Origin of the sequence: Prescottella equi, assembly GCF_002094305.1 — a bacterium.
Lineage (GTDB): Bacteria > Actinomycetota > Actinomycetes > Mycobacteriales > Mycobacteriaceae > Prescottella > Prescottella equi.
In genome coordinates this window covers 1-57,671 of the sequence record NZ_LWTX01000014.1, presented here as the reverse complement: position 1 = coordinate 57,671, position 57,671 = coordinate 1, and the positions used below count along the sequence as shown (strand labels likewise).

At 68.3% G+C, this 57,671-nt stretch carries 48 protein-coding genes, 1 tRNA gene and 3 pseudogenes (1 of these 52 running past the window's edge); 18 read left to right on the top strand and 34 right to left on the bottom strand.

What is annotated here, in order from left to right; all coding sequences use genetic code 11:
• From A6I89_RS23185 to infC, 17 genes are all read right to left on the bottom strand, one after another.
• On the bottom strand, positions 1 to 829 hold the beginning of the coding sequence (locus tag A6I89_RS23185) for an acyl-CoA synthetase (protein ID WP_022596145.1). 2,156 nt of this gene lie to the left of the window's left edge; 829 of the gene's 2,985 nt are visible here — the first part of the coding sequence; its start codon is at positions 827 to 829; the stop codon falls past the left edge of the window.
• Between the two features lie 111 nt (positions 830 to 940).
• Complete coding sequence (gene argH, locus A6I89_RS23180; RefSeq protein WP_005512951.1) at positions 941 to 2,365, bottom strand: argininosuccinate lyase; 1,425 nt, start codon at positions 2,363 to 2,365, stop codon at positions 941 to 943.
• Positions 2,366 to 2,368: 3 nt separating this feature from the next.
• The gene (locus tag A6I89_RS23175; protein ID WP_013416141.1) at positions 2,369 to 3,568 is read right to left on the bottom strand and encodes an argininosuccinate synthase; all 1,200 of its coding nucleotides are present in this window, start codon (positions 3,566 to 3,568) and stop codon (positions 2,369 to 2,371) included.
• A gap of 49 nt (positions 3,569 to 3,617) precedes the next feature.
• Positions 3,618 to 4,136, bottom strand: coding sequence for an arginine repressor (locus A6I89_RS23170; protein WP_013416142.1), 519 nt, complete (start codon positions 4,134 to 4,136; stop codon positions 3,618 to 3,620).
• Positions 4,133 to 5,071, bottom strand: a complete 939-nt coding sequence (gene argF, locus A6I89_RS23165) for an ornithine carbamoyltransferase (protein WP_022596148.1) — start codon at positions 5,069 to 5,071, stop codon at positions 4,133 to 4,135. Before argF ends, A6I89_RS23170 begins: the two co-directional genes overlap by 4 nt.
• Positions 5,072 to 5,074: 3 nt before the next feature.
• Entirely contained in the window at positions 5,075 to 6,295 is a 1,221-nt protein-coding gene (locus A6I89_RS23160; protein WP_044991060.1) for an acetylornithine transaminase, read from the bottom strand.
• The gene (gene argB / locus A6I89_RS23155) at positions 6,292 to 7,215 is read right to left on the bottom strand and encodes an acetylglutamate kinase (RefSeq protein WP_005512944.1); all 924 of its coding nucleotides are present in this window, start codon (positions 7,213 to 7,215) and stop codon (positions 6,292 to 6,294) included. Before argB ends, A6I89_RS23160 begins: the two co-directional genes overlap by 4 nt.
• Positions 7,212 to 8,450, bottom strand: a complete 1,239-nt coding sequence (gene argJ / locus A6I89_RS23150) for a bifunctional glutamate N-acetyltransferase/amino-acid acetyltransferase ArgJ (RefSeq protein ID WP_005512943.1) — start codon at positions 8,448 to 8,450, stop codon at positions 7,212 to 7,214. Before argJ ends, argB begins: the two co-directional genes overlap by 4 nt.
• Positions 8,447 to 9,529 carry an N-acetyl-gamma-glutamyl-phosphate reductase gene (argC, locus tag A6I89_RS23145; RefSeq protein ID WP_044991062.1) on the bottom strand — a complete coding sequence of 361 codons (1,083 nt, stop codon included), beginning with the start codon at positions 9,527 to 9,529 and terminating at the stop codon, positions 8,447 to 8,449. Before argC ends, argJ begins: the two co-directional genes overlap by 4 nt.
• Positions 9,530 to 9,653: 124 nt before the next feature.
• Positions 9,654 to 10,418, bottom strand: a complete 765-nt coding sequence (locus A6I89_RS23140; RefSeq protein WP_022596155.1) for an SGNH/GDSL hydrolase family protein — start codon at positions 10,416 to 10,418, stop codon at positions 9,654 to 9,656.
• A gap of 71 nt (positions 10,419 to 10,489) precedes the next feature.
• On the bottom strand, positions 10,490 to 10,927 hold the full coding sequence (locus tag A6I89_RS23135; RefSeq protein WP_013416146.1) for a PspA/IM30 family protein: 438 nt from the start codon (positions 10,925 to 10,927) through the stop codon (positions 10,490 to 10,492).
• A 67-nt stretch (positions 10,928 to 10,994) separates the two neighbouring features.
• Complete coding sequence (gene pheT, locus A6I89_RS23130; protein WP_022596157.1) at positions 10,995 to 13,484, bottom strand: phenylalanine--tRNA ligase subunit beta; 2,490 nt, start codon at positions 13,482 to 13,484, stop codon at positions 10,995 to 10,997.
• A gap of 30 nt (positions 13,485 to 13,514) precedes the next feature.
• Positions 13,515 to 14,585, bottom strand: a complete 1,071-nt coding sequence (gene pheS, locus A6I89_RS23125; protein ID WP_022596159.1) for a phenylalanine--tRNA ligase subunit alpha — start codon at positions 14,583 to 14,585, stop codon at positions 13,515 to 13,517.
• A gap of 105 nt (positions 14,586 to 14,690) precedes the next feature.
• On the bottom strand, positions 14,691 to 15,491 hold the full coding sequence (locus A6I89_RS23120) for a TrmH family RNA methyltransferase (RefSeq protein ID WP_013416149.1): 801 nt from the start codon (positions 15,489 to 15,491) through the stop codon (positions 14,691 to 14,693).
• 23 nt (positions 15,492 to 15,514) lie between these two features.
• Entirely contained in the window at positions 15,515 to 15,904 is a 390-nt protein-coding gene (rplT, locus tag A6I89_RS23115; RefSeq protein ID WP_005512933.1) for a 50S ribosomal protein L20, read from the bottom strand.
• A gap of 63 nt (positions 15,905 to 15,967) precedes the next feature.
• Positions 15,968 to 16,162 carry a 50S ribosomal protein L35 gene (gene rpmI / locus A6I89_RS23110; RefSeq protein WP_005512932.1) on the bottom strand — a complete coding sequence of 65 codons (195 nt, stop codon included), beginning with the start codon at positions 16,160 to 16,162 and terminating at the stop codon, positions 15,968 to 15,970.
• Positions 16,163 to 16,221: 59 nt separating this feature from the next.
• Complete coding sequence (gene infC / locus A6I89_RS23105) at positions 16,222 to 16,872, bottom strand: translation initiation factor IF-3 (protein WP_080668409.1); 651 nt, start codon at positions 16,870 to 16,872, stop codon at positions 16,222 to 16,224.
• Between the two features lie 344 nt (positions 16,873 to 17,216).
• Between infC and A6I89_RS23100 the strand changes: the two genes are divergently transcribed.
• The 3 genes from A6I89_RS23100 (at position 17,217) to A6I89_RS25000 (ending at position 18,336) form a co-directional block, all read left to right on the top strand.
• Complete coding sequence (locus tag A6I89_RS23100; RefSeq protein WP_005512927.1) at positions 17,217 to 17,594, top strand: DUF1844 domain-containing protein; 378 nt, start codon at positions 17,217 to 17,219, stop codon at positions 17,592 to 17,594.
• A gap of 140 nt (positions 17,595 to 17,734) precedes the next feature.
• Positions 17,735 to 17,866 carry a hypothetical protein gene (locus A6I89_RS25005; RefSeq protein ID WP_005512926.1) on the top strand — a complete coding sequence of 44 codons (132 nt, stop codon included), beginning with the start codon at positions 17,735 to 17,737 and terminating at the stop codon, positions 17,864 to 17,866.
• A 347-nt stretch (positions 17,867 to 18,213) separates the two neighbouring features.
• The gene (locus tag A6I89_RS25000) at positions 18,214 to 18,336 is read left to right on the top strand and encodes a hypothetical protein (protein ID WP_005512924.1); all 123 of its coding nucleotides are present in this window, start codon (positions 18,214 to 18,216) and stop codon (positions 18,334 to 18,336) included.
• An 82-nt stretch (positions 18,337 to 18,418) separates the two neighbouring features.
• Here A6I89_RS25000 and uvrA read toward each other — a convergent pair whose 3' ends face one another.
• Positions 18,419 to 21,391: an excinuclease ABC subunit UvrA gene (uvrA, locus tag A6I89_RS23095; protein WP_022596165.1), complete on the bottom strand. Its 2,973-nt coding sequence runs from the start codon at positions 21,389 to 21,391 to the stop codon at positions 18,419 to 18,421.
• Between the two features lie 153 nt (positions 21,392 to 21,544).
• On the opposite strand from uvrA, the gene A6I89_RS23090 reads away from it, so the two are divergent.
• From A6I89_RS23090 to A6I89_RS23080, 3 genes are all read left to right on the top strand, one after another.
• Positions 21,545 to 22,237 (top strand): MBL fold metallo-hydrolase, encoded by a 693-nt coding sequence (locus tag A6I89_RS23090; protein WP_044991074.1) that lies wholly within the window; start codon positions 21,545 to 21,547, stop codon positions 22,235 to 22,237.
• Positions 22,238 to 22,405: 168 nt separating this feature from the next.
• Positions 22,406 to 26,317, top strand: a complete 3,912-nt coding sequence (gene otsB, locus A6I89_RS23085) for a trehalose-phosphatase (protein WP_022596169.1) — start codon at positions 22,406 to 22,408, stop codon at positions 26,315 to 26,317.
• A 76-nt stretch (positions 26,318 to 26,393) separates the two neighbouring features.
• Entirely contained in the window at positions 26,394 to 27,308 is a 915-nt protein-coding gene (locus A6I89_RS23080) for a DoxX family protein (protein WP_022596171.1), read from the top strand.
• 93 nt (positions 27,309 to 27,401) lie between these two features.
• On the opposite strand, the pseudogene A6I89_RS23075 reads toward A6I89_RS23080, so the two are convergent.
• A pseudogene (locus A6I89_RS23075) lies at positions 27,402 to 28,062 on the bottom strand (endonuclease).
• A gap of 14 nt (positions 28,063 to 28,076) precedes the next feature.
• Entirely contained in the window at positions 28,077 to 29,540 is a 1,464-nt protein-coding gene (locus A6I89_RS23070; RefSeq protein WP_022596174.1) for an NAD-dependent succinate-semialdehyde dehydrogenase, read from the bottom strand.
• Positions 29,541 to 29,777: 237 nt separating this feature from the next.
• Here A6I89_RS23070 and A6I89_RS23065 point away from each other — a divergent pair, with 237 nt between their 5' ends.
• On the top strand, positions 29,778 to 32,000 hold the full coding sequence (locus tag A6I89_RS23065; RefSeq protein ID WP_087576499.1) for a HelD family protein: 2,223 nt from the start codon (positions 29,778 to 29,780) through the stop codon (positions 31,998 to 32,000).
• 81 nt (positions 32,001 to 32,081) lie between these two features.
• Positions 32,082 to 32,498, top strand: coding sequence for a hypothetical protein (locus A6I89_RS23060; protein ID WP_022596177.1), 417 nt, complete (start codon positions 32,082 to 32,084; stop codon positions 32,496 to 32,498).
• 4 nt (positions 32,499 to 32,502) lie between these two features.
• Here A6I89_RS23060 and A6I89_RS23055 read toward each other — a convergent pair whose 3' ends face one another.
• The 3 genes from A6I89_RS23055 to uvrB all read right to left on the bottom strand — a co-directional run bounded on the left by A6I89_RS23055 (position 32,503) and on the right by uvrB (position 36,205).
• Entirely contained in the window at positions 32,503 to 32,955 is a 453-nt protein-coding gene (locus A6I89_RS23055; RefSeq protein WP_022596179.1) for a universal stress protein, read from the bottom strand.
• Positions 32,956 to 33,154: 199 nt separating this feature from the next.
• Positions 33,155 to 34,027: an SCO6745 family protein gene (locus A6I89_RS23050; RefSeq protein WP_022596181.1), complete on the bottom strand. Its 873-nt coding sequence runs from the start codon at positions 34,025 to 34,027 to the stop codon at positions 33,155 to 33,157.
• A 21-nt stretch (positions 34,028 to 34,048) separates the two neighbouring features.
• Positions 34,049 to 36,205, bottom strand: coding sequence for an excinuclease ABC subunit UvrB (uvrB, locus tag A6I89_RS23045; protein ID WP_005512908.1), 2,157 nt, complete (start codon positions 36,203 to 36,205; stop codon positions 34,049 to 34,051).
• A 103-nt stretch (positions 36,206 to 36,308) separates the two neighbouring features.
• Between uvrB and A6I89_RS23040 the strand changes: the two genes are divergently transcribed.
• A complete protein-coding gene (locus A6I89_RS23040; protein ID WP_005512905.1) occupies positions 36,309 to 36,893 on the top strand; it encodes a ribonuclease FAU-1 family protein in 585 nt (194 codons plus the stop codon).
• A gap of 6 nt (positions 36,894 to 36,899) precedes the next feature.
• Here the strand turns inward: A6I89_RS23040 and coaE are convergent, their stop codons facing one another.
• Positions 36,900 to 38,123 carry a dephospho-CoA kinase gene (gene coaE, locus A6I89_RS23035; protein WP_197939399.1) on the bottom strand — a complete coding sequence of 408 codons (1,224 nt, stop codon included), beginning with the start codon at positions 38,121 to 38,123 and terminating at the stop codon, positions 36,900 to 36,902.
• A 126-nt stretch (positions 38,124 to 38,249) separates the two neighbouring features.
• Between coaE and A6I89_RS23030 the strand changes: the two genes are divergently transcribed.
• Positions 38,250 to 38,462: a hypothetical protein gene (locus tag A6I89_RS23030; protein WP_022596185.1), complete on the top strand. Its 213-nt coding sequence runs from the start codon at positions 38,250 to 38,252 to the stop codon at positions 38,460 to 38,462.
• 277 nt (positions 38,463 to 38,739) lie between these two features.
• Here the strand turns inward: A6I89_RS23030 and rpsA are convergent, their stop codons facing one another.
• A complete protein-coding gene (gene rpsA / locus A6I89_RS23025; protein ID WP_013416161.1) occupies positions 38,740 to 40,212 on the bottom strand; it encodes a 30S ribosomal protein S1 in 1,473 nt (490 codons plus the stop codon).
• Positions 40,213 to 40,512: 300 nt separating this feature from the next.
• Between rpsA and A6I89_RS23020 the strand changes: the two genes are divergently transcribed.
• Positions 40,513 to 41,361, top strand: coding sequence for a class I SAM-dependent methyltransferase (locus A6I89_RS23020; RefSeq protein ID WP_022596189.1), 849 nt, complete (start codon positions 40,513 to 40,515; stop codon positions 41,359 to 41,361).
• A gap of 3 nt (positions 41,362 to 41,364) precedes the next feature.
• Here the strand turns inward: A6I89_RS23020 and A6I89_RS23015 are convergent, their stop codons facing one another.
• From A6I89_RS23015 to A6I89_RS23000, 4 genes and pseudogenes are all read right to left on the bottom strand, one after another.
• A complete protein-coding gene (locus tag A6I89_RS23015) occupies positions 41,365 to 42,117 on the bottom strand; it encodes an amino acid ABC transporter ATP-binding protein (RefSeq protein ID WP_022596191.1) in 753 nt (250 codons plus the stop codon).
• 8 nt (positions 42,118 to 42,125) lie between these two features.
• Positions 42,126 to 43,069 (bottom strand): annotated as a pseudogene (locus A6I89_RS23010) (amino acid ABC transporter permease).
• Between the two features lie 20 nt (positions 43,070 to 43,089).
• Positions 43,090 to 43,962, bottom strand: a complete 873-nt coding sequence (locus tag A6I89_RS23005) for an ABC transporter substrate-binding protein (RefSeq protein ID WP_022596194.1) — start codon at positions 43,960 to 43,962, stop codon at positions 43,090 to 43,092.
• A 109-nt stretch (positions 43,963 to 44,071) separates the two neighbouring features.
• Positions 44,072 to 45,145: an isocitrate/isopropylmalate dehydrogenase family protein gene (locus tag A6I89_RS23000; protein WP_022596196.1), complete on the bottom strand. Its 1,074-nt coding sequence runs from the start codon at positions 45,143 to 45,145 to the stop codon at positions 44,072 to 44,074.
• Positions 45,146 to 45,188: 43 nt separating this feature from the next.
• Between A6I89_RS23000 and A6I89_RS22995 the strand changes: the two are divergent.
• A pseudogene (locus A6I89_RS22995) lies at positions 45,189 to 45,718 on the top strand (2'-5' RNA ligase family protein).
• Between the two features lie 137 nt (positions 45,719 to 45,855).
• A complete protein-coding gene (trxA, locus tag A6I89_RS22990; protein ID WP_013416164.1) occupies positions 45,856 to 46,221 on the top strand; it encodes a thioredoxin in 366 nt (121 codons plus the stop codon).
• 70 nt (positions 46,222 to 46,291) lie between these two features.
• On the opposite strand, the gene polA is transcribed toward trxA, so the two are convergent.
• The gene (gene polA, locus A6I89_RS22985; protein WP_044991068.1) at positions 46,292 to 49,030 is read right to left on the bottom strand and encodes a DNA polymerase I; all 2,739 of its coding nucleotides are present in this window, start codon (positions 49,028 to 49,030) and stop codon (positions 46,292 to 46,294) included.
• Positions 49,031 to 49,111: 81 nt separating this feature from the next.
• Entirely contained in the window at positions 49,112 to 49,732 is a 621-nt protein-coding gene (locus A6I89_RS22980) for an ANTAR domain-containing response regulator (RefSeq protein ID WP_022596204.1), read from the bottom strand.
• Positions 49,733 to 49,844: 112 nt separating this feature from the next.
• On the opposite strand from A6I89_RS22980, the gene A6I89_RS22975 reads away from it, so the two are divergent.
• Positions 49,845 to 49,921 (top strand) — tRNA-Leu (locus A6I89_RS22975).
• A 363-nt stretch (positions 49,922 to 50,284) separates the two neighbouring features.
• Here the strand turns inward: A6I89_RS22975 and A6I89_RS22970 are convergent.
• The gene (locus A6I89_RS22970; RefSeq protein ID WP_106852014.1) at positions 50,285 to 51,184 is read right to left on the bottom strand and encodes an alpha/beta fold hydrolase; all 900 of its coding nucleotides are present in this window, start codon (positions 51,182 to 51,184) and stop codon (positions 50,285 to 50,287) included.
• A gap of 348 nt (positions 51,185 to 51,532) precedes the next feature.
• On the opposite strand from A6I89_RS22970, the gene A6I89_RS22965 reads away from it, so the two are divergent.
• The 4 genes from A6I89_RS22965 to A6I89_RS22950 all read left to right on the top strand — a co-directional run bounded on the left by A6I89_RS22965 (position 51,533) and on the right by A6I89_RS22950 (position 54,690).
• The gene (locus A6I89_RS22965) at positions 51,533 to 51,985 is read left to right on the top strand and encodes a Zn-ribbon domain-containing OB-fold protein (RefSeq protein WP_005512885.1); all 453 of its coding nucleotides are present in this window, start codon (positions 51,533 to 51,535) and stop codon (positions 51,983 to 51,985) included.
• A complete protein-coding gene (locus A6I89_RS22960) occupies positions 51,982 to 53,175 on the top strand; it encodes a lipid-transfer protein (protein WP_013416167.1) in 1,194 nt (397 codons plus the stop codon). Before A6I89_RS22965 ends, A6I89_RS22960 begins: the two co-directional genes overlap by 4 nt.
• A gap of 93 nt (positions 53,176 to 53,268) precedes the next feature.
• Positions 53,269 to 53,928 carry a cysteine hydrolase family protein gene (locus A6I89_RS22955; RefSeq protein WP_005512881.1) on the top strand — a complete coding sequence of 220 codons (660 nt, stop codon included), beginning with the start codon at positions 53,269 to 53,271 and terminating at the stop codon, positions 53,926 to 53,928.
• Positions 53,929 to 54,363: 435 nt separating this feature from the next.
• Entirely contained in the window at positions 54,364 to 54,690 is a 327-nt protein-coding gene (locus A6I89_RS22950; RefSeq protein WP_022596206.1) for a transglycosylase family protein, read from the top strand.
• 69 nt (positions 54,691 to 54,759) lie between these two features.
• On the opposite strand, the gene A6I89_RS22945 is transcribed toward A6I89_RS22950, so the two are convergent.
• Positions 54,760 to 56,613 (bottom strand): ABC transporter ATP-binding protein/permease, encoded by a 1,854-nt coding sequence (locus A6I89_RS22945; protein ID WP_022596208.1) that lies wholly within the window; start codon positions 56,611 to 56,613, stop codon positions 54,760 to 54,762.
• Positions 56,614 to 56,705: 92 nt separating this feature from the next.
• Positions 56,706 to 57,602 carry an acyl-CoA thioesterase gene (locus A6I89_RS22940; protein ID WP_044991070.1) on the bottom strand — a complete coding sequence of 299 codons (897 nt, stop codon included), beginning with the start codon at positions 57,600 to 57,602 and terminating at the stop codon, positions 56,706 to 56,708.
• Positions 57,603 to 57,671: the final 69 nt, after the last annotated feature.

Below are 57,671 nucleotides of genomic sequence, written 5' to 3'. Positions count from 1 at the left end.
TCATCCGGTTGTGGACGATGAACTGTTTGAGCAACTCCGCGACGGCCGGCCCGGACCACGCGACCCAGCCGTCCTGCGCCAGGAACCGGCGCTGCTGCTCGCGCGGTAGCAGCGCGTCCCGGTCGTGCAACTGGCGGAGGAAATCGAACCGGGACTTGGCGGTCTTCACCGGATCCAGCAACTGGAACCCGGTGCGCGCCATCCACCCGGCGATCGAGAGCCGGTTGAAGACGTGGTCGGCCAGCAGGTCCGCGCCCTTCGTCGCGAGCCCTGCAGGAATGTTGAACGGCAGCGCCGCCAGGGTGTCCACGGGGGCGCCGAACGTGATGAGGCTGGCGATGTTCCGGCAGCGGCGGTACGCCGCCGCCTGGTAGCAGAACATGCCGCCCTGCGAGTACCCGGACAGGTGGACGTCGCGCCCGGTGTGCTCGTGCACCCGCTCGACGATCTCGCTGATCGCGACGATGTGGTCGGCGAGCGTGCGGTTCCAGCCGCCCTCCTCGGCATCGGGCGAACCGAAGTCGACCACCCAAGGGTCGAGGCCCATCTCGTGGAGAATGCCGACCGCGCCCTGGTCCCGCGTGACGTCGTAGACATCCGCGGACATCATCATCGGCGGAACGAGGACGATCGGCGGACCGGCCTCCGCGGGCTCGGTGTCCGCGAAGTAGCGACGGAGCCGGTACATCGGCGCACGCTCGACGATCTGGAACGGGGACGGGGTCGCCCCCGTTTCCAGACCGCCGAGTCGAACAACTTCGAGGCCGTTCTGTGCCGTGGCCACGGCCCGCCGAAGCGAACCCACCACGTACTCGGAACCGAGACTCACCAGCGCACTCCCCCAGCAACTCACCGTGACTTACATCACATCATGTTCGATGAGCCTTCCACATTACTGCGTTCGTGGAAGCCGGGTCACACCGACTCGTCGTCGATTTCCTTATGCGCGTGCCCATGCGCGAAGCGCGTTCGCCGACTCTCGCACCCCGCCCAGCTGCTCGGCGACGCGGACGCCGGCCGTGCCGCCACGCGCACTGCGCGATGCGATCGATCCGTGCACCGTGAGCACCTCACGCACCGCGGGCGTCAGCGCCGGATCGACCCCGGCCAGTTCCTCGTCGGTCAGCTCGTCGAGACCCACGCCGCGAGCCTCGGCGACACGCACGCACGCACCCGCCGCCTCGTGCGCCACCCGGAACGGGACACCCTGGCGCACCATCCATTCCGCGATGTCGGTGGCGAGCGTGAACCCGGCCGGGGCCAGCTCCGCCATCCGGTCGGTGTGGAACTCCAGAGTGGAGACCAGGCCGGTGATCGCCGGCAGCAACAGCTCGAGCTGTGCGACCGAATCGAAGACCGGCTCCTTGTCCTCCTGCAGATCGCGGTTGTACGCGAGGGGCTGCGCCTTGAGCGTCGCGAGCAGACCGGTCACGTTGCCGATGAGGCGTCCGGCCTTGCCGCGAGTGAGCTCGGAGACGTCCGGATTCTTCTTCTGCGGCATGATCGACGAACCCGTCGACCACGCGTCCGCGAGCGTGATGTAGCCGAATTCCGGTGTGCTCCAAATGATGACCTCTTCGGCCATCCGGGACAGGTCAACCGCGATCATCGCGAGGACGAACGCCGCCTCGGCCGCGAAGTCCCGCGACGACGTCGCGTCGATCGAGTTCTCGGCAGCCGAGTCGAAGTTCAGCTCGGCAGCGATGGCGTCGGGATCCAGGCCCAGCGACGAACCCGCGAGAGCACCGGAACCGTACGGCGACACCGCGGCCCGCTTGTCGAAGTCCCGCAGCCGCTGCACGTCGCGCAACAGCGGATGCGTGTGTGCGAGCAGATGATGCGCCAGCAACACGGGCTGCGCCGCCTGCAGGTGTGTCTTGCCCGGCATCACGGCGTCCGGGTGCGCAGCGGCCTGCGTCGCGAGCGCGTCGACCACGTCGAGAACGCCGTCGGCGATGCGGCGGACCGCGTCACGCAGCCACATGCGGAACAGTGTGGCCACCTGATCGTTGCGGGAACGCCCCGCGCGCAGCCGGCCACCGACCTCGGGTCCGACGCGCTCGATCAGTCCCCGCTCGAGGGCGCCGTGGACGTCCTCGTCAGAGTCCGCCGGCCCGAACGCACCGGAGGCGACGTCGTCACCGAGCCTGGTGAGGCCGTCGAGCATCGTCGCCAGGTCTGCGTCGCTCAGCAGACCGGCCTTGTGCAGGACCTTGGCGTGCGCCTGCGAGGCCCGCACGTCGTACGGGGCCAGGACCCAGTCGAAGTGCGTCGACTTGCTCAGCGCCGCCATGGCGGCGGCCGGTCCGGATTCGAACCGGCCGCCCCAGAGGGCACCCTCGTTTGTTCCGTGGGCGTCGGTCATGACCTAGAGACCCAGGTCGCGCTTCGCCGCGACCTTGGAGGACAGGCCGTGGATGTTGACGAAGCCCTTCGCGTACGACTGGTCGAAGGTGTCGCCCTCGTCGTAGGTGGCGAGGTTGAAGTCGTACAGCGACTCCGGGCTGCGGCGGCCGTTGACCGTGATCGCGCCACCGTGCAGGAACAGGCGGATGTCGCCCGTGACCCGCTCCTGGGTCTTCGCGACGAAGGAATCGAGCGCATCCTTGAGCGGCGAGAACCAGAGGCCGTCGTAGACCAGCTCGCTCCAGCGCTGCTCCATCTGACGCTTGTAGCGCCCGAGCTCGCGCTCGAGGGTGACGTGCTCGAGTTCCTGGTGCGCGGTGATCAGGACCATCGCGCCCGGGGCCTCGTAGATCTCACGGCTCTTGATGCCGACGAGACGATCCTCGACGACGTCGAGGCGGCCGACGCCCTGTGCGCCCGCACGCTTGTTCAGCTCCTGGATGGCCTCGAGCACGGTGACGGGCTTGCCGTCGATCGCAACCGGCTTGCCGGCCTCGAAGCTGATGATCAGCTCGTCGGGGCTGTTCCAGTTGAGGGTCGGATCCTGCGTGTAGTCGTAGACGTCCTTGGTGGGGGCGTTCCACAGATCCTCGAGGAAGCCCGTCTCCACCGCGCGGCCCCACACGTTCTGGTCGATCGAGAACGGCGAACGCTTGGTGACGTTGATCGGGATGTTGTTCTCCTCGGCGAAGGCGATCGCCTTCTCGCGGGTCCACGCGTAGTCGCGGACCGGCGCGATCACCTCGAGGTCGGGGGCCAGAGCACCGAAGCCCACCTCGAAGCGAACCTGGTCGTTGCCCTTGCCGGTGCAACCGTGCGAGACGACGGTGCCGCCGTGCGCACGCGCGGCCTCGACGATGTGCTTGACGATCAGCGGACGGCTGATGGCCGAGACCAGCGGGTAGCGGTCCATGTACAGCGCGTTGGCCTGGATCGTCGGCAGGCAGTACTCGTCGGCGAACTCGTCACGCGCATCCACCACGACCGACTCGACGGCACCGCAGTCGAGGGCACGCTGACGCACGACCTCCATGTCCTCGCCGCCCTGGCCGAGGTCGATGGCGACGGCGACGACCTCTTTGCCGGTCTCCTTGCCGATCCAGCTGATGGCCACCGAGGTGTCCAGCCCGCCGGAGTAGGCGAGTACGACGCGTTCAGCCATGGTGTGTGTGCTCCTTAGAGATAGAAGTGTTCGAGAAAGAGTCTAGTGGTCAGGCCAGGCGCTCTATCGCCGCGGCAAGCTCCGCTCCGGTGAGCGGCTCGCGGGCCACGACGAGGATCGTGTCGTCGCCCGCGATCGTGCCGACGACGTCGGGCAACGAGGCCCGGTCGAGCGCGCTGGCCAGGTAGTGCGCCGCCCCGGGCGGAGTGCGTAGCACGGCGAGGTTCCCGCTGGCGTCGGTCGACACCAACAGTTCGCCGAGCAGGCGGGACAACCGGTCGGTGCCGCCCGAGACGCCGCGTACGGGCGAGCCGTCCTCGGGTACGACGTACACCCCCGCCCCGCCGTCCGCAGCGCGCAGCTTCACCGCGCCGAGCTCCTCGAGGTCCCGCGAGAGCGTCGCGTTCGACACCTCGATGCCCTCGGCGGCGAGCAACGCCGCGAGCTCGGCCTGGCTGCGGATGTGCCGCTCCGCCACGAGAGCGGTGATCCGCGCCTGACGGCCGGCGCGCGTGTGCGCGACGGCCGCGGCAGGCTGCGCGGTCTCCGAGCCCGGGGCGGAGGTCACGGCCGCGTCCCGGCGCGGTCGAGCAACCACACGAGCAGGGCCTTCTGTGCGTGCAGGCGGTTCTCGGCCTCGTCCCACGCCGCGGACTGCGGCCCGTCGAGCACCTCGTCGGTGATCTCCTCACCGCGATGCGCAGGCAGGCAGTGCAGCACGACGGCGTCGGGCGCCGCCTTCGCCAGCAACTCGGCGTTGATCTGGAACGGCCGGAACGGTCCGACGCGGTCGAGACCGTCCTCCTCCTGCCCCATCGACGTCCACGTGTCGGTCACCAGCACGTCGGCGCCGGCGACCGCGGCCTGCGGGTCGTCGACGAGCGTGACCATCGCACCGGTCTGCTCGGCGCGGGTGCGGGCCGCCGCGACGACCGCCGGATCGGGCGCGAACCCGAGCGGGGCGGCAATCGTCACGTGCATGCCGGCGGTGACGCCGCCGAGCAGCAGCGAGTGCGCCATGTTGTTGGCGCCGTCGCCCAGGTACGTCAGTCGCAGGCCTGCCAGCTCGCCCTTGCGTTCGGCGATGGTCTGCAGGTCCGCGAGCACCTGGCACGGGTGGAACTGGTCGGACAGCGCGTTGACGATCGGAACCGTCGCACCCTCCGCCATCTGCTCGAGCCGCTCCTGACCGAACGTGCGCCACACGACGGCGTCGACGAAGCGCGACAGCACGCGGCCCGTGTCCTGCAACGTCTCGTCGCGTCCCAGCTGGGTCTTGCTGCCGTCGACGACGACCGCGTGCCCACCGAGCTGCGCGATGCCCATCTCGAACGAGAACCGCGTGCGCGTCGAGTTCTTGTCGAAGATGACGCCGACGCCGCGCGGGCCCTCGAGCGGCTTGCGCGAGAACGGGTTCGCCTTGAGCTCGCGGGCGAGCCACAACACCTCGGCCTGCTCGGCCGGAGTGAGATCGTCGTCCCTCAAGAAGTGCCGAACGGTCATGTACTACTTACCTCCTGCTGCCGATTCCGCTGCGGCCGTGTCGAGAATTCCCGGCAGCGCCGCGACGAATCCTTCCGCCTGCTCCTCGGTGAGGATCAGCGGGGGTGCCAACCGGATCACCCCCGGCTGCGCGGCGTTGACGAGGTAGCCGGCCTCACGGGCCGCCGCCTCGACCGTCGGCGCGACGTCCTGCGTGAGCACGACACCCAACAGCAGACCCGAGCCCCGGACGTGGTCGACGAGCGGATGCCCGAGCCCCTCGATGCCGGTCGAGAGCACCTTGCCGATCATGTCGGCCCGGGTGAGCAGGTCGTCGGCCGCGATGGTCTTCAGCACCGCCAGGGCCGCCGCCGCACACACCGGGTTGCCACCGAACGTGGTGCCGTGCTTGCCGGGACCGAACAACTCGGCCGCCGCTCCGGTCGCGATGCAGGCGCCGATCGGCATGCCGCCACCGAGCCCCTTCGCGAGCGTCATCACGTCGGGCACGATGCCCGCGGCCTGGTGCGCGTAGAACCAGCCGGTGCGGCCGATGCCGGTCTGCACCTCGTCGAGGACGAGCAGCGCTCCCCGCTCGGCCGTGATCTTGCGGGCACCCGCCAGGTAGCCCTCGGGCGGCACGACGACGCCGCCCTCACCCATGATCGGCTCGAGGAACACCGCTGCGGTGTCCTCGTCCACGGCCCGGTCCAGAGCCTCGAGATCGCCGTACGGGATGTGCTCGACGCCGGGCGGCATCGGTTCGAACGGCGCCCGCTTGTCGGGCTGGCCGGTGAGAGCCAAAGCGCCCATCGTCCGGCCGTGGAACGCCTTCTCGGCGGCGATGATCTTCGGCCGGCCGGTGGCCCGCGCCAGCTTGAACGCGGCCTCGTTGGCCTCCGTGCCGGAGTTGCACAGGAACACCCGGCCGGTGACGGAACCGGCGTTGTCGCCGACGCCCAGCTGCATCAGAAGATGTTCGGCCAGCGCGACGGCGGGCTCACTGGCGTACAGGTTCGACACGTGCCCGAGCGTGGACAGCTGCGTGGTGACCGCCTCGACGATCGCCGGGTGTGCGTGCCCCAGGATGTTCACCGCGATGCCGGCGAGCAGGTCCAGGTACCGCTTGCCGTCGGCGTCGGTGACGACCGCACCCTCGCCACGCACCAGTGCGACCCGCGGCACGCCGTAGGTGTTCATCAGTGCGCCGGACCAGCGTTGCTGGAGATCCGTCGTGGCAGTCATGCCAGTCCTTCCGTGGATGCGAGTTGGAGTTCGGGTGCGGGAACGACCATCGTGCCGATGCCCTCGCCGGTGAAGAGTTCGAGCAGTACCGCGTGCGCGACGCGACCGTCGATGACGTGTGCCGTGGGCACGCCCCCCTCGACGGCGCGCAGGCAGGCCTCCATCTTCGGAACCATGCCGGCGTCCAGCCGAGGCAGGAGCTGACGCAACGCGGCCGTGTCGATCTCGGACGCGAGCGACGAGCGGTCGGGCCAATTGGTGTAGAGCCCCTCGACATCGGTGAGGACGACGAGCTTCTCGGCGCCGATCGCCTCCGCCAGCGCCGCGGCCGCGGTGTCGGCGTTGATGTTGTGCACGATGCCGTCCTCGTCGGGCGCGATCGTCGACACGACCGGAATGCGTCCGGCCGCAATGAGATCGAGCACCGCCGCGGGATTGACGGTGGTGACGTCGCCGACGAGCCCGATGTCGGTGGCCTCACCGTCGACCTGCACGGTGCGCCGGGTGGCGGTGAACAGCCGCGCGTCCTCGCCGGAGATGCCGACGGCGAACGGACCGTGCGCGTTGATCAGGCCGACGAGTTCGCGGCCGACCTGACCGAACAGCACCATGCGGACGACGTCCATCACCTCGGGGGTGGTGACGCGGAAGCCTCCGCGGAACTCACCCTCCATGCCGAGCCGCTTCAGCATCGCGTTGATCTGCGGACCGCCACCGTGCACGACGACCGGGTGGATGCCGATGGTGCGCAGGAACGCCATGTCGGCCGCGAACGCGCTCTTGAGCTCGTCGTCGATCATCGCGTTGCCGCCGTACTTGATGACGACGACCTTGTCGTGGAAGCGCTGCAGCCACGGCAGCGCCTCGGCGAGGACGAACGCCTTCTGGCTCGATGTCAGGTTCGCGATGGATTCGGTCATGACGAGTACGCCGAGTTCTCTTCGACGTAGGCGTGCGAGAGATCGGTGGTGCGGATGGACGCACTGTGCTCGCCCACCCCGAGTGCGATCGTCAGGTCGATGTCCATGCCCGACAGATCGACCTCGCGGGCGCCGGGCGCGCCGACGCCGTCGATGCACACGGGATTGCCGTTGAACGACACCGAGATCCGGTCCGGGTCGAGGTCGACGGGAGCGATGCCGACCGCGGCAAGCACCCGGCCCCAGTTGGGATCGGACCCGAACAATGCGGTCTTGACCAGGCTGTCGCGCGCGACGGTGCGCGCCGCGACCAGCGCGTCCTGCTCGGATGCGGCGCCGCTGACGGTGACCCGGACCCGCTTGGTGACGCCCTCCGCGTCGGCCATCATCTGCTCCGCCAGGTCGTCGCACACGGCGAGAACCGCGGCATTGAGCTCGTCCTGCGACGGCGTGACCGAGCTGGCGCCCGACGACAGCAGCAGGACGGTGTCGTTGGTGGACGTGGCGCCGTCGACGTCGAGTCGATCGAACGTCATCCGCGTCGCGTGCCGCAGCGCCTCGTCCAGTTGCTGCGCGGTGGCGACAGCGTCGGTCGTGACGACGCACAGCATCGTCGCGAGCGACGGCGCGAGCATGCCCGCACCCTTCGCCATACCGCCGACGTTCCACTTGTCGGCGTGGTGCAGCGCCGCCTGCTTCGGGACGGTGTCCGTGGTCATGATCGCGTGTGCGGCGTCGGTGCCGCCGGAGATGCCGCCGGCCAGCTCGTGCACGATCTCGGTGACGCCGGCGAGGACCTTGTCCATCGGCAGCCGGTCGCCGATCAGGCCGGTGGAGCACACCGCCACCTCGATCGCGCCGGTCTCGGTGCCCCAGTCGCTGAGCGACGCGGCCACGTGTTCGGCGGTCTTGTGCGAGTCCTGGAAGCCCGGCGCCCCGGTGCACGCGTTGGCGCCGCCCGAGTTGAGGACGACCGCGCGCAGACGTCCGGTCGTGAGCACCTGCTGCGACCAGAGGACGGGTGCGGCCTTGACCTTGTTGGCGGTGAAGACACCCGCCGCAGCCAGGTCCGGCCCCTCGTTGACCACGAGCGCCAGGTCGGAGCGTCCGCTGACCTTGATCCCGGCCTTGATACCTGCGGCGCGGAACCCCGCAGGGGCAGTTACACCCTGGCTGCGGATCAACCGACCGCCGGCGATCTCGGTGGCGTCGGTGAAGTCGGAATCGGTTGTCACGGAGCAACTCCCACAGTCGAGAGACCATCGGTCTCGGGCAGGCCCAGGGCCAGGTTCATGGATTGGACAGCGCCGCCCGCGGTGCCCTTGGTCAGGTTGTCGATCACCGCGACCACGACCAGGAGGCCGGCGTCCGCGTCGACGGAAACGGCGATCTGCACGGCGTTCGAGCCGACGACGGCACCGGTCTGCGGCAGCTGGCCCTCGGGGAGCACATGCACGAACGGCTCGTCCTTGTAGGCCTTCTCATAGACGGCACGGATCTCGTCGACGCTCGCGGTGGTCGGCGCCGTGCACGTCGCGAGGATGCCGCGCGGCATGGGCGCGAGCACCGGCGTGAACGACACCGTCACCTCGGTGCCGGCGGCGGCGGAGAGGTTCTGCTTGATCTCGGGGGTGTGGCGGTGCGCGCCACCGATGCCGTAGGCCCGGACCGACCCCATGATCTCGGCGCCGAGAAGATCCGCCTTGGGTGCCCGGCCGGCGCCGGACGCGCCGCTGACGGCGACCACGTTGACCCGCGGCTCGACGACGCCCGCGGCCACGGCCGGAGCCATCGCCAGGGACGACACCGTCGGGTAGCAGCCGGGCACCGCGATCCGGGTGGCGCCCACCAGTTCGTCCCGGCCGCCCGGCAACTCGGGCAGGCCGTACGGCCAGCTGCCGGCATGCGGGCTGCCGTAGTACTTCTCCCACGCGGCGGCGTCGGTGAGCCGGAAGTCGGCGCCACAGTCGATGACGACGGTGGACTCCGGCAGCTGCTGCGCGATCTCGGCCGACTTCCCGTGCGGAAGGCCCAGGAAGACGACGTCGTGCCCGTGCAGTTCCTCGATGTCGGTGGGACCGAGGACGCGATCGGCCAGCGGCAGCAGGTGGGGATGGTGTGAGCCGAGCGTCGTCCCGGCGTTGCCGCCCGCCGTCAGCGCACCGATCACCAGCGAGCCGTCACGGTAGGCGGGATGCCCGAGCAGCAGACGCAGGATCTCGCCGCCCGCGTACCCGCTGGCGCCCGCGATGGCCACCTTGATCGGCGACCGTTGGACGGCCGACGAAGCTTCGGAGTCTCCAGAAGTACCCATACGGATGATTATGCACCATCATGCAAATCTATTCATCCGGCGGCGGCGCACGGCCGGCCCAGGCGCGCAGCGCGACGGCTAACCGGCCCGGTCATCCCACCCGCGAGGGCGGACCCGCTGCCGATCACGGCCGAACGGGTGCGAGTTCGGGACGCTTTGCCACCCGTCCGGCGCCCGACGACGTTCCGCGCAGTCGGCGGCCGAGCCACGGCCCGAGGAAACGCAGAGCCCAGTCGGCATCCGCCCGCAGGCGCGCCGGCACGGTGGCCGGAGGAAGGGGTCCCAGACTGTCCTGCCAGGTCAGATCGGTGCCGGGCAGCCCCAGCACGGTGGCCGCGGCGGCTGCGAGACGGTCGTGTCCGTCGGCATTGAGGTGCAGCCGGTCCCAGCTCCACAGCCGCGGGTCCGTCGACACCGGGTACAGCTCCAGGTCGATCACCGCGACGTCGTGTCGGGCCGCAGCCTTCCGGATCTCCGTGTTCAGCGCCGATATCCGGGCCATGATCGCGCGCCCGCCCGGCATGCCCGCACCGAGCGTCGGGAACGCCATCGTCAACACCCGGGCGCCCGACGCGGACAACGCCTCGAACGCGATCTCCAGTTCCGCCGCGATCGCGACGGGTTCGAACTTCGGACGCAGCAGGTCGTTCACACCCGCGACGACGGACGCCAGGTCGGGCTGCAGCGCCAACGCCGGGGCCAACTGTTCCTCCCGCACCTGACGGGCCAGCCGGCCCCGGATCGCGAGGTTCGCGTACTGCACGCCGGGGTCGATCTCCGCGAGACGTTCCGCCAACCGGTCCGCCCAGCCGCGGTAGCCCCTGGCGTCGTCCCCGTCGTTGAGTCCCTCGCTCTGGCTGTCACCGATCGCCACGAACCGACTGAACACGAAGGTCCCCCTCATCTCTGCTGCGCCTGTGCGACGAGCCTAGAACTCCGCCGTCCCGGTCGACGCGCGGGTCATCCGTCCTTCATCGATCGGCGGATCTCGTCGAGCCGGTCGCGGCCCGCCTTCTCCCGTGCCTGCCACTGCTCGTCGACGTCACGGCCGGTACGGCTCTCTCGTTCGAGTTCCTCCGACCCGATCGCCGTACCGAAGCGTTCCTCGATCCGGTCACGCACCCGGTCGAAGGTCGGCACTCCCGCATCGGTGTAGTCGAGCCCCGACGGCGAACCCGTCCCGATCATCGTGGGCGGCGGAACGTCCGGGGGCGCAGCGGGACGCGACGGGTCCGGTGGGACGTCGGAGGTGTGGCCCCCGGCGGCCGCGAGCATCGCCGCCGCAGCGTGCACCGGAGCCAAGGCGGGCCGGCCGTGCGTGACCGCGAGCACCACTTCCAACAACGCGGCGTCGTCCAGCCCCTGTAGGCGGGTGAGTGTCTCGTCCGGGTCAACCATGAAGGGCTCCTCTCGACAGCACTGTCCAGGCTACCGAGAGGAGCCCCTCCCTGGTCGAACTCGAATGTCAGCCGCGCAGCACGGCACCGACCGCAGCCGCCGCCGACGCGACCGCCGCGTCTCGGGCCGCGCTGGCCTCGTCCTCGGTCAGCGTGCGATCGGCACCGCGGAATCGCAGCGCGAAGGCGAGCGACTTACGACCCTCGCCCACCTGCTCGCCCTCGAACACGTCGAACAGACGGATGTCCTCGAGCAGTTCGCCGCCGCCGCTGCGCAGCGCCGCCTCGACCGCAGCCGCGGGCACCGAGGCGTCGACGACCACCGCGACGTCCTGCAGGACCGCCGGGAACGGCGAGATCCGCGGGGCCGGAAGCACTTCGGTCACGGGCAGCGCGTCGAGATCGATCTCCACCGCACACGTGCGGGCCGGCAACCCGGCGCGCTCGAGCACCGCGGGATGCAGCTCACCGGCGTGGCCGACGACGGTGCCGTCGAACACGACCTCCGCGCAGCGACCCGGATGCCACGGCAGGTACTGCGCGGCGCGCAGTTCCACGGTGACACCGCAGGCGTCGGCGATGGTCCGGACGAGCGCGAAGGCATCCGCCGCTTCGACGGCGCGACCCGGCCCCCACGGACCCGACGGCTCACGCAGGCCGGCCAACACGACTGCCACGTGCAGCGGCTGCGCGGGCAGCGACCCCATCAGTTCGGCGATCTGCTCGTCGGTGGGCCGACGATCGACCGGCAGTGCCTCGACCGGCTTGGTCTCGGGACCCGGTTGGACGACCTGAGCGACGCCGTACAACGCGACGTCCCGCTGACCGCGAGCGACGTTGCGTGCCAGCACCTCGAGCATGCCCGGAAGCAGCGTCGAGGCCAGCTCGGGACGATCCGACTCGAGCGGGTTGAGCACCTTGGTGGTGTTGCGACGGGGATCGTCCGCGTCGAGACCCCAGGTGTCGAACACGGCGTGCGGGAGGAACACCGGGGGCAGGACCTCGACGCACCCTGACGCCGCCAGCATTCGGCCCACCGCGCGGCGACGGCGCTGCTGCGGCGTCAGACCGCGGCCGGCGGGAGCGTGCGGCAGCACCGACGGGATCTGCTCGAGACCTTCGAGGCGCAGCACCTCCTCGACCAGATCGGCGGGCTGCGTCAGGTCCGGACGCCACGACGGCGGCGTCACGACGAGTTGACCGTGCCCGGTCTCGCTCACGCCGACCTCGACGGTGCAGCCGATCTGTGTCAGACGGCGCGCGGCCGTACCGTTCGGGTAGGCCACACCGGCCACCCGGTCCGGCAGGTCGATGTCCATGCGGATCTGCCCGGCGGGCGTCACGCCACCGATGTCCGTGAGGACCGGTTCGACGGTGCCGCCCGCGATCTCGACGAGCAGCGCGGCGGCACGGTCGAGTGCCGGCAGCGCCACCTCGGGGTCGACGACGCGCTCGTAGCGCTTGCTGGCCTCGCTGATCAGCTTGTGCCGACGCGACGTCTTGAACACTGCCAGCGGATCCCACGTGGCGGACTCGAGCAGGATGTCGGTGGTGCCGTCGTGGACCTCGGTGGAGGCACCACCCATGACGCCTGCGAGCGATACCGCGCCCGAGTCGTCGGCGATCACCACGTCCTCGGCGTCGAGTGCCCGCTCGATGCCGTCGAGGGTGGTCAGCTTCTCCCCCGCCTGAGCGCGGCGCACGACGAGCCCGCCCTGGACCTTCGCGGCGTCGAACGCGTGCAGCGGCTGCCCGAGCTCGAGCAGCACGTAGTTGGTGACGTCCACGGCCGGCGAGATCGGCCGCACCCCCGACATCAACAGACGACGCTGCAGCCACCACGGGCTGACGGCCTTCGGGTCGATACCGGTGATCCGGCGCGCCGTGAACCGGGTGGCCCCGGACTCCGGCTCGAGTGTGATCGGCCACGCCTCGCCGCCGTCGGACGGCAGCGGCGCGATCGCCGCGGGATCGGCGAACTCGAGGTCGAACCCGCACGCCAGTTCGCGGGTCAGTCCGCGCACCGAGAAGCAGTAGCCGCGGTCGGGCGTGATGTTGAGCTCGATGACGGTGTCGTCGAGACCCAGCAGGACGTTGGCGTCGGTACCGGGCTCGGCTGTACCGGGCTCGAGCACGAGGATGCCGGAATGGTCCTTGCCGATACCCAGCTCGGACGCCGAGCACATCATGCCGTTCGACACCTTGCCGTACGTCTTGCGGGACGCGATCGCGAATCCGCCGGGCAGCACGGCACCCGGCAGCGCGGCGATCACGAGGTCGCCTTGAGCGAAATTCCGGGCGCCGCAGACGATCTCCTGCGGTTCGTCTGCGCCGACGTCCACCTTGCAGAAGCGGATCGGCTTCTTGAACTCGGTGAGTTCCTCGATCTCGAGCACCCGGCCCACCACCAGCGGCCCGGTCACGGGCTCGAGAGTGTCGACCTCCTCGACCTCGAGCCCCACCCGGACGAACCCCGCGTCAAGTTCCTCGGGGCTCACCTGCCACTCAGGGGTGGTCCGCTGCAGGATGTCGGTCAGCCACGATTGCGCTACTCGCACGTCTTCTCAGCTCTCTCGTTCTCGTCGCGATCAGGCCTGGACACCGAAGGGCAACGTGAACCGCACGTCGCCCTCGACGATGTCGCGCATGTCGGGGATGCCGTTCCGGAACTGCAGGGTCCGCTCGAGGCCCATACCGAACGCGAAGCCGGAGTACTCGTCGGGGTCGATCCCGCTCGCGCGCAGCACGTTCGGGTTGACCATGCCGCAGCCGCCCCACTCGACCCAGCCGGCCCCGCCCTTCTTGTTCGGGAACCACACGTCCACCTCGGCAGACGGCTCGGTGAACGGGAAGTAGTTGGGGCGCATGCGCGTCCGCGTCTCGGGGCCGAACAGCGCGCGGGCGAAGGCGTCGAGCGTGCCACGCAGGTGCGCCATCGTCAGACCCTTGTCCACCGCGAGACCCTCGACCTGAGAGAAGACCGGGGTGTGCGTGGCGTCGAGCTCGTCGGTGCGGAAGGTACGCCCCGGGCACACCACGTAGATCGGGATCTCCCGGGAGAGCATGGTCCGCACCTGCACCGGCGACGTGTGGGTCCGCAGCACCTGCCGCGAGCCCTCGGGCGCGATGTGGAACGTGTCCTGCATCGTGCGTGCCGGATGGTCGGGCAGGAAGTTGAGCGCGTCGAAGTTGAAGTGCTCGGTCTCCACCTCGGGCCCCTCGGCCACCTCCCAGCCCATGGCGACGAACACGTCGGCAATCTGCTCGGAGATGATCGTGATCGGGTGCCGCGCGCCGGCCGGACGGCGGTCCGACGGCAGCGTCACGTCGATCGCCTCGGCGACCAGCACAGCCGCGTCGCGCTCGGCCAGGAGTACCTCGCGGCGGGCGTCGAACGCCGTCGTCACTCGCGTGCGTGCCACGTTGACTCGCTTGCCCGCATCGGCCCGCTCGTTGCCGGGCAGCGCACCCAGGCCCCGCTTGGCGAGCGCGATGGGGGCCCTGTCTCCGAGGTGCTCGATCTTGGCCTTGGCGAGCGCATCGAGATCGGCGGACGCCGCGAAGGCCTCCTCGGCCGCGAGCGCCGCGGCGTTCAGCGACTCCTCGGTGAGCGCATTCGCATCGACAGTCGGCGGGGCGCCGCCCTCATTCTTAGCCACGACCGGTGCAACTCCTTGTCTATCGATGGATATCAGCGCGCGCAGGCACAACACTCGAATCCTAGGCGATCGCCCCAGGACGATTCGAACGAGTTCACACTCCGGTCAGGACTGCCGGCCCTGCACCCGCGCGCTGGCGTACAGGCAGATCGACGCCGCCGTGGCCAGGTTCAGGCTCTCGGCCCGGCCGCGGATCGGGATCCGCACCCGATGATCGGCTCGCCGCGCCACCGCGGCGTCGAGTCCGTGGGCCTCGTTGCCGAACAACCAGGCGGTGGGGCGGGCCAACAGGTCGTCGGCCTCGTCGAGATCGACCTCGCCGTCGGCCGCGGTTGCCAGAATCTGGATGCCTGCCGACGTCAGAGCGTCGAGCACGGCGTCGACGTTGCGCTCCCGCACGATCGGGATGTGGAACAGGCTGCCGGCAGAGGACCGCACACACTTGCCGTTGTGGGGGTCCACGCTGTCACCGGCGAGGATCGCCGCATCGGCACCGACCGCGTCGGCAACCCGGATGACCGTGCCGGCATTGCCCGGCTCACCGATCGCCACGGGAACTGCCAGGAGCCGGGTCCGCGACGTCACCGCGGTGGCCAGCGGCACGTCGAGCAGATCGCATACGGCCACGACGCCGGGAGGTGTCACGGTGTCGCTCAGCGCCCGGATCGCCCGGTCCGTGACCAGCGAACCACGAACGCCGTCGGCAACGGCCCGCTCGATCAGGTGGGGGTAGCGCTCGGCGGCCTGCTCGGTGAAGAACAACTCGTGCACGGGCCCGGCGATCAGCGCCTCGGCGACCGCGTTCTCGCCCTCGACGAGGAACCGGCCCGTCTTCCTGCGCTCTGCGCCGCGCAGGAGCTTGACAGCAGAAACGACCCGCGGAGTCCGTTCGGTGAACGGGTCCACGGGTCGATTCCGGAACTGCTGACTCAGGCCGCTTCTCCGGCCGGAGCGTTGACGTCGGCCGGCAGAGCAGCCTTCGCGACCGCCACGAGGCCGGCGAACGCGGCGGCGTCGGAGACCGCCAGCTCGGCGAGGATCTTGCGGTCGACCTCGACACCCGCAGCCTTCAGGCCCTGGATGAAGCGGTTGTACGTGATGTCGTTGGCGCGGGCCGCAGCATTGATGCGAGCAATCCACAGCTTGCGGAAGTCGCCCTTGCGCGCACGACGGTCACGGTAGGCGTACGTCAGCGAGTGGAGCTGCTGCTCCTTGGCCTTGCGGTACAGGCGCGAACGCTGTCCGCGGTAGCCGCTCGAGGCCTCGAGAATCGAACGACGCTTCTTCTGGGCGTTGACTGCCCTCTTTACGCGTGCCACTGCAAAATCCTGTCAATCTGTCGGGGCGCAGACACACCCCGTGCGGTCGAGTAAGGGAAGAAATCAGATGCCGAGCAGGCGCTTGATGCGCGGCGCGTCCACGTCGGCGACGACGGCGACGCCGTCGAGGCGGCGGGTCACACGCGAGCTCTTGTGCTCGAGCAGGTGGCGACGTCCCGCCTTCTGGCGCAGGATCTTTCCGCTACCGGACACCTTGAATCGCTTCGCGGTGCCGCTGTGGGTCTTCGACTTGGGCATGGAGTCCTCAGTTCTTGTGTTCTGTACTTCGGTCTTCGTGAAGTGGTCCGGTCGGCCGGCTACGCGCTCGGCGCGGAGGCGGTGCCATCCTCACCGGCAGCGAGCTTCGGCTGTGCAGCCTGGACCTCTTCCTGCGCCTTGGCGCGCGTCTTCGCACCCTTGTGCGGCGCCAGCACCATCGTCATGTTGCGACCGTCCTGCTTCGCGGACGTTTCCACGAAGCCGAGATCGGCGACGTCGGCACCGAGGCGCTGCAGCAGGCGGAAACCGAGCTCGGGACGGGACTGCTCACGACCACGGAACATGATCGTGACCTTGACCTTGGATCCCGCTTCGAGGAAGCGGATGACGTTGCGCTTCTTCGTCTCGTAGTCGTGATCGTCGATCTTCGGCCGAAGCTTCTGCTCCTTGATCACGGTCTGCTGCTGGTTCTTCCGCGACTCGCGCGCCTTCTGCGCCGTCTCGTACTTGAACTTGCCGTAATCCATGATCTTGCAGACCGGCGGGCGGGCGTCGGGAGCCACCTCGACCAGGTCGAGGTCGGCCTCGAGAGCGACACGAAGCGCATCCTCGACACGCACGATCCCAACCTGCTCACCACCCGGTCCGATGAGGCGAACCTCGGGGACGCGGATGCGCTCGTTGATGCGGGTCTCGGTGCTGATGGGGCCTCCTAGGTAGTACGGTGCAGTCCGTTGACCGCGCCGCAGCCCGTGCGCCCTCTACCCCAACAAGAAAGCCCCGCGTCGACGAGTGTTTCGTCGTGCGGGGCCCGATGTCGACCGGTTCGACGCCGGATCCGAGACCTCGGACCTTGCGTCCCCTCGATTACCCGAGGGAGCCGTCCGGCACTGCTGCCGTCCGGCGACCGGACCACTGAACTGCACCGTCGGTGCCGCGCAGAGGTGGGAGTCGGACTCCACTTTGCTGCCCTGGCCGAAGCCGAGGGCGGTCGTGACGAATAGCCTAACACCTCCCCCGCCGGGAATCGAATCGCGCTCCGTGTCCCGACCCGGTCACCCCCGAGCGCGATCACGGGTGGAATCCTGAGAGCATGACGCAGAATCCCGACCCGGCCGAAGCCGTTCAGCACGCCGAGGACGACCTCGACGACATCCGCGAGCTCGCGGATGTTCCCGCCATCGAGGTGATCAGCCGCGCCGCCGTCATGCTGATGAGCTCGGCCGCCGAGAAGCTGGGCCTGTCCGACGAGAACCCGGAGACCAGCCCCAACCTGGATCTGGACGAAGCGCGCCGCGTGATCACTGCGCTCGCCGGGCTGGTCACCGCCTCCGTCGAATACCTCGGTCCGCACGCCGGTCCGATCCGCGAGGGACTCCAGGCCCTGCAGCGCGCCTTCCGTGAGACATCGGCCCACCCCGACGAGCCCGGCAAGGGCCCCGGCGAGAAGTACACCGGCCCGGTCTACTGATCAGCGGCAAAGCCGGCAAACCCGATGCACTGATTCCCCTCGCGCCACACTCGTCACATTGGTAGCGTCCCCTTCGCGTGGTTCAGATCACGCAACTCCCCCACCAGAGTCCTCACCCGGGGACGACCTAAGGAGAACGAATGGGATCGATCGGCGACATCTTCAGCGGCTTGCTCGGCGCCATCACCAACGGTGACATCGACATCACCGCACTGCTCACCCAGCTCCTCGCCGGCTCCGCCGAGCAGCAGCAGGGCGGCGGCGGCCAGTAAGGTCCGGGAACTTTCCGGCGGCGGGGGCAATCAGCCCCCGCCGCCGTTTCTTTTGCCCGGAGGACCCCCGAGTCCCACTTGCGCGCCCGAACTTTGCTTCCGCCGCCGAACGCCGCGTCCCGCGCGCCCACAGGGCCGCCACCAGGCAGTTTCTGGACAGATGTCCGACTTCCACGCTGGCCTGCACAAACTCCGCGTTCGATGACGGAAAACAAGTTTGCGAAAAGCGCCCCGAATCACCCCGCCGTGTTGGTAGCGTCACCGTCGCGTGATCGGAAAGTGATCCAGATCACGCATACCCCCACCTGGACCTTCCCCCCCGAAGGACCGATTCGAAGGAGAGATACATGGGATCGATCAGCGAAATTCTTCCGGGCCTCATCAGCGCGCTGAGCAGCGGTGACCTCGACATCACCGCACTGCTGGGCTCGCTGCTCGGCGGTTCGTCCGAGCAGCAGCAGCCGTCCTGATTCGGTCCGCTGACAGCTTGACGGCGGTGGGAAACCTCGGTTTCCCACCGCCGTTCGCTCGTTCTGAGTCGACAGGCTTCGGTCAGCCGACCGTCGCGGCCTTCCGCGCACGCTTTCGCGGCGCGGCCTTGGCTTTGGTCGCTCCGGACGCCTTGTTCACTCCGGACTTCCGGGGCGCTGCTCCGTTCGTCGCCGGCGGCGCGGACAGCACTTCCTCCAGGAACCGCCCGGTGTAGCTGCCCGGCACGGCCGCGACGTCTTCCGGAGTTCCCTCGGCCACCACGGTGCCGCCACCGGAGCCGCCCTCGGGCCCCATGTCGATCACCCAGTCGGACGTCTTGATCACATCGAGGTTGTGCTCGATGACGATCACGGTGTTGCCCTTGTCGACGAGACCGTTGACGACCTTCAGCAGCTTCCGGATGTCCTCGAAGTGCAGACCGGTCGTGGGCTCGTCGAGCACGTAGACCGTGCGCCCGGTGGACCGCTTCTGGAGTTCCGCCGCCAGCTTGACCCGCTGCGCCTCACCACCCGAGAGCGTGGGCGCCGGCTGGCCCAACCGGACGTAGCCGAGGCCCACCTCGACGAGGGTCTTGAGGTACCGGTGGATCGAGGTGACGGGCTCGAAGAACTCGGCGGCCTCCTCGATCGGCATGTCGAGCACCTCGGCGATGGTCTTGCCCTTGTAGTGCACCTCGAGCGTCTCGCGGTTGTAGCGGGCGCCGTGACAGACCTCGCACGGCACATAGACGTCCGGCAGGAAGTTCATCTCGATCTTCAAGGTGCCGTCACCGGAGCACGCCTCGCAGCGACCGCCCTTGACGTTGAACGAGAATCGTCCCGGCTGATATCCACGGACCTTGGCCTCGGTGGTCGCGGCGAACAGCGTCCGGATCTTGTCGAAGACACCGGTGTAGGTGGCCGCGTTCGACCGCGGGGTCCGCCCGATCGGCGACTGGTCCACCTGAACCAGCTTGTCGAGTTGATCGAGGCCGTTGATGCGGGTGTGCCGACCCGGCACCTGCCGTGCGCCGTTGAGCTTGTTCGCCATCACGGTGGCCAGGATGTCGTTCACCAATGTCGACTTGCCGGAGCCGGACACGCCCGTGACGGAGGTGAGGACGCCGAGCGGGAAGCTGACGTCGATACCCGCAAGGTTGTTCTCCCGGGCGCCGACGACAGTGATCTGCCGCTTGCGGTCCACCGCACGCCGCTCGGCCGGCACCTCGATCACACTGCGGCCGGACAGGTACGCGCCCGTGAGGGACTCCGTGTTGCCGAGAAGTTCCTTGTACGTACCGCTGTGCACCACCCGACCGCCGTGCTCACCCGCGAGGGGGCCGATGTCGACGACCCAGTCCGAGGTCCGGATGGTGTCCTCGTCGTGCTCGACGACGATCAAGGTGTTGCCGAGGTCCCGCAGCCGGGTGAGCGTCTCGATGAGACGACGATTGTCGCGCTGGTGCAGGCCGATGGACGGCTCGTCGAGCACGTACAGCACGCCGACGAGCCCGGACCCGATCTGGGTGGCGAGCCGGATGCGCTGGGCCTCACCGCCCGACAGGGTGCCCGCGGCACGCGCCAACGACAGGTATTCGAGCCCGACGTCGAGCAGGAAGCCCAGGCGCGCCTGCACCTCCTTGAGGACCTGGCCCGCGATCGCTTCCTCGCGGGCGCCCAGCGTGAGGCTGTTGAGGAACGCCGAGCACTCGGCGATCGAGAGCTCACAGACCTGCGCGATCGACTTCTGACCGTAGGTCTCGGAGGAGATGGTGACCGAGAGGATCTCGGGCCGCAGGCGGGCGCCGTCACACGCGGGGCACGGGACGTCGCGCATGTAGCCGTCGTAGCGCTCCTTCATCTGCTCGGACTCGGTCTGCTCGAGCCGACGGTGCAGGAACGGCATGACGCCTTCGAACTCGGCGTAGTAGGAGCGGGTGCGTCCGTAGCGGTTCTTGTACCGGACGTGGACCTGTTCGGTGCTGCCCTCGAGGATCGCGCGGCGCGCCTTGGCGGGCAGCTTGTTCCACGGCGTGGCCATGTCGAAGCCCATGATGTCGCCCAGGCCGGACAGCAAGCGCCCGAAGTACTCCGAGCTCTGGCCCATCGACCACGGGGCGATGGCGCCGTCCTCGAGGCTCAGTTCGGGGTCCGGCACGACCAGGTCGGGGTCGACCTCCTTGCGGATGCCGAGACCGGTGCACTCGGGGCAGGCGCCGTACGGAGAGTTGAACGAGAAGGACCGCGGCTCGAGGTCGTCGATCGACAGCGGATGCGCGTTGGGGCACGCCAACTTCTCGGAGAACCGCCGCTCCCGGTCGGGAGCGTCCTCGTCGCGATCGACGAAGTCCAGCACGACGATCCCGTCGGCCAGACGCAGTGCCGTCTCGACGGAGTCGGTGAGCCGCTGCTTCGCGCTCGCCTTGACGGTGAGACGGTCGACGACCACCTCGATGTCGTGCTTCTCCTGCTTCTTCAACTTGGGCGGATCGGTGAGCTGGTGGATCACACCGTCCACGCGCACGCGCGAGTAGCCCTGTGTGTTGAGCTGCTCGAACAGATCGACGAACTCGCCCTTGCGTGTCCGGACGACGGGTGCGAGGACCTGGAACTTGGTTCCCTCCTCCATGTCGAGCACCTGGTCGACGATCTGCTGCGGCGTCTGGCGTGCGATCTGCTCGCCGCACACCGGGCAGTGGGCCGTGCCCGCACGCGCATACAGCAGGCGCAGGTAGTCGTACACCTCGGTGATGGTGCCCACTGTCGAGCGCGGATTGCGGTTGGTGGACTTCTGGTCGATCGACACCGCGGGCGACAGACCCTCGATGAAGTCGACGTCGGGCTTGTCCATCTGGCCGAGGAACTGCCGCGCGTACGCCGACAGCGACTCGACGTAGCGCCGCTGCCCCTCCGCGAAGATGGTGTCGAACGCGAGGCTGGACTTTCCGGAGCCGGACAGCCCGGTGAAGACGATCAGGCTGTCCCGGGGCAGATCGAGATTGATCCCTCGCAGATTGTGCTCCCGCGCACCTTGCACGATCAGGCGATCCGCCACACGTATTCCCTTCTCGGTACAGCCGTCGTCGGACACTCGTCCGGGCGAAGCCCATGGTAGGCGCGGGCACCGACAAACTCGCCGACCAGCAGGTTTCCCGAGGATCGACGGCAGCAGGCGTCGGTGCCGCGATTCGACGGTAGCCTCCCGATCATGGAGCAGCAGAGCATCAGCATCGACGACGACTACACCGGCGACCTGTCCGGAAGTTCCGCGGCCCAGCGACGGACTGTCCCGGGCGCCACGATCACGAAGATGTCCGTCGGCCCGATGGACAACAACACCTACCTGATCACGTGCTCTGCCACCGGAAAGTCGCTGCTCATCGATGCCGCGAACGACGCGGGACGAATCCTGCAGCTCCTCGACGCACAGGCGCCGGAACTGGAGTTGATCGTCACGACGCATCAGCATCACGATCACTGGTTCGCGCTCGCCGAGGTCGCCGAGAAGACCGGTGTGCCTACCGCTGCACACCCGCTCGACTCCGAGATCCTGTCGGTGGCTCCGACCCGCAGCCTGGAGGGAGGCGACACCGTGACCGTGGGCGATCTCACGCTCGAGGTGATCCATCTGAGCGGGCACACGCCGGGCGGCATCACGCTCGCGCTCACCGAGAACGGCGGCAACGGCCGCGTCCATCTGTTCACGGGCGATTCGCTGTTTCCCGGCGGTGTCGGCAAGACTCCGGACGCCGAACGGTTCGCCTCGCTCATGGACGACGTCGAGAGCAAGCTCTTCGCCCGGTTCCCCGACGAGACCGTCTTCTACCCCGGCCACGGCAAGGACTCCACGCTCGGTGCCGAGCGGCCCCACCTGGGCGAATGGCGCGAACGCGGCTGGTGACGATCGGTTCCATCGGTCGAACCCCTCGGCCGATGGGACCGGCGTAGTTTGAGGACACCGGCGAAACCTGCAGCGTGGTGAGCGGTATCGACGCCCGGGTCTTTCGTTCGGTCAGCGGCCGGCAGGCGGAAGGCGAACGGCCATGCAGACGACTCCGGGACGGGATCGATGACCCGCGCGGTGATCGATCCCCGGCGTCTCGACGCCGTCGCCTTCGCGCTCGAGGGTGTTTTCGTCGGCACCGCCGACCTCCGTGGTGAAGTGTGGGACCACTTCTACCGCGAGCGCTTTCCGGACCACCCGCCCCTGCCCGGACACGATTACGTTCGGATCGTCGCGGACACCTCGCTGACCGACGCGATCGCGGACGGGCTGGCCGGCGTCGGTGTCCCGCTGCCGGAGGGCGCCCCCTCCGGCTCGCCCACCGCCGAAGCGGCACGGGGCATTGCGGGCCTGTTGGATCGGGAGTTCGCGGACCGTATCGCTCGCGGCGGCATCCCGGTGCAGGACGCGGCCGTCGACCTCGCTCGGCGGGTCCGCGGTGCGGGCCTGCGGATCGCGGTGTACTGCGCAGAACCTCGCCGCACCGCGATCCTCGACGCGATCGGTGGCGACATCTTCGGCGCCGAGACGATGCTCGCCGTCGAGGCGCAGCCCCGGACGCTCGACGAAGCCGTACGTCGGCTCGGGGCGGACCCCGCTCGCACGGCCGTCGTGGTGGGCGGTCCGTCGGATCTCGCGGCCGCCCGCCGCGGCGGATTTGCGCTCGTGATCGGCGTGGCCCGCCCCGGCGACGAGGAACTCCTGCGCCGCGCCGGTGCCCACGTGGTGGTGACCGACGTGGCGCGGATCGGGTTTCGTTCCGGGACACGTCCCCTCTCCCGGATTCCCGATGCTCTCACCTCACGCCACCAGTCGGCGGCGCTCCTGCGGTCGCGACATCCGGCGGTGTTCCTCGATTTCGACGGGACGATAGCCGACATCGTGGCCCAGCCCACCGCGGCAACCCTCGTCGAAGGCGTGGCGTCCGAGCTCGCGCGGCTGGCCCGGCACTGTCCGGTCGGGATCATCAGCGGCAGGGATTTGGCGGACGTCCGAGCCCGCGTCGGAGTGCCCGGCCTCTGGTACGCGGGCAGTCACGGCTTCGAGCTCGTCGGACCGGACGGTCAGCACTACGAGAACCAGGAGGCGTCGGACGCCGAACCGGACCTCGTCCGGATCACGTCGACGCTGTGCGAACGCCTGGGCACGGTTCCCGGGGTCCTGGTGGAAGGTAAACGTTTCGCCGTGTCGGTCCACTACCGCAATGTGGACGCCGAGCGGGTCGACGAGGTGATCTCGACGGTGCGTGCGGCCGTAGCAGAGGAACCTCGATTGCGGCTTACGAGCGGCCGCAAGATCGTCGAGATCCGTCCGGATGTCGACTGGGACAAGGGCCGGGCACTGGTGTGGGCCCTCGGCCACGTCGGCGCATCGTCCGACGTGCTGCCGATCTACGTCGGCGACGACCTGACCGACGAGGACGCGTTCGACGCGATCGAGGACAGCGGGTTCGGGGTCGTGGTGCGCCACACCGAGGACGGCGACAGGCGGTCGGCGGCGCGATTCGCGGTGGACGGGCCCGCGCAGGTACACGAACTGCTCCAACGAATCGCCGATCTGGTGGGCAGCGATCCGCGCACCGCACCCCCGCCGGAAGACCCGTGGACGGTGTTCTTCGAGGGTTACGACCCGTCCGTCGAGAAGCTGCGCGAGGCACTGTGCACGGTCGGCAACGGCGCCTTCGCCACCCGCGGGTGCGCGCCCGAGGCGCGAGCGGGCGCAATCCACTATCCCGGCACGTATGCGGCCGGCATCTTCGATCGGCTCCGCGAGGAGATGGCAGGCACCGCCGTCGACAACGAGAGCATGGTGAATCTGCCCAACTGGCTCCCGCTCACGTTCAGGATCGACGGCGGCCCCTGGTTCGACGTCGACACGACCGAGCTGCTCGAGTACCGCCAGCACCTCGACCTGCGTCGCGCGGTCTTCGTTCGGAGGTTGCGCTCACGCGATGCTGCCGGCCGCATCACCTCTCTGATTCAACGCCGATTCGTAGCCATGCATCTGCCGCACGTCGGCGCGCTGGAGACGACGATCTCGGCCGAGAACTGGTCGGGGCGTCTGGACATCCGCTCGGAGGTCGACGGCGCTGTCGAGAACACTCTGGTCGAGCGGTACCGTGCGCTCGGGAGCAGGCACCTCGAGCCGGTGCAGGCCACCGAACTGGCCGCCGGGTCGGTGCTGATCTCCGTGTGCACCAGCAATTCCCGCATCCTCGTGGCAATCGCCGCCCGGACGACCCTCCGGCGTGATCACGAGCAGCCCTCCCCCACGTACCGGTTGATCGAAGGGGACGGCCGGATCGGGCACGACATCTCGATCGACCTCGATGCCGGGGAGTCCGTCACTGCGGAGAAGATGGTCACCTTGTTCACGGGCCGCGATCCCGCAGTGTCGGAACCGGCCGACGAGTCGGCGCGTTGGCTCACACGCCTCGGCCGGTTCGACGAGGTACTCGACGGTCACGTCCTGGCGTGGGCTCGGCTGTGGGACAGTCTCGGTATCGAGCTCGAGGGCCACGGCCACGCGCTGCGGATCGTTCGCTTCCATCTCCTGCAGATCCTCCAGACGGTGTCACCGAACACCGGCGACCTGGACGCGGGTGTGCCGGCACGGGGACTGCACGGAGAGGCGTATCGCGGCCACATCTTCTGGGACGAGCTGTTCGTGTTCCCGGTCTTGAACCTTCGGTTGCCCACACTGACGAAATCGCTCCTGCGCTACCGCTATCGCCGGCTGCGCGAGGCCCGCCGAGCGGCGCGGGAGGCGGGGCGGACCGGCGCGATGTTCCCGTGGCAGTCGGGCAGCGACGGACGTGAGGAGAGCCCCCGGCTGCATCTCAACCCGATATCCGGGCGATGGAACCCGGACCCGAGCCGCCATCAACTTCACACCGGGATCGCGGTCGCCTACAACGTGTGGCAGTACTACCAGGTCACAGGTGACCTCGAGTTCCTGATCGAATTCGGCGCCGAGATGCTGATCGAGATCGCACGGTTCTACGCCGGACTCGCCGACCTGGACGAGAGTCGCGGCCGCTACGTCATCCGCGGTGTCATCGGCCCCGACGAGTTCCACGCCGGCTACCCGGAAGCCCCCTTCGACGGCATCGACAACAACGCGTACACCAACGTCATGGCGGTGTGGGTGCTGCTGCGGGTCATCGACACCCTCGAGGTGATCCCGCGGCAGATCCGCTCGGATCTCACTCAGGCTCTGGGTTTGCCGACCCAGGAGATCATTCGCTGGGAAGACGTCAGCCGCCGTATGTTCGTCCCGTTCCACGACGGGGTGATCAGCCAATTCGAGGGGTACGGCGACCTCGCGGAGCTCGACTGGAGCAGGTACCGCCGGCGGTACGGCAACATTCAGCGGCTGGACCGCATTCTCGAGGCCGAGGGCGACGACGTGAATCGGTACCGTGCATCGAAACAGGCGGACGTGCTCATGCTCTTCTACCTGCTGTCGGCCGACGAACTCCGGGAGTTGCTCCAGCGGCTCGGATACACCTTCCCCGCAGACGCCATTCCCCGCACCATCGACTACTACATCGAACGAACCTCGCACGGCTCGACACTGAGCGGCGTCGTCCATTCCTGGGTCCTGGCCCGTGGCAGCCGAGATCGCGCGATGGAATTCTTCGACCGAGTGCTCGCATCGGACGTCGCCGACATCCAGGGCGGGACCACCGCGGAGGGTATCCATCTCGCCGCGATGGCGGGCAGCGTGGATCTGATGCAGCGGTGCTTCTCCGGACTCGAGGTGCGCGGCGACCGACTGGTGTTCTCTCCCGACTGGCCCTCGAGCCTGGGCACCTTGCAGTTCCCGATCTTCTATCGGGGTAATCGCCTCTGGTTGACCGTCGACGGTCGTCGTGTCGAGGTGAGCGCCGCGCCGGGCAGTCAGCCGTCGATCGAGGTCGAATGCCGTGGACAGGTGGCGCAACTGCACCCCGGGGGCTCGATTCGGCTCGGGTAGACAAATCGGCTCGTGCCGTGCCGGATCACGCTCGCCTGGATACGGTGGAGGGACAATCGAGGTAGGGAGTCCGCCCATGATCGTTCGAAGAATTGCCCGCCCGCTCCTGTCCACCGTGTTCATCGCCGGTGGCATCGATTCCCTGCGCAGTCCGGCTCCCAAAGCCGACGCCGCCGGGGCGCTGATCGAGAAATCCGTCGGGACGCTTCCCAGTGCCGTCACCGACAAGTTGCCGTCCGACCCCGAGACATTGGTCAAGATCAATGCCGCGCTCCAGGTCGGGGCGGGTGCACTGCTCGCGGTCGGCAAGGCGCCGCGTGCAGCCTCGCTGGTCCTGGCCGGGACGCTCGTTCCGACCACGCTCGCCGGGCACGACTTCTGGAACGTCGACGACCCGCAGCAGCGCGCGATGCAGCGGATGCAGTTCTTCAAGAACATGACGATGCTCGGCGGGCTGCTCATCGCTGCTGTCGATACCGAGGGCAAGCCGTCGCTGGGCTGGCGCGGCCGGCGCGCCGCCCGCAAGGCTCAGGCTTCGGTCGCCGAAGCGTTCTCGAGCGCAAACGGTTCGGATGCCGAACACACGATGCACGTGGTGTCCGAGCGGGCGCGGTCGGCGGCCGAGCAGGCCGGTGAGCGTGGCGGCGAACTTCTCGACGCGGCCCGTGTCCGAGGGTCGGCACTGGCGCACCTCGCGAAGGAACGCGGTGCGGAGCTGAGCGAAGTGGCCCGCGAACGCGGACCGGTACTCGCCGAACTCGCGCGCGAGCGCGGAACCGAGTTCGCCCACCTCGCCCGGGACCGGGGAACGGAATGGGCGGCCTCGGCGAGCGAGCAGGGCGAGGTGTTGAGCAAGCGGGCCCGCAAGAAGGCGGAACACGCACTGGCGACCGCCGGCGAGCAGAGTGAGGTCGTGAGCAAGAAGGCCCGCAAGAAGGCCGAGCATGCTCTCGCGGCCGCGCGCGCGAAGGCCGCCGAACTGCAGGACTGATCGCCCGTCGTCACGCTGACGCCGGACGACCGATATCGGGCGGCACGTCACCGGAATTCCGGTGACGTGCCGCCCGTTTCGGATTCGGCACGGTCATCGTTCGCCCGATCCCGAGAGCTCGTCCCGGAGTTGCGAGTCGATGGTCACCCGGACGAGCGCTGCGGCGAGCGGTGCCATCCCCCGCGTCCCGGCCAACGCGCCGAGTCCCCCGCGGTCCCGCGGCAGATGCAGCGCCTCGGCACCGTCGAGGGCGCGGTCGTCGAGATGCGGCCGGAGCCACGTCCACGTGTCCTGAACCTCGCGGAGGAAGATCTCGGCGCCCACCGGGCCGATGCCGTCGAACTCCTCCAGCAGCCGTGCGGCCGCGCCCGCGTCGTGATCGCTTCGCTGCGCGAGCTCGCGCAGATCGCCAACGGTATTCGGCCGTCACGCGGTGGGCCATCTTCCTCAGGCGGGTCGCGGTGCTCTCGTCGTACCGCGTGTATCGACCTCGCTGCAACGCCGCGATCACCTCCGCCCGCGGTGCGGCCTCCATCGTGTCCGGCGTCCGCCATCCTGCGGCGAACAACTCTCGGGCCGCCCGCGTCGCGATGTCGGCCGATATGCGGGAGCTGAGCAGCATGGACAGCACCAGCAGCTGAAACAACGGTTTGGGTGTGTCCTTCAGCGTGATACGCGCCTCCTCCGCGAAGGTTCGGCCAGCCCGGTCGAGGAGGTCGCGGACCACGTCGGTGTCCGACCGTGAGGCGGTCACGAATACCTCCCCTCCTAACCCGTTGCCGCGTGTTCGACTCCGGTGTTCTTCGGGACGGAACGAATCAGCTTGCGGTTGGCGAATTCGAACAGACCGAGATCACTCAACTCGCGACCGAAACCGGAACTCTTGACGCCGCCGAAAGGAAGCTCCGGGGCGGTCGACGTGGGATGGTTGATCCACACCATCCCGCTCCTGATGCGATCGGCGACGGCGCGAGCCCGCGCCTCGTCCGAGCCGAAGACCGTGCCACCGAGACCGAAGCGCGTCGAGTTGGCGAGCTCCACCGCCTCGTCCTCGTCGGCCACCCGGTAGACGACCGCGACCGGCCCGAACAGCTCCTCCTCGAACGCGCGCATGTCCGGCGTCACGCCGGTGAGCACGGTGGCGTCGACGAACGCGCCGTTTCCGTCCGGCCCCCGGTCGTCCGGACGTGTTCCGCCGACAGTGACCGTGGCGCCCTTGGCTACGGCGTCGTCGACCTGTTCGAGCAACTTCCGTGCAGCGTCCTCCGACGACAGCGGGCCCAGCGTCGTCTGCGGATCCGACGGATCTCCGACGACGAGTTGGGAGAACCGGCGGGTGAGTCCCTCGACGAACTCGTCGTAGACGGCGTCCGGGACGATGAAGCGTTTGGAGGCAACGCAACTCTGGCCGGTGTTGCCGAGTCGTCCCGCGGCCGCCGCATCGAGAGTGCCGTCCAGATCGTCCACGTCGAGCACCACGAACGGATCGCTGCCACCGAGCTCGAGCACACACTTCTTCAGGTGCCGGCCCGAAATCTCGGCCAGGGAGGCGCCGGCGCGTTCGCTGCCGGTCAGGGACGTGCCCTGAACCGCCGGGTGGGAGACCACCCGTTCCACGTCGGAGACCTGCAGGAAGAGGTTGCTGTACACACCCTCCGGCGCCCCGGCGTCGGCCAAGAGCTTCTCGAGTTCGAGTGCCGTCTGCGCACACGAACTCGAGTGTTTGAGCAGGATCACGTTGCCCAGCAGCAGGTTCGGGGCGGCGAAGCGGGCCACCTGGTAGAGCGGGAAGTTCCACGGCTCGATGCCGAGCAGCACGCCGATGGGCTCGTTGACGAGTTCGGCGGTGCCCTCGTCCACGTCGAGCTCACGGTGCCGGAGGAACTCGGGTCCATGTTCGGCGTAGTAGTCGAAGATCGCCGCCGCCAGGTCCACCTCGGCGCGAGCCTCCGTGATCAGCTTGCCCATCTCCCGCGTCACCGACGCCGCCAAGTCGTCCTTGCGTTCGCGCACGAGTTCGGCGGCGCGGGCCAGCACGTGCGCACGACGTTCGACGGGTTCGTCGCGCCACAGTTCGAATGCGGCGGCGGCTCGCTCCACGATCTCGTCGAGTTGCTCCCCGACGAGGTACGGGTACTCCCTGATCGACCGTCCGGTGTAGGGGTCGACGGTGCGGAAGGGCGTCGCGTCGGGGCCGGACGCACTGGTGGGTTGCACGCTGGTGGAGGTCATGCTCTCCCCTCTCCGGTTGTGGGCGGAATCGGTCCACTCTCCGACTACCCACTGCACGCCACGCTCACGCATCCGGGCCGCGACCGACGAAGGGCCCTCGACCAGCGAATCTGCGCGAGCATCCCCCGCGCACTAGACTGCTTGGGCGCTTTTCTGCCGTCCCTCGATCTAGGAGACCTCTTGCCCGACGAGGCCCACATCCACCCCGAACTCGACCACGAGCAGGGTTATGTGTCGATGCTGTACGAGCGCCTCGACGGCCTGCGCACGTACGCCTCCGACCGGCTCAGCCGAGTCCTCCTCGAGGGCGGTGGCACCCCGCAGGCGCGGAGCGAGCGCGAGTCGTTCACCCAGATGTACACCGAGGACCTCGCCCGCTACGACGCAGCGGAGAACGGCCTGTGCTTCGGCCGGATCGACGTCGACGGAGAATCGCGCTACGTCGGACGCGTCGGCATCCTCGACGAGGACGGCGACTACGAGACGCTCCTCCTCGACTGGAGAGCACCTCTCGCCCGGCCGTTCTACCTCGCGACCCCGGCCGCCCCGGAGGGGGTCACCCGCCGGCGCCACATCCGCACCCGGCGGCGGTCGGTCACCGCGATCAACGACGAGTACCTCGACCTCGACGCAGCGCGGGCTCACGGCGACGGCGGCGGAGCGGGCGGTGTCGCCGGCGAGAGCGCACTGCTGGCCGCACTGAACGCGGCCCGGACCGGGCAGATGCACGACATCGTCGAAACCATCCAGAGCGAGCAGGACGCCATCATCCGGTCGAACCACCGCAGTGTCCTGGTCGTGCAGGGAGGACCTGGCACGGGCAAGACCGCCGTGGCCCTGCACCGCGCCGCCTATCTGCTCTACACGTACCGGCAGCAGCTGGACCGGGCCGGCGTCCTCATCATCGGACCCAACGCCACGTTCCTCGACTACATCGGTCAGGTCCTGCCCTCGCTCGGTGAGACGGGAGTCCTGCTGTCGACGATCGGCGATCTGTATCCGGGCGTCCGCGCGACCCGTGAGGACTCGTTGGAAGAGGGCGAGCTCAAGGGCTCCCTGGCGATGATCGACGTGTTGAAGAAGGCGGTCCGCGACCGCCAGGAGGTGCCGAAGTCACCGATCGAGCTGCGGTTCGACACCTACCCGATCACGCTCGACCGGAAGATCGTCACCCGCGCCCGCGGACGCGCGCGCTCGTCTCGTCGCCCCCACAACCTCGCGCGGCCGATCTTCGTGTCCGCCGCGATCGAGGCGCTCGCCGACCAGCTCGCGGCCACCCTGGGGCGCAACGTGCTCGACGGCTCGAACCTGCTCAGCCGCGACGACATCGCCGACATGCGCGACGAGATGCGCGAAGACCCAGCGATCATGGCAGCTCTCGACGCGCTCTGGCCCGAACTGACGCCGCAGCAGGTCCTGACCGATCTTCTCCGCTCCCCCGAACGGTTGGCATCCGCGGCCCCCGAACTCTCCGACTCCGAACGCGACGTACTGCTCCGCACCGAGGGGGTCGGGTTCAGTGCCGCCGATGCGCCGCTGCTGGACGAGCTCGCCGAGCTTCTCGGTATCGACGACGCCGCCGAACGCGAACGCGCAGGGCGCCGCTGGCGGGCCCAGATCGCCGACGCCCAGGGCGCGCTCGACATCCTGACCGGTTCGGCGCCCCAGGACCTCGAAGACGAGATGGATCCCGAGATCCTCATGGCCTACGACCTCATCGACGCCAGCCAGCTCGCCGAGCGCCAGGACCTCGGCCGCCACCGGACCACCGCGGAGCGCGCCGCCGGCGACCGGACGTGGACGTACGGCCACGTGATCGTCGACGAGGCGCAGGAGCTGTCGGAGATGGCGTGGCGAATGTTGATGCGCCGCATCCCCAACCGGTGGATGACCCTCGTCGGCGACACCGCCCAGACCGGCGATCCGGCGGGCAGCTCCTCGTGGCAGGACGTGCTCGGGCCGTATGTAGCGCAGCGATGGAAGCTGACCGAGCTCACCGTCAACTACCGCACGCCCGCCGAGATCATGGAGCTCGCGCACAAGGTCCTCGAAGAGATCGACCCGAACCAGACGGTGCCGCGGTCGGTCCGTGCGTCGGGCCACGCGCCGTGGGCCCAGTGCGTCGACGCCACCGAGGTTCTCGACGAGGTCCGTCGACGTGTCGCCGCCGAGTCCGGGCCGGGACTGACGGCCGTCCTCGCCGGACACGAGCACGTCGCGCAGCTCGCCGATCTGCGTTCCGACGACGTGAGTGTGCTGACCGTCAAGGACGCGAAGGGCCTGGAGTTCGATTCGGTGATCATCGTCGAACCGCAGAATCTGCTCGACGAGTCCCCGCGCGGCATGAACGACCTCTACGTCGCGCTGACGCGAGCGACGCAGCGTCTCGGCATCGTCCACGCTGGGCCGCTGCCGAGTGTGCTCGACGCGCTCGACGAATCCGTCTGCACACGGGCCTGATCGCCGAACCGCTCGTGGGCGAGAACGTCGAGGCGGTACGGTGCCTGGGCACCGAATCGTCGACTGCAGAAGGAAGAGACCGTGATCCGATCGCGTCTGCGGGGACGCGCAGTGCGCGCACTGCCCATCGCGTTGACTGCCGGCGCGATTGCGGTGACGCTCGGGGCCTGCGGCGCCACGAACCCTGCCGGCCCTCCTGCCGAGACAGTGGCGGATCCGCCCGAGCCGTCCACTGTCGCGACCGTGGCCGACGTCCGCACCGAACATCTCTCGCAGGTGCTTGCGGCCCGAGGATTCCCCGCCGTCGTTCCTCACCCGACGCTGCTCGCCCTCGCGGACGGGGTGTGCCGGCAGATCGCGGCCGGCACACCCGATTCCGAGATTCTGACGCACCTAGGGCCGACGGCCGCCTACGCGGCGAGCCAGTCCGGCGGCGTGCTCACCGCCGAGCGGGCCACCCGGCTACTGCTCGATTCGACGCGTAACGACTTCTGCTGACCGGTCAGCGCACCGTGTGCACGATGAGGACATCGCACGTCGACTTGCGTGCCGCGTCGGACGGCACGGAACCCAGCAGACGCCCCGTCAGGGTGTTGAGTCCGCGGTTGCCGACGACCAGGAGGTCCGCCTCCACCTCGTCGACAAGTGCGAGAAGCGAATCCACCGGCGCGCCGACGACGGCGCGTTCGACGATGTCCTTGGCGCCCGCACCCAAGGCACGCTCGCGCGCCCTCCGGAGGATCTCGTAGGTGGGGGCAGATCCGGTCACCTGGTAGGCGTCCTCACGCAGGGTGTCCTGCGCCGCCTCGGTGTCCTTCGGATCCGCGGGATAGTAGGCGCACGCGATCACGAGCTTCGCATCTGCCGCACCGGCAAGGGCAGCAGCCTTGTCGACTGCGCGGTACGACGAGTCCGATCCATCGGTTCCGACGACGACGGTCCGATACGCGGTCATTGATTCCTCCATGTGTGCGTTCGTTCGAGGACTCCGGCTGCATGCCCTGTTCGACCGAAGATTCCCGTTCGCTGCGCTGACACTATCCGCATCGGCGCGACGTCAGGTGGAATTGCGGCACAACATGCTTCATCCCCCGGTGGACGGATCCACCCCTGCGACCATTTCACCACGGGATTCCACCGCGCGGGTCGCGCTGTCAGCGGGACTCGCCGTACCGCGGGCCGAACAGCGATTCCGGGAACAGACCCGAATCGCGTACGGACCGGCACCACGGCGTGGCGAGTTCGGCGAGGCGGGCTGCTCCGTCCTCCCCAAGTTCGGTCCACGGCGCCGACCCGAGCTCGTCGGTGAGATCCTCGACCACCTCGCGTAGTTCACGGCCGTCGGCGGTCAGCTCGCCGTCGGGGGTCAGCAACTCCCGGTCGACCAGGTCGGCCGCCGCCGACGCCCAATCCTCGCTGCTCCAGCCACGACGCGACTGCGCGAACGACTTCCGGAAACCGATTCCCGCGGCGGTGTGCGTGATCAGCGCCTCGAGCCCGCTGAATCCGGCGGTCTGCAGCGCTGCCACGTGACCGTCCCCGCGGTACTCGCGTAGCAGCGTCAGCGCATGCCACAGCACCAGATGCGGCTGGTCCGGCCAGTCCAGTGCGGCATACCCCGCATACAGCGGGCGACCGTCGACGCCCGGGATCGCCTGCGCCGCAATCGCGGCGAGCTGTGCGGCCTCCGACATCTGCTGCGACGCGATCACCTTCTCTCCGAGCAGCGAGCGGTAGGCCGCATCGACGCCGCGATACCGCGCCTTCACGATCTCCGCGGGGTCCGCGAGGGTCCAGGCACGCGGGAGCACGTCGGAGATCAGCGACGGGTTGAAGTTGTAGAACACGGCGGCGACGACCCCCGCCGACACCGCTCCCATCGGTGCGGAACGTCCGGCGAAGTACGTCATTCCGCCCGGTTCGAGCCCGCTCCCGACCAGTTCCCGCTCGACCTCGGGTGCGAAGTAGGCGAGCGAATGCAGAAGTTCGAGCGACCGAGCAGTGCGTCCGGCGAGATGTACGTCCATGTCCCGGAAGCGTACTGACCTCTACTTCAGGCCCGCCGCGTCCATCCCGCGCAACTCCTTCTTCAGGTCCGCGATTTCGTCCCGCAACCGGCCGGCCAGCTCGAATTGGAGATCGCGTGCGGCGTTCATCATCTGATCGGTGAGCTCCTTGACGAGATCCGCCAACTCGGCTCGCGGCATGGACTTCACGTCCCGACCCTCGTAGATGCCGGCGCTGACGGCACGACCGGCCTCGCCCTGCGCCCGCCGCCCGCGACTGGCGTTGCGACCGGAACCGCCGACGCCGACCTCGGTGTCCTCGGCCTCCTCGTACACCTGGTCGAGGATGTCGGCGATCTTCTTCCGCAGCGGCTGCGGATCGACGCCCTTCTCGAGGTTGTAGGCGATCTGCTTCTCGCGCCGACGCTCGGTCTCCTCGATGGCTCGTTGCATCGAGTCGGTGATCTTGTCGGCGTACATGTGCACCTGCCCGGACACGTTGCGGGCCGCGCGTCCGATGGTCTGGATGAGACTGGTGGTGCTACGCAGGAAGCCCTCCTTGTCGGCGTCCAGAATCGCGACCAGCGAAACCTCCGGCAGGTCGAGACCCTCGCGGAGCAGGTTGATGCCCACGAGGACGTCGTACTCCCCGAGCCGAAGCTGTCGCAGCAGCTCGACGCGTCGGAGGGTGTCGATGTCGGAGTGCAGGTATCGCACCCGGATTCCGAGCTCGAGCAGATAGTCGGTCAGGTCTTCGGCCATCTTCTTGGTGAGCGTCGTGACCAGCACCCGCTCGTCGCGCTCGGAACGCTCGCGGATCTCGTGCACGAGGTCGTCGATCTGTCCCTTGGTCGGCTTCACGACCACCTCGGGGTCGACCAGCCCGGTGGGGCGGATCACCTGTTCGACGAACTCGCCGCCGGCCTGGCCGAGCTCGTACGCGCCCGGTGTGGCCGACAGGTACACGGTCTGACCGATCCGGCCGGCGAACTCTTCCCAGGTCAACGGCCGGTTGTCGGTCGCCGACGGAAGCCGGAAGCCGAACTCGACGAGATTCCGCTTCCGGGACATGTCGCCCTCGTACATCGCACCGATCTGGGGCACCGTCACGTGCGACTCGTCGATGACCAGGAGGAAGTCCTCCGGGAAGTAGTCGATCAGCGTGGCGGGAGCCGAACCTGCCGGGCGACCGTCGATGTGCCGCGAGTAGTTCTCGATGCCGGAACAGAATCCGACCTGCTTGATCATCTCGAGGTCGTACTGCGTCCGCATCCGCAAACGCTGCGCCTCGAGCAGCTTGCCGCGGTTCTCCAGGTCGGCGAGGCGTTCCTCGAGCTCCGCCTCGATGTCCTGGACCGCGCGTTCCATCCGCTCCGGCCCGGCCACGTAGTGCGTCGCCGGGAAGATCCGCACGGTGTCGACCTGGCGCACGACGTCCCCGGTGAGGGGGTGGAGGTAGTACAGCGCCTCGACCTCGTCGCCGAAGAACTCGATCCGCACGGCAAGTTCCTCGTACGAGGGAATGATCTCCACGGTGTCGCCGCGGACGCGGAACGATCCGCGGGTGAACGCCATGTCGTTGCGGTTGTACTGGACATCGACGAGGAGCCGGAGCAGGGCGTCCCGGTCGACCTCCACGCCCACCTCGAGCTGGATCGACCGATCCAGATACGACTGCGGGGTGCCGAGACCGTAGATGCACGACACCGACGCGACCACGACGACGTCCCGTCGGGACAGCAGGCTCGAGGTGGCCGAGTGGCGGAGCCGTTCGACGTCGTCGTTGATGGACGAGTCCTTCTCGATGTAGGTGTCCGTCTGCGCGATGTACGCCTCGGGTTGGTAGTAGTCGTAGTACGAGACGAAGTACTCGACGGCATTGTTCGGCAGCATCTCCCGGAGTTCGTTGGCGAGCTGCGCGGCGAGAGTCTTGTTCGGCGCCATCACGAGAGTGGGCCGCTGGACCCGCTCGATCAGCCAAGCCGTCGTCGCCGACTTACCGGTGCCGGTAGCACCGAGCAGGACGACGTCCTTCTCGCCCTCTCGGAGCCGCCTCTCCAGCTCGTCGATGGCCTGCGGCTGGTCACCGGCAGGCTCGTACTCGCTGACGACCTGGAAGCGCGCGTCGGACCGCTCGATCTCGCTGACCGGTCGGAACTCGGAATGGGCAACCACGGGGTGCTCGGATGCGAACGCCATGTCCCCAGGGTATGCGCCGGTTCCGACAAGTTCTGATAACGCTGTCCGAGGCCCGGTCGATCGCCGCTGCCCGGCGCCACGTTTGCCGGTACTTTCTTGCTTTATGGAGAACGTCGAACCGGGCCTCGCTGCGGCCACGCCGCCCGCAGCCCCCGCAGCCGTCTACGTACCCACGGTCGACCTGGCTCCGGCACACCGGCCCAAGATCGAGTACTTCAACGTCACCGAGTGCACCAACACCGATCCCAAGGGATTCGTCCGGCCGGTGGACCACTACCGGCTCGAGCCGTGGGGCCTGTACATGGCGCGCACAGCGGACCACCCGCAGTTCCACTACCTGGAGTCCTGGATCATCCCGGACCTGGGAATCCGCGCGTCGATCTTCCATTTCCACCCGTACCACGATCGCGATCAGGACCACTACATCGACATCGGCGACTTCACGCGCGGACCGGACGTGTGGAAATCGGAGGACCACTACCTGGATCTCGTCGTCCGGACGGGGCGCGAAACCGAGCTCCTCGACGTCGACGAGTTGATCTCCGCAACCGCGCACGGATACATCTCCCCGCGCACCGCCGACCGCGCGGTGCAGCGTGCGGTGGCCGCCGTCGACGGGATCGCTGCCCACGGCCACGACCTGGACGCGTGGCTCGCGTCGAAGGGCATGCCGATCAGCTGGCGCTGACGCTCGTCAATCGCCGGGCGTCCAACCCGTTGCCTCCGCCCACGCCCAGGCTCGCTGATACCCCTGGTCGAACCAGGGCGCGACCGCTTCGGCGTACGCAACGTCGGCGTCGGCCTCGCGCGTATTCTCGGCGGCCGTGGCGGACGCGGCTTGCTTGACCTCGAGGAACTCGGCACGCGCGTCCACGTCCGCACTCAGCCAGTCGCGCAGCAGCAGTGCGAACTGCTGACCGGGCCACCCCGCGACACGGATGCTGATGTGCACCGGCCGTCCGGGGTCGGCGCCGCCGTGCGTGCGCTTGTCCCACAGCCCGGGATCCGCCTCGCCCCCGACACCGTAGGTCGGCTTCGGCAGGTCCCGATCGTCGTCCGGTATGCGCGGGAACCCCGCTGCGGCGAGCGGTCCGGCCAGTGCATCCGCGGCCGCCAGGTCCTTCACCGTGATCTGGACGTCGACGAGGTCGCGGGCATCCAGACCCGGAACCGCCGTGGACCCGACGTGATCGATCCGCGTGGCCAGGTCTCCGCACACCAGTCGCAGTCGCTCGACCAGCCGCCGGCCCTGCGCCGCCCAGTCCGGATCCGCCGGGCGCACGACCGGTGGCACCGACACCGCCGTCCCGGTTCGCAGATTGGCCTCGAAGGGGACCAGGCGATCAGTGAACAGCGCGCGGACCTGCTCCCGGATCATCTCGGGAGTACCGCTGTTGTCGAGCAGGACGTCGGCGGCCTCGCGGCGCTGCGCGTCGGTGGCCTGCGCCGCAATCCGTGCCCGGGCGTCGGGCTCCGGCATGCCGCGCAGTTCGACGAGACGTCGGACTCGTTCCTCCTCGTCGACGTACACGACGAGGACGAGATTGAACGCGGGACCCATGCGGCCCTCGACGAGCAGCGGAATGTCCTGCACGACGATTCCGTCGGCGGGGGCACCCTCGACGAGTTCCGTGGTGCGCGCCCCGATGAGCGGATGCAGGATCGAGTTGAGCAGCATCCGGGAGTCGTCGCTGCCGAATGCCTTCTCCGCCAACGCCGGACGGTTCAGCGAACCGTCGTCGTGCAGAATCGAGTCGCCGAACGCGTCGACCAGGGCCGCGAGCCCCGGGGTGCCCGGCTCGACGACCTCGCGGGCGATCAGGTCGGCGTCGACGATCACCGCACCCAATTCCGCGAGGACCTTCGACACGGTCGACTTGCCGGCTCCGATGCCTCCTGTGAGGCCCACTCTCAACACGCCGACCAGTCTCTCACCAAACACGCCGAAGATCATCTACGCACCAAATGACGGGGTTCTTCGACCTGGTCAGATACCCTTTCGGAGACCGTACGAACAGCCGATTGAATCGAGTAGGAGAAGCGCATGAGCAGCCATCCCACCCGTCCCGGTCGGCACCGTCTCGGCATGGAGAACGGCATTCACGCCATCCTCATCCCCGAGGTGGCCACGGCGCTCGCAGAGCACCGTCGCAACTGGTTCACCAGTATCCTGAGCCCCGCTCGCCACAGCTTCGCGACCATCAAGAAGCGCACGGCGACCATGCCCACCCGATGGGTGCCTGCCGCGGCGGGCTGACCACCCGCACAGGACACGCACTGTGGCCCGATCCCCGCCGGGATCGGGCCACAGTCGTCTCTCCCCCGTCATCCCTGCCCGGTTCCCCCCGCCCTCTCCGGACCCGCGTTTTGCGCACTTATCGCGCGCAGGGGCCGGCGTGTCGGCGCGATAAGTGCGCAAAACGCGGAGGGGGGGGACGGACAAAGGTGGGGACGGAAAGACAGAAGACCCCGACCCTGAGAGTCAGGGTCGGGGTCTTCCGGTCGATCAGGCCTGAATGATCAGGCCGGCGCTATCAGGCGTTGCCCGACAGCTTCTCGCGCAGTGCAGCGAGCTGTGCGTCGCTCGCCAGCGAGCCACCGGCGGACTCGGTGGACGCGGCAGCGCCCTCGTCCGAGCCCGACTCCGAGGAGTAGTTGGTGCCCGAAGCGCCGGCCGCAGCCTCGGCAGCCTCGTCGGCAGCCATCTTCTCCATCTGAGCGGTGTGCATCTTGTGGCGACGCTCCGCCTCGGCGTAGCGGGACTCCCACTCCTCACGCTGCTTGTCGAAGCCCTCGAGCCATTCGTTGGTCTCGGGATCGAAGCCCTCGGGGAAGATGTAGTTGCCCTGCTCGTCGTACGAGTCGGCCATGCCGTACTTGGACGGATCGAACTCGGCGTTGTAGTCCTCGTTCGCCTGCTTCAGCGACAGCGAGATGCGGCGACGCTCCAGGTCGATGTCGATGACCTTGACGAGCGCATCGTCGCCGACGCCCACAACCTGGTCCGGAACCTCCACGTGGCGCTCGGCCAGCTCGGAGATGTGCACCAGGCCCTCGATGCCCTCCTCGACGCGGACGAACGCGCCGAACGGAACCAGCTTGGTGACCTTGCCCGGAACGATCTGGCCGATCGCGTGGGTGCGGGCGAACTGACGCCACGGGTCCTCCTGCGTCGCCTTCAGCGACAGGGAGACACGCTCGCGGTCCAGGTCGACGTCGAGAACCTCGACGGTGACCTCGTTGCCGACCTCGACGACCTCGGACGGGTGATCGATGTGCTTCCAGGAGAGCTCGGAGACGTGGACCAGACCGTCGACGCCGCCGAGATCGACGAACGCACCGAAGTTGACGATCGAGGACACGACGCCCTTGCGGACCTGGCCCTTCTGCAGCTGGTGCAGGAACTCGCTGCGGACCTCGGACTGGGTCTGCTCGAGCCATGCACGACGCGACAGGACCACGTTGTTGCGGTTCTTGTCGAGCTCGATGATCTTGGCCTCGATCTCCTTGCCGACGTACGGCTGGAGGTCGCGGACGCGACGCATCTCGACGAGCGAAGCGGGAAGGAAGCCACGCAGGCCGATGTCGAGGATGAGGCCACCCTTGACGACCTCGATGACGGTGCCCTTGACGGCCTCGTCCTTCTCCTTGAGCTCCTCGATGGTGCCCCAGGCACGCTCGTACTGAGCGCGCTTCTTCGACAGGATCAGACGGCCTTCCTTGTCCTCCTTGGTGAGGACCAGGGCTTCGACCTCATCGCCCACGGAGACGACCTCGTTGGGGTCGACGTCGTGCTTGATGGAGAGCTCACGGGAAGGGATGACGCCTTCGGTCTTGTAACCGATGTCGAGAAGGACCTCGTCGCGATCGACCTTGACGATCGTGCCTTCGACGATGTCGCCATCGTTGAAGTACTTGATCGTGGCGTCGATGGCGGCGAGGAAGTCCTCGGCGGAGCCGATGTCGTTGACGGCTACCTGCGGCGAGGTCACGGTGTTGGAGGGCATGTGTTGAGTTGCTCCGGACGGGTTGTTAGTCGGTTGATGGTGTTTGTCAGACAGGCGGATCGGGATGCCGTACGTTCCGACGTAATGCCGGATCCGACCGATCTTCCGGTCCACCACGAGGTCTTCCGACGACTCCGCCGACCAAACTTCGGCCGGTGGCGATCCGCACCGAAGACACTCGCGAGCAACAGGGTACGCGACCTACGGCTAGCTGGGCAAACCCTGCCGTCACCGGCCCGGCCGCGGCCGCCGACGGGCGGGCAGACGACCATCCCGGCGCGACATCTAGGCTTGACCTCCATGTCCGACGATCGTCACGCCGCCGCCATCTCCACCCTCGGGACCAGCGGGGTCGCCCGCACCCGCATCGGTTCGGACGCCAGCGAACGCGCGAGCCGCGCGTGGTGGGACGCCGACGCCGACGACTACCACCGCACGCACGGCGAGTTCCTCGGTGTCGACTCGAGCGCCGGCGAATTCGTGTGGTGCCCGGAGGGTCTCCACGAGGGCGACGTGCACCTCCTCGGCGACGTCGCCGGCAAGCGCATCCTCGAAGTGGGCTGCGGATCTGCACCGTGTGCCCGGTGGCTCGCGTCCCAGGGCGCCGACGTCGTCGGTCTCGATCTGTCGATGGGGATGCTGGCCCGCGGGGTGGCTGCGATGGACGAGGCCGGTTCACGAGTCCCCCTCGTCCAGGCCGGCGCCGAGACGCTCCCGTTCCGGGGCGAGAGCTTCGACGCCGCCTGTTCGGCTTTCGGTGCGGTTCCGTTCGTCGCGGATTCGGCCCGGGTGATGGCGGAGGTGGCGCGCGTCCTGCGCCCGGGCGGTCTGTGGATCTTCGCGGTCAATCATCCGATCCGGTGGATCTTCCCCGACGATCCCGGCCCGCGCGGTCTCACCGCGACGCTCCCCTACTTCGACCGGACGCCGTACGTCGAAGTCGACGACGACGGCGTCCCGACGTACGTAGAGCACCACCGCACCATCGGGGACCGCGTGCGAGAGGCGGTCGCGGCCGGTCTCGAGGTGCGCGACATCGTCGAGCCCGAGTGGCCGGAGTGGCTCGACCGCGAGTGGGGACAGTGGAGTCCGCTGCGGGGTCAGCTGTTCCCGGGCACCGCCATCTTCGTCACCCGCAAGCCGGCCTGATCCTCACAGCAGCTTCGACAGGAAAGCCCTGGTCCGCTCCTGCCGCGGGTTGGCCAGCAGCTCCCGGGGATTTCCGGCTTCGACGACCACACCGCCGTCCATGAACACGAGTTGGTCGGCCACCTCCCGGGCAAAGCCCATCTCGTGGGTGACGACGACCATCGTCATGCCGTCCCTGGCGAGCTCCTTCATGACACCGAGCACCTCGCCGACCAGTTCGGGGTCGAGGGCCGACGTCGGCTCGTCGAACAGCATCAGTTTCGGTTCCATCGCGAGGGCGCGCGCGATCGCGACGCGCTGTTGCTGACCGCCGGACAGCTGCACGGGATAGGCGTCGGCCTTCGACGACAGACCCACCCGGTCGAGCAGTTCCCGGGCCTGCGCGACGGCCTTCGCGCGAGGCACCTTCTTCACCAGGACCGGCGCCTCGACGATGTTGTCCAGGACCGTGCGGTGCGGGAAGAGATTGAAGTGCTGGAAGACCATGCCGATGTCGCGGCGCTGCTTCGCCGCCGCCCGCGGGCTCAGTTCGTGCAGTTTGCCGCCGCGCTCCGCGTAGCCGACGAGTTCACCGTCGACGTACAGGCGGCCGGCGTCCACGCGTTCGAGGTGGTTGATGCAGCGCAGAAAGGTCGACTTGCCGGAGCCGGACGGACCGATCAGGCACAGCACCTGGCCGCGCGGGATCTCGAGTGTGATGCCGCGGAGCACCTGTAGCGCGCCGTAGTTCTTGCAGACTCGGTCGGCGCGGACCATGGGGGTGGTCACACCGCTCCCCCTTCGTCGCGGCGCTGGGCCTTGGCGAGCGCCTGCAGCTGCCCGGCGGTGAGGGTGCGTGAAGCGCCCTTCGAGTAGTGGCGCTCGATGTAGTACTGACCGACCATCAGGATGCTGGTGATCGCCAGGTACCACGTGGAGGCGACGAGCAGGAGCGGCACCGGGTAGAAGTTGGCGCCGGAGATGTCGCGGGCCCGGCCGTACAACTCCAGGCTGTACGGCACCGCGGCGACCAACGACGTGGTCTTGAGCATGCTGATCAGCTCGTTGCCGGTCGGGGGATGATGACCCGCATCGCCTGCGGAAGCACCGTGCGCCGCATGGTCTGCGCCCACGACATGCCCAGAGCGGTGGACGCCTCGGTCTGGCCTTCACTCACCGAGCCCACACCGGCTCGAACGATCTCGGCCATGTACGCCGCCTCGTTGAGCGCCAGGCCTATGACCGCGAACAGGAAGGCCGCTTCGAGCGCCTGGATGTCGAAGTGCGCGAACTGGGGCCCGAACGGGATGCCCACGTCGATCGTCTTGTAGATGGACGGGAACAGGCCCCAGAACACCAACTGGACGTACACCGGGGTTCCGCGGAACACCCACAGGTAGACCCACGCGGCGGAACGCAGGACCGGGTTGGGCGACAGGCGCATGACGGCGAGGACCACCCCGAGCACGATGGCGATCACCATGGCCAGAACCGTCAACTGGATGGTCTTCCATGCGGCGGCGGTGATGCGCTTGTCGAACAGATACTGCCCGTACACGTCCCAGTGGAAGGCCTCGTTGGTCGCGGCGCCGTAGACGAACAGGCCGAACAGCGCCAGCACGACGACCGCCGCGACCCAGCGGCCGGGGTGCCGCAACGGGACCGCCTTGATGGGTTCCGGCTCGGAGGCGACCACTGCGTCCGGTGGTCGGCTCTCGTTGGCTGGCATTACTGTGTTCTCTCCTGTGTTCAGTTCGTTGCGCCGTTGACGACCGATGTGTCGATCATCCCCGCCTCGACACCCCATGCTTCGGCGATGGCCTGATACTGACCGCCGTCGATGAGGTACTGGACCGCCTGCTGCAGCACCGGGGCGAGCGGCGAACCCTTCGCGACCACCCATCCGTACGGACTGGCGTCGTACACACCGCCCGCGGGCACCATGCGGCCGTCACTGCGTTTGATCGCGTACGCGGTCACCGGCGAATCGGCCGACAGCGCGTCCACCCGCCCGAGGATGAGGGCGTTCGCCACGTCGTCCTGGCTGTCGTACTTGATCTTGCGGATCGGGGGCTTCCCGGCCGCGACGCACGCCGCGCTCTTCGCGGGCACCTCGTCGATGTCCTCGATCGTGGTGGTCTGCACCCCGACGCGCAGGCCGCACGCATCGTCCGGGTCGATGTCGTCGCCCGCCCGCTGCGCCCACTGCACTCCGGCGCTGTAGTAGGTGACGAAGTCGACACTCTTCTCACGCTCGAGGGTGTCGGTGAACGACGACATACCGAGGTCGAGGGTCCCGGCCTGGACGGCCGGGATGATCTTGTCGAAATCGGTCTGCTTGAGGTCGAGCGTCAGGCCGAGGACCGCGCCCACTGCCTCCATCAGGTCCACGTCGAAGCCCACGATCGCTCCCGACTCGTCCTTGAACTCGTTGGGGGCATAGGGCGGATTCGTGCCGATACGAAGCTCGCCGGAGGCTGCGACGTCCGGGGGCAACTGGTCGGCGATCGCGGCGACCCGTTGCACGTCGATGTCCGGCAGGACCGGAACCAACCCCTCGTCGTTCGTGACACATCCCACGGCCCCGAAGGCCAAGACGGATGTCGCGACGGCAGCGGTCACGCACCTTGCGAATCGAGCGAACACGCGCGCCTCGAACCTCCGTTTCCCGACCGGCGAACCCGGGACACACTACTGCCTGAGCGGTGCAGGTAGCGAACGCGGTCCGCGATCACCGCCGGAACACCCGGGCGATCACGGTCTCGGTGAACTCGCTGGTCGACGCCAGCCCACCGAGGTCGGCAGTGGCGACGCCCGACTCCACGGTTCGCTCGACGGCACTACGGATGCGCTCGGCCGCGGCGGCGAACGCCGGTTCGCTGCGGCGAGCCGAGATCCAGTCGAGAAGCATCGCGGCCGACAGGAAGAGCGCGACGGGGTTCGCGCGGTTGCGGCCCGAGATGTCCGGGGCCGCACCGTGCGCGGCCTGCGCCATCGCCTTCGTCTCGGACGCGTTGATCGAGGCGGCGGTCCCGAGTGATCCGGACAACTCGGCGGCGAGATCGGACAGGATGTCGCCGAACATGTTCTCGGTGACGACGACGTCGTAGTCCTCCCCGCGCCGCACCAGGTATGCGGCCATCGCGTCGACGTGCTCGTCGTCCAGGCGGACGTCCGGATAGTGCGCGGCGACGTCTCGGCACACGTCGCGGAACAGACCGGTGGTGGTGGCCAGCACGTTCGCCTTGTGCACCACGGTGACCCGCTTGCGCCGGCGCATCGCGAGCCCGAAGGCGGTGTGGGCGATGCGTTCACACGCCTGTCGAGTCACCACGCCGACGGCCATCGCCACATCGGGGGTAGGCATGAACTCACCGCTGCCCACGAACATGTTGCGGTCGGCGTAGAAGCCCTCGGTGTTCTCCCGGACGATGACCAGATCCATGCGCGGCGATACCGCGCGTACGCCGGGCAGGGCCCGCGCCGGCCGGATGTTGGCGTACAGGTCGAAGCGCTTGCGGATCGTGCCGCCCGGGGTCAGCTGCATCTGGAACGGGTCCGGATAGGACGCGCTGTCGTGCGGGCCGAGGATCCACGAGTCGAGTTCGGCCAGGGCGACGAGGGTGCTCTCCGGCATCGGTGACCCGTGCGACTCGATCGCGTCGAGCCCGATCGGCAGTGGCACCCACTCGACCTCCGGAAGCCCTGCGGCCGACATCGCGGCGTCCACGACGTCCCGGGCGGCGGGCACGATCTCCCGTCCGATGCCGTCGCCCTGCAACGAACCGAGACGCAGATTCCGCAAATCTCCTGTGCTGACGCTCCCCACGCGACAATCATTACTCACGATGGTCCAGTCCGTGGAGTTGCTGCTCGACCCCGACATCGACGCAACCGTGCGTGCCGAATGGCGCCGGCTCTCGTCCGCGCGCCTGCCCAGCCAGGACCGCATCACCGCGGAGTCGAACCGGCCGCACGTCACGATGGGGGTGGCCAGCCATATCCCCGACGACATCGAGGACGCGCTGGTGCGGGAACTTCCGTCGGCCCCACTCCCGATCCGGCTCGGCGGCGTCGTGGTGTTCGGTGGCCGGCGGCTCACGTTGGCGCGGCTGGTGGTCCCGACCACGGAACTCCTCACACTGCAGCGGATCGTCTACGAGCTGATCGCGGACTGCGAAGGGGTGCCCCCGCACATCGTGCCCGGCGAGTGGACGCCGCACGTCACGCTGTCGCGCGCCGCATCCAGTCCACCGATCTCGGTACCGCCGTCGTCGTCACGCGTGCCGGTAGTCGCGACGTGGTCGGCACCTCGGCGGGAATCCGGCGGTGGGACTCCGACGACAAACGTGAGTGGCGAATCACACGTCACCCTTGAGCAGTGGAAACAGACCGCGGCGGCCGGGCGTGTTTCGCGATCCGGAAGAATTCGGGCCGACGGAGCGTTGTACCGGCCAATCAGCGGATATCCCGAGTCAGCGGATATCGATGACGACTCCCCCGAAAGGACCCTTCGTGGCTACCCAGACCCTCACCCAGCAGAACTTCAAGCAGACCGTCGAGGACAACGACATCGTGCTCGTCGACTTCTGGGCGTCGTGGTGCGGCCCGTGCCGCAACTTCGCGCCGACGTTCGATGCGTCGTCGGAGAAGCACCCCGACGTCGTGCACGGCAAGATGGACACCGAGGCCGAGCAGGAGTTCGCCGCCGGCGCCGGGATCCGCTCGATTCCCACGATCATGGCGTTCCGCGAGGGCGTGCTCGTGTTCAACCAGGCGGGTGCGCTGCCGCCGGCCGCGCTCGAAGACCTGATCACCCAGGTCAAGGCGCTCGACATGGACGCGGTCCGCGCGGAGATCGCATCGCAGACGGGGAACTGACCCCGGCACGCCACGAGAGACGGAAACGCCGGGTGCACCGATCGGGTGCGCCCGGCGTTTCCCTGCACGGTCAGTGCGCCGCGGCGTCCCAGCTGCGTCCCGTGCCCACCGACACCTCGAGCGGCACCGACAGATCGATCGCCGCCGCCATCTTCTCGCGAACCAGCTGCTCGACCCGCTCACGCTCGCCCGCGGCGACCTCGAGGACGAGTTCGTCATGTACCTGCAGGAGCATCCGCGACGCCAGCCCGGCCTCGCGGAGTGCGCGCTGGACGTCGATCATCGCGACCTTGATGATGTCGGCAGCGGTGCCCTGGATGGGCGCGTTGAGAGCGGCGCGCTCGGCCACTTCCCGACGCTGACGGTTGTCGCTGTTGAGGTCCGGCAGGTAACGCCGACGGCCGAACAGGGTCTCGGTGTAACCCACCTTGCGGGCCTGCTCGACGACCTCGTGGAGGTAGTCGCGGACCCCGCCGAAGCGTGCGAAGTACGCGTCCATCTGCTGACGGGCTTCCTCGGTGGAGATCTTCAGCTGCGCCGCCAACCCGAACGCGCTCAGCCCGTAGGCGAGACCGTACGACATCGCCTTCACGCGTCGCCGCAGTTCCGGCGTGACCTCCTCGATCGGTACACCGAACGCGCGCGAGCCGACGAAGCTGTGCAGATCCTCGCCGGTGATGAACGCCTCGATCAGCCCCGCGTCACCGGACAGGTGCGCCATGATGCGCATCTCGATCTGGCTGTAGTCGGCGGTCAGCAGCGTCTCGTAGCCCTCGCCGACGACGAACCCGTCGCGGATCTGACGGCCCGCGTCGGTGCGAACCGGAATGTTCTGCAAGTTCGGCTCGGTCGACGACAGTCGTCCGGTCGCCGCCACGGTCTGGTTGAACGTGGTGTGGATCCGTCCGTCCTCGGCCACCGTCTTGAGCAGACCGTCGACCGTCACCTTGAGCCGCGTCGCGTCGCGGTGCTCGAGCAGGTGCTCGAGGAACGGGTGCTGCGTCTTCTCGAACAGGGACTGCAACGCATCGGCGTCGGTGGTGTATCCAGTCTTCGTCTTCTTGGTCTTCGGCATGTCGAGTTCGTCGAACAGCACCACCTGCAACTGTTTCGGCGAACCCAGGTTGATCTGCTTGCCGATCACCGCGTAGGCAGCCTCGGCCGCCTCGGCGACGCGCGCGGCGAACGCCGACTGCAGGTCGTGCAGATGCGTGGTGTCGACCGCGATGCCCGTCGACTCGAGGTTGGCGAGCACCTCGAGCAGCGGCAGTTCCATGTCCGCGAGCAGGCCGGTGGCCTCGATGTCGGCGAGTTCGGTGTCGAGCGCCGCGGCGAGATCGAGGACCGCCCGCGAACGCAGGATCTCACCCTCGGCCGCCTCCGCGTCGGCCGCATCCTCGTCGTCGAGGAGCGAAAGCTGTTGCTGGCCGGACTCTTCCACCCGAAGCTCGCGCTTGAGGTAGCGCAGCGACAGATCATCGAGGTTGAAGCTCCGCTGGCCGGGACGCACGAGGTACGCGGCGAGTGCGGTGTCGCTGGTGAGACCCGCCAACGTCCAGCCGCGTCCGCGCAGCGCATGCATCGCCCGCTTCGCCTCGTGCAGCGCCTTGGGCCGGCCGGCATCCGCAAGCCAGTCCGCGAGTGCCGCCTCGTCCTCCGGCGTCGCCGTCGTGGTCGAGATGTAGGCCCCCTCGCCGTCGGGCGCCGCGATCGCGACGGCGGTCACGTCACCGCCGTAGGGAGTGGTGGTGCCGACGACGGAGAGCCCGTGCCGCTCCCCGGTGGACGCATGTTCGGCGATCCACGCCGCGACCTCACCCGGCGCGAGAGCCCGTCCGCTGACCTCGAAGCCTTCCTCGGCCTCGGGTTCGGTGGAACTGAGGGTCGCGAACAACCGGTCGCGCAGCACCTTGAACTCGAGGTCGTCGAACAGCGCGTGGATACGCTCGCGGTCCCACGGCGCGAGCGCCAACTGGTCCGGCGTGTAGGGCACCGCGACGTCGCGCACCATCTCGGTGAGGTGCCGATTGAGGAGCACGCTGTTGACGTTGGCGCGCAATGCATCCCCCACCTTGCCGCGCACCTTGTCGACGTCGTTGACGAGGTTCTCGAGGGAGCCGTACTCACGAATCCACTTGGCCGCGGTCTTCTCCCCGACACCGGGGATGCCGGGCAGGTTGTCGCTCGGGTCGCCGCGCAGCGCCGCGTAGTCGGGGTACTGCTGCGGGGTGAGGCCGTACTTCTCCTCGACCGCCGCAGGAGTGAAGCGCGTCAGATCCGAGACACCCTTGCGGGGGTAGAGCACCGTGACGTCGTCGGTGACCAACTGCAGCGAATCGCGGTCGCCCGTCACGACCAGCACCCGGTAGCCGAGCGCCGTGGCCTGCGTGGTGAGGGTGGCGATGACGTCATCGGCCTCGAATCCCTCGATCGCCATCACCGGGATGCCCATCGCCGCGAGGACGTCCTTGGTGATCTCGACCTGCCCCTTGAACTCGTCCGGGGTCTTGCTGCGATTGGCCTTGTACTCCGGGAACGCCTCGGCGCGGAACGTCTGCCGGGAGACGTCGAATGCGGCGGCCACGTGCGTGGGCTGCTCGTCGCGCAGAAGATTGATGAGCATGGACGTGAACCCGTAGACCGCGTTGGTGGCCTGACCGCTCTGCGTCTTGAAGTTCTCGGCCGGCAGGGCGAAGAACGCGCGGTACGCCAGCGAGTGCCCGTCGAGGAGCATCAACGTCGGGCGGTCGGAACCGGACGCGTCGGCGGTAGCGGGAGTGGTGGACGAGGACGTGGTTGCGGGGCTCACGGTTGACCAGTCTAGGGAGGAGGGCCGACACCACGGCCCCTCGTCCCCGCGCGTCGCCGACCGGAACCCCCGCAAACCCGCTCAGGCGGGGGAACTGCCTCCGCCGAGAGTGTCGAGGACCACCTCGGCGACGGCCTTCATGGTCGTCCGGCGATCCATCGCGGCCCGCTGGATCCACTTGAACGCCTCGGGCTCCGACAGGTTCTGTGACTGCATCAGCATTCCCTTGGCACGTTCGATGACCTTGCGCGTCTCGAGTCGATCGGACAGGTTCGCGACCTCCCGCTCGAGCAGCGAGATCTCGACGAAGCGGCTTGCCGCCAGCTCGACTGCCGGCACCAGATCCGACTTCGAGAACGGCTTGACGAGGTACGCCATCGCACCGGCGTCGCGGGCCCGCTCCACCAGTTCGCGCTGGCTGAATGCGGTGAGGATCACCACGGGCGCGATGCGCTTCGCGGCGATCTCGGAGGCGGCGTCGATGCCGTCGCGTCGGGGCATCTTGACGTCCATGATCACCAGGTCCGGACGGAGCTCTTCCGCCAACTCCACGGCGCGCTGGCCGTCGCCGGCCTCACCGACGACGTCGTAGCCTTCCTCGCGGAGCATCTCGACCAGGTCGAGCCTGATCAGGACCTCGTCTTCCGCCACCACCACGCGCCGCGGCCGTCGTTCCGTGCCCTGCGCGGCGGGAGCGTTCATGGTCACCTGTCTCCTCGGGGGTCGGCGCCCGCCGAATCGGGGCGCGAACGCTTCGAGGGTACCGGTGGTTTGACTGTGCTCCGTGATCTTCTAGAGTAGGAACCCGCAGGACGCCCTCGTATCCCAATTGGCAGAGGAAACGGATTCAAAACCCGTGCAGTGTGAGTTCGAGTCTCACCGAGGGCACCACACAACTTCCGGAATTCGGCGGGACCATTCGGCTACCTCGGCGTGTCGCCGGGAACGATGTCGATCGACGGTTCCGATCGACGACTCCCACGAGTGATTCCTACGAGTAAGGCCCCGAGATCTCGCGATCCCGGGGCCTTCTCGGTCTCCCCTACCAAAAGGAGCAACTCCAGAGTGCCACAACTCTGCGGGTGCGCCCACTACGTACAAGTGTGAAATCGATGGTGAAAATGCCGCGCGCGGCCTCGACGCACTCGTAACCGCGCTCGACGTGCGGGCCTCGACCACCAATTTCCCGGAGGAAGTCACGTATCGACGACCGGTGTCCGGCGGGCCCGAGTGACCGACGCGACGCTCTCCGCCTCAGGCGACGTCCGCGAGCGAGTCGAGGATGGCCCGGTAGTGCAGGTGCGCCATGAAGTGGCCGCCCGTCCCGATGTTCAACGTGGACTTCGGGATTCGCGTCGCGAGTTCGGCCGGCCATTCCCGCGGAATCAACTGGTCCGCGTCGCCCCACCATACGTCGACCGGCACCTCGAGATCCTCCGGCTCGAAGCCCCACGGCCGCATCCACGCCCGGTATTCCTCGACGACGCCCGCCGGATTCCTGAGCCCCTCGTCGATCATGGCCGCGAACACCCTCGGTTCGCTGTCGACCAACTCCGCGTCGGCGGGGGCGAGCGTGCGCGACGAGATCCGCGCGAACTGCCGCGGCATCGCTCGGGCGAGCACCGACAGACCGCGGAAGGACGCCTCCGCGAGCCCCGGACAACCCACCGACATCCGCGTGAACAGCCGATCGATCCGGGGCAACCGCGCGAACGTCCCCGCCTCGGTCAGCGGCAGCGCGCCCGCCACGATCGCGATCCGACTGATGCGGGACGACAGCGCGTATCCGAGCGCGGCCGCATACTGCCCGCCCATGGACCACCCGAGCACGCCCATCCGCTCGACGCCGAGCTGATCGGCCAGCTGTTCGACGTCGGACGCCCAGTCGAGCACTGTCCGTCCGGGGCTCGGATCGGACAGCCCGATTCCAGGGCGATCCGGTGAGATGAGGCGGATCCCGGCCGCCTCGGCGACCGGGGCGGCGGCTCGGATGTCGAGTCGGCAGGACAGTCCCCCGTGGGCATTGACCACGACGAAGCCGTCTGCGGGACCGTAGTCGGCGAATCCCATCGACCGACCGTCACGCAGACTGATCACCCGATCCTCGGGCCTGACAGTCACTCTGGGCACAACGCACCTCCGACGAGTCGCCATCACGATAACGGTCGGTCGCCCGACAGTGACGGACTTCACCGCCGGGATTCGACGCGTGTTCGCCGGCACGGCCCGGACCCGCCGTTTTCGGCCTTCCTCCAGGTAGGCCCGTGTCGTCCGTTTCGGTCGTTTGGTCTTCTTCGCAGGGGCGTCACTCTTCGCGCCCGGTCCCGCTGGCCGGACGTTCGACATGTTCCGCGGCCCGCCGCCGGGCACGAGGCCGCACCGCCGTCCGGTGGATGGGATCGCACGTCGGGAATCAGTTAACTCATGCCATACTGCAACCCGTTCTCTTGCCGGTCACCCACTCGACCGGCCGATCAGGCTCGACAAGCAGATGAGGTTTGCATGAGCGACACCGCCACACCGGCCGTCGAAGGCTGGTTCACCACCGGGCCGGAGCCGGCCCTGATCGGCACCAAGTGCCGGTCCTGCGGCACGATCTCGTTCCCGCGGGAGACCACCTTCTGCAAGAACCCGGCGTGCTCCGGCGAGGAGTTCGACGACGTCGAGCTGTCCCGCTTCGGCAAGGTGTGGTCGTACACCGACGCGCAGTACAAGCCGCCGGCCCCGTACATCCCCACGACGGATCCGTACGTGCCGTTCGCGCTCGCCGCCGTCGAACTGCCCGAGGGTCTCGTCGTCCTCGGCCAGGTGGCCGACGGCTTCGGCGTCGCGGACCTCAAGGTGGGCAACCCGGTGGAGCTGGTCGTCGAGACCCTCTACACGGACGAGTCGGGCGACCGCAGCATCTGGCGTTGGAAGCCGCTCGCGGCAGCAGAGAACGGGGCACAGGCATGAGCAACAACGATGTGGCCGTCCTCGGCGTCGGCATGCACGCGTGGGGCAAGTGGGGCCACTCGTTCGTCAAGTACGGCGTCGCCGCGGCCCGCGCCGCGCTCGCCGACTCCGGAGTCGACTGGAAGGACGTCGACCTGATCGTCGGCGGCGAGACCGTCCGCAACGGCTACGGCGGCTACGTCGCGGGTGCCACCTTCGCACAGGCCCTCGGCTGGAACGGCGCCCGCGTCGCGACGTCGTACGCGGCGTGCGCCACGGGTGCACAGGCCCTGGACACGGCTCGTGCGCGCATCCTCGCCGGCCTGTCCGATGTGGCCCTGGTCGTCGGCGCCGACACCACCCCCAAGGGCTTCCTGGCTCCCAACGCCGGTGAGCGCTGGGACGATCCGGACTGGCTGCGCTTCCGCCTGATGGGCATGACGAATCCCGGCTACTTCGCGCTCAACGCCCGCCGTCGTATCGACCTGTACGGCGCCACCGTCGAGGACTTCGCGGCCGTCAAGGTCAAGAACTCCAAGCACGGCCTGAACAACCCGTACGCGCGTTACCGCAAGGAGGTGGCCGCCGCCGACGTTCTCGCGTCGCCGATGGTGGCGGATCCGCTGCACCTGCTCGACATCTGCGCCACCTCCGACGGCGGTGCGGCGATCATCCTGACGTCGATGGAGTACGCCCGCAAGAAGGGCATCGTCGATCCTGTTCGTATCAAGGCGATTTCGACGGTCACGCCCACGTTCCCGCAGACGATCATGGACATGCCGAACTTCTCCACGGAGTCGGCGTCCGCGGTCCCCGCGCCGGAGCGCACGTTCAAGGAGTCGATCGGAGACGCCGCCTACGAGGAGGCCGGCATCTCGCCCGAGGACGTCGACGTCGCCGAGGTCTACGACCTCGCCACGTCCGTCGAACTCGACTGGATCGAGGACCTGGGCCTGTGCAAGCGCGGCGAGGCCGAGCACCTGCTGCGCGCCGGCGACACGACGATCGGTGGCCGCATCCCGGTCAATCCGTCCGGCGGCCTTGCCTGCTTCGGTGAGGCGGTCCCCGCCCAGGCACTGGCCCAGGTCTGCGAGCTCACGTGGCAGCTGCGTGGACAGGCCGAGGGCCGCCAGGTCGAGGGTGCCCGCGTCGGCATCACCGCCAACCAGGGCCTGTTCGGCCACGGCTCGTCGGTGATCGTCTCGGTCTGACCCTCGGAGAAGTCGTCTCGAAGAGCTCCCGCCCTCGCGGACGGGAGCTCTTCCTTCTTCCCGAAGCCCCTGTGCACCAGCTAGGTTCGAGTGATGACCGACCTCGATGCCATCGACGAGCACGTGCGGCCGCACCTGGACTCGTCGGCACTGCTCGTCATCGACGTGCAGAACGACTTCCTCGACGGCGGACCGCTGCCGGTGCCGGGCACCACGGCGGTACTTCCCCGGCTGGTCGAGCTGGTGGGGGCCTTCCGCCGTGCGCACCGGCCGATCGTGCACGTGGTCCGGATCTACGACGGCGACGACGTGGATCCGGTCCGTCGTACCGCCGTCACGCGCGACGACGCCCGCATCGTCCGCCCCGGCACCGAGGGGTCCCGAATCCCACCCCAGCTGCTCCCGCACGGAGCCCCTGAACTCGATCCGGACATTCTCCTGCGTGGTGAATTGCAGCCGTTCGGCGACGCGGAGGCCGCGCTGTGGAAACCACGCTGGAGCGCCTTCCACCGCACAGGGCTCGAAGCCCATCTCGCAGGAGCGGGCGTCGACACCATCGTCGTCGCGGGGTGCAACCTGCCGAACTGCCCGCGGGCCACCCTGTTCGACGCGAGCAGCCGCGACCTGCGGACAGTGCTCGTGACCGACGCGACGTCACAGGTGAGCGACGAGCGTCTGGCCGACGCACGGTCCATCGGCGTCGTGCCCATGACCGCAGCAGAAGTCGGCGGTGCGCTCCGGTCAGCCTTCTGACCAGCAATTTTGCTCGGGTCGCGGCGCATATGCCGTTCGTGACCGACGCACGCTATCGGGTCACGAGGGCGTTTCGCGCGGCTAGCGAATGTGACCTGGGCCACCTTCAGACAGTGACCCTAGTCACATTCCGTACTCGAATGCGCCCCCGCCTGACCGCCGGTTTTCACCCGCCCACCTGGGCCGACAGTGGAAGTCTCGCCCCGAACACGCACATGCGTACCAGAAAACAGACCCGTGACGTGACGGAGAGTCCCACCTAGCGTCGATCACGGCTCGAACCGAAAGAGCCCGCCGCCGATCCGCTTTCACCGTCGGACTGCCCGCCGGATCGGAATGGCAACCTCCAGGGCAGACGTGAGGGATCGCACCGTCGGCGCCCTTCGTGCGGCGCCGGCCGGAACCCTCACCATCAGTACGGAGAGGACACCATCGATGCCGAAGTCCATCACACGCTTGCTCGGCGGCCTCGCCGCCTCCACCGCGGCCGTCGCCGCGCCCCTCGTCGTCAGCACCGGGACGGCCCACGCCGCCTCCGGCGACTGGGATGCCGTGGCGCAGTGCGAAAGCGGCGGAAACTGGTCCGCGAACACCGGAAACGGCTACTACGGTGGCCTGCAGTTCAGTGCCGGCACCTGGAGCGCTCACGGTGGTTCCGGTCTGCCGCACAACAATTCCCGCGAGGAACAGATTCGGGTCGCCGAGGGTGTGCTGGCCTCGTCGGGCCCGGGAGCGTGGCCGTCGTGCGGACAGTACCTGTGATGCACACCTGAGCGAAGGGGCCGTTCGTGCGCCCGGGGCGCACGAACGGTCCCTTCCGGTGGGGATGCCTCAGCCGACGCTGACCGCGGACAGGCGCCAGGGCCCGCCCCCGAGCAGTTCGAGCTGGCGGGTGTGGTGCTGGTCGACCGTGCTCCGGTGGCTGACACTGAACAGGATGCTGTCGGGGACTCGATCCCGAATCATCTGGTAGAGAGAGTATTCGAGTCCCTCGTCCACGGCCGACGTGGCCTCGTCCAAGAACACCACCTGCGGCCTGATCAGCAGGACGCGGGCGAACGCGATGCGCTGCTGCTCCCCCGGGGAAAGGATCTTCGCCCAGTCGGCGCGCTCGTCGAGTCGTCCGACGAGGTTCCCCAGGTGGACGTCGCGCAGCGCCGCGGCGATCCGGTCGTCGGAAAGGTCCTGCACGTGGCCCGGATACGCCACGGCGCTCCGGAGATCCCCCAACGGCAGATACGGTAGCTGTGACAGGAAGAGTGCGTCGGGTCCCACCGGCCGGGCCACGCTGCCGGCGGCGAACGGCCACATCTCCGCGAGCGTACGGAGCAGCGTCGTCTTGCCACTCCCCGACGATCCCTTCACCAGTAGGGCTTCCCCGGGGAGGAGGCGCAGATCGAGTGTGTCGATCAGCAGTCTGCCGTCCGGGGTGCGCACGGATACCTTGTCCAGGTCCACCACCCGGTCCCGACCCTCGGTCCGGATCGAGGGCAACTGCCGGGAACGTTCGTCGGCGCTCAGCAGCCCGTCGAGACGAATCAGACTGGCGCGGTACACCGCGAACTGGTCATAGGACTGCCGGAAGAACGACAGCGCATCGGACAATTGGCCGAATGCCTGCGCGCTCTGGGTGATGTCGCCGAGCGTGATGGTGCCGGCGAAGAACCTCGGTGCCTGGATCACGATCGGGAAGACGACGGCAACCTGGCTGACGCCCAGATTGAATCCATTGAACTTCAGTGTCCGGAACACGATCTGCCACGCGTTCGCGATGACGGCGGCGAATCGTCCGAGCAGGCCCTGTCTTTCGACTTCCTCACCGCGATAGAACGCGACGTTCTCCGCGCTGTCGCGCAGACGCACGAGTGCGTAGCGGAAGTTGGCCGTCAGGCGTTCCTTCAGGAAGCTCAGGCCGATCAGCGGTCGGCCGATCCAGAACGCGATCGCCGTGGCCGTGAGGATGTAGACGTAGACGAGGAGCACCATCGCGCGCGGAATCTCCACGCCGAACACACTCATCGGCCCCGACAGGTCCCACAGGATCCCGGTGAACGACACCACCGACACCACCGAACTGACCAAACCCATCGACAGCGTCTGCGACGTCGTCGCGACTTCGGTGATGTCGGACTCGATCCGCTGGTCCGGGTTGTCGATCGAACCGTCGATGAATCTTCCTCGGTAGTACGCTCGCCCGTCGAGCCAGTCGGTCGTGACCCGGTCGGTGAGCCACGTGCGCCACAAGATCTCGAGCGCCTGGCCGGTGTACTGCGCCAGTAGCGACCGCACCACGTGCACGGTGGCCAGCACAGCGAAAACCACGATCGAACGCCAGAACATCGACTTCGCACCGTCGAGTGCCGCGGCGTCACCGGCCTCGAGCGCCTGCGCCACCAGTTGCAGTGAGGTGTACATCTCGTTGCCCTGATACGAGAGCAGGACCAGGATCCGCACACCGAGAATCGTCAGGAACAACAGCGCCAGGATCAGCGCCCACGGCCGCCAGCTGTCGCGACTGGAGAAGTAGGGCCCGGTGATTCGCCAGAATTGGCGCCCCCATTCGGTGCGCCGGGCCAGCACCGCACCGATCACGACGAAACAGACCAGCGCGATCAGGAATGCTCGGGAGGTCCACAACAGACTGGCCACGGCCTCGTGGTTCCAGTCGATCGGTTCGTCTCGCATGGGGCTCCCCCATCACCGATGGCGTGCCGTGATCAGAGAACCAGAATTCTAGCCACCGCGGTGGGGCCGCGGACCGTCATGGCCGAACAGGCTCAACGCCGGGCCGGAAAGTGCCGAATGACGCCTTCCTGCACCACCGTTGCGATCAATTCACCCTTGCGCGTGAAGAACCGACCGGTTGCGAGACCACGCGATCCGGCCGCGACCGGAGACTCCGTCGCGTAGAGCGCCCACTCGTCGAACCGGAACGGACGATGGAACCAGATCGAGTGATTGACGGTCGCGGCGACGATCCGGTCGAGCCCCCAGGACAGCCCGTGGGTGGTGAGCACCGAGTCCAGGACGGTGGTGTCCGACGAGTACGCGAGGGCGGCGGCATGCACCCCGGGATCGTCCCCGAGCTGCCCGTCGGTGCGCATCCAGACCCGATTGTGCTCGAGGCGTTCACCGGAGCCCTTGAGGACCCAGGCAGGATCGTTCGCGTAGCGCATCTCGATCGGTTTGAGCGCGCCCACGAACGTCGGGAGGCGGTCTTCGTAGCCGGCCAGGTGATCACCGAGCGAAGGAAGCTGCTCCGGGCCGTCGACATCGGGGATCGCGACACTGTGCTCGAGCCCGGCACCCCAGTCCTGGAACGCCGCGAACATCGAGAACACCACGTTCCCGTTCTGGTATGCGGTCACCTGACGGTTCGCGAACGCCCGCCCGTCGCGGTGCCGCTCGACGCGGTACTCGATCGGGGCCTTGACGTCGCCGCCGCGGATGAAGTGGGCGTTGACGGCGTGCACGGGACGTCCGGCATCGACCGTGCGCCCCGCGGCCACCAGTGCCTGGGAGACCAACTGCCCGCCGAACGTCCGGCTGGCGACCTGCTCGGGATGCTGTCCGAGGTAGGTGTCCTCCCCGATCTGTTCGAGATCGAGGAGGACCAGCAGCGTCTCCAGATCGGCCGAGCGCGTCGGTCGTAACGCTGCCCCCACTTCGTTCACGTGCGCGTCCCCTCGCTAGTGGTCTTCCTCCCCGATCCGGTGCACGTGGATCAGGTTGGTCGAGCCTAC

Coding starts and splice junctions, on each gene's coding strand:
- argH (WP_005512951.1), bottom strand. CDS start 2,365: ATGACCGACGCCCACGGAACAAACGAGGGTGCCCTCTGGGGCGGCCGG.
- A6I89_RS23175 (WP_013416141.1), bottom strand. CDS start 3,568: ATGGCTGAACGCGTCGTACTCGCCTACTCCGGCGGGCTGGACACCTCG.
- argF (WP_022596148.1), bottom strand. CDS start 5,071: ATGACCGTTCGGCACTTCTTGAGGGACGACGATCTCACTCCGGCCGAG.
- A6I89_RS23160 (WP_044991060.1), bottom strand. CDS start 6,295: ATGACTGCCACGACGGATCTCCAGCAACGCTGGTCCGGCGCACTGATG.
- argB (WP_005512944.1), bottom strand. CDS start 7,215: ATGACCGAATCCATCGCGAACCTGACATCGAGCCAGAAGGCGTTCGTC.
- argC (WP_044991062.1), bottom strand. CDS start 9,529: ATGGGTACTTCTGGAGACTCCGAAGCTTCGTCGGCCGTCCAACGGTCG.
- A6I89_RS23135 (WP_013416146.1), bottom strand. CDS start 10,927: ATGGTTGACCCGGACGAGACACTCACCCGCCTACAGGGGCTGGACGAC.
- rpmI (WP_005512932.1), bottom strand. CDS start 16,162: ATGCCCAAGTCGAAGACCCACAGCGGCACCGCGAAGCGATTCAAGGTG.
- A6I89_RS23100 (WP_005512927.1), top strand. CDS start 17,217: ATGACGCAGAATCCCGACCCGGCCGAAGCCGTTCAGCACGCCGAGGAC.
- A6I89_RS25005 (WP_005512926.1), top strand. CDS start 17,735: ATGGGATCGATCGGCGACATCTTCAGCGGCTTGCTCGGCGCCATCACC.
- A6I89_RS25000 (WP_005512924.1), top strand. CDS start 18,214: ATGGGATCGATCAGCGAAATTCTTCCGGGCCTCATCAGCGCGCTGAGC.
- A6I89_RS23090 (WP_044991074.1), top strand. CDS start 21,545: ATGGAGCAGCAGAGCATCAGCATCGACGACGACTACACCGGCGACCTG.
- otsB (WP_022596169.1), top strand. CDS start 22,406: ATGACCCGCGCGGTGATCGATCCCCGGCGTCTCGACGCCGTCGCCTTC.
- A6I89_RS23080 (WP_022596171.1), top strand. CDS start 26,394: ATGATCGTTCGAAGAATTGCCCGCCCGCTCCTGTCCACCGTGTTCATC.
- A6I89_RS23070 (WP_022596174.1), bottom strand. CDS start 29,540: ATGACCTCCACCAGCGTGCAACCCACCAGTGCGTCCGGCCCCGACGCG.
- A6I89_RS23065 (WP_087576499.1), top strand. CDS start 29,778: ATGCTGTACGAGCGCCTCGACGGCCTGCGCACGTACGCCTCCGACCGG.
- A6I89_RS23055 (WP_022596179.1), bottom strand. CDS start 32,955: ATGACCGCGTATCGGACCGTCGTCGTCGGAACCGATGGATCGGACTCG.
- A6I89_RS23050 (WP_022596181.1), bottom strand. CDS start 34,027: ATGGACGTACATCTCGCCGGACGCACTGCTCGGTCGCTCGAACTTCTG.
- uvrB (WP_005512908.1), bottom strand. CDS start 36,205: ATGGCGTTCGCATCCGAGCACCCCGTGGTTGCCCATTCCGAGTTCCGA.
- A6I89_RS23040 (WP_005512905.1), top strand. CDS start 36,309: ATGGAGAACGTCGAACCGGGCCTCGCTGCGGCCACGCCGCCCGCAGCC.
- A6I89_RS23030 (WP_022596185.1), top strand. CDS start 38,250: ATGAGCAGCCATCCCACCCGTCCCGGTCGGCACCGTCTCGGCATGGAG.
- rpsA (WP_013416161.1), bottom strand. CDS start 40,212: ATGCCCTCCAACACCGTGACCTCGCCGCAGGTAGCCGTCAACGACATC.
- A6I89_RS23020 (WP_022596189.1), top strand. CDS start 40,513: ATGTCCGACGATCGTCACGCCGCCGCCATCTCCACCCTCGGGACCAGC.
- A6I89_RS23015 (WP_022596191.1), bottom strand. CDS start 42,117: ATGGTCCGCGCCGACCGAGTCTGCAAGAACTACGGCGCGCTACAGGTG.
- A6I89_RS22980 (WP_022596204.1), bottom strand. CDS start 49,732: ATGAACGCTCCCGCCGCGCAGGGCACGGAACGACGGCCGCGGCGCGTG.
- A6I89_RS22970 (WP_106852014.1), bottom strand. CDS start 51,184: ATGGCGACTCGTCGGAGGTGCGTTGTGCCCAGAGTGACTGTCAGGCCC.
- A6I89_RS22965 (WP_005512885.1), top strand. CDS start 51,533: ATGAGCGACACCGCCACACCGGCCGTCGAAGGCTGGTTCACCACCGGG.
- A6I89_RS22960 (WP_013416167.1), top strand. CDS start 51,982: ATGAGCAACAACGATGTGGCCGTCCTCGGCGTCGGCATGCACGCGTGG.
- A6I89_RS22955 (WP_005512881.1), top strand. CDS start 53,269: ATGACCGACCTCGATGCCATCGACGAGCACGTGCGGCCGCACCTGGAC.
- A6I89_RS22950 (WP_022596206.1), top strand. CDS start 54,364: ATGCCGAAGTCCATCACACGCTTGCTCGGCGGCCTCGCCGCCTCCACC.
- A6I89_RS22945 (WP_022596208.1), bottom strand. CDS start 56,613: ATGCGAGACGAACCGATCGACTGGAACCACGAGGCCGTGGCCAGTCTG.